Below are 57,671 nucleotides of genomic sequence, written 5' to 3' on the forward strand. Positions count from 1 at the left end.
GCGAGGGTAAGGGCTGTGGTCAATTGCAAAATAAAAGGCTCTAAGTATGGGGACTTAGAGCCTTTATAAGCCATCTGTTGGATCGTTCAACCGATCATTTATCTCTTAACTGATCGGCATTAGCCGATTGGCTCCTTTTTTGTTTTCTGCTGGTGGACAGACAGCTTATCGTTTCAGCTGTGACGGCAGCAACTCGCTGCGGTGCGTTTTCATCAGTACCGCCATCGGTACCAGATAAATCCAGCTCACTTTCACTGTGAGCATCACCAGTGACAAGGTTGTCAGTCTCACCAGAAATTTATTGATTGCGCGAAACACACCCAAGCCCTTTCCGGTTAATTATTGAACATTTTCGAGGTTGCACAGTTTACATTTTAACCAGTAATTCTCAAGGCGTTTGCCATAAAAAAACCGGAGAAGATGTCTCCGGTTTTAAAGATTTACAGCATACGCTTACTGGCGCAGTGCACGCTCACCACGGGCAATACCCACCACACCGCTGCGCGCCACTTCAATGATGTCAGTAACATCTTTCATCGCTGCGATAAAGGCATTGATCTTTTCGCTGGTGCCGGTCAGTTGAACGGTATAAAGCGAGTTAGTCACATCCACGATCTGGCCACGGAAAATGTCGGCGGTACGTTTCACTTCCGCACGGGCAAAACCACTCGCCTTCACTTTGATCATCGCCAGTTCACGTTCAATGTACTCAGATTCGGTAACATTGCTGACTTTCAGCACATCAATAAGCTTGTGAAGCTGCTTCTCGATTTGCTCGCGCTCTGAGTCTTTCACTACCGTCGTGGTGATGTTCAGACGGGACAGAGTATCGTCATCAGTCGGTGATACCGTCAGTGATTCAATGTTATAGCCGCGCTGTGAAAACAGGCCAACAACACGGGACAATGCGCCCGGTTCGTTTTCCATCAAAATCGAAACAATACTGCGCATTATGTTCTCTCCGTCTTGCTCAACCACATTTCATTCATCGCACCGCCGCGTACCTGCATTGGGTACACGTGCTCGGTTTCATCCACGCTGATATCGATAAAGACCAGCTTGTCTTTCATCGCCAGGCCACGTGCCAGCTCGCTTTCGAGCTTGGCCGGATCGCTGATGCGGATACCGACGTGACCGTATGCTTCAGCAATGGCGGCAAAATCAGGCACAGAGTCCATGTAAGAGTGGGAATGGCGGCCTTGATAAATCATGTCCTGCCACTGCTTCACCATACCGAGGAAGCGGTTATTGAGGTTGATAATTTTGACGGGAATGTCGTACTGCAGCGCTGTCGACAGCTCCTGAATATTCATCTGGATACTGCCGTCACCGGTAACACAAATCACTTCTGCGTCCGGTCTGGCGAATTTCACACCCATCGCCGCTGGCAGACCAAAGCCCATGGTGCCAAGACCACCGGAATTGATCCAGCGACGCGGCTTGTCAAACGGGTAGTAGAGCGCAGCAAACATCTGGTGTTGGCCTACGTCTGATGCCACATAGGCATCGCCATTGGTCAGCTTGTAGACCGCTTCAATCGCCTGTTGTGGCTTGATGCGCTCGTTGTTGGTTTCATAGCTCAGGCATTTGCGCTCACGCCAAACGTTGATGTTGTTCCACCACGCTTCCAGCGCTGCCTCATCATTCGACCCACCCTGCTCGACCAGCATTTTCAGCATGGTGTTCAGCACCACGTCTGCCGAACCTACAATAGGAATGTCCGCAGAGACAGTTTTTGAAATGCTCGATGGGTCGATGTCGATATGCATCACTTTGGCATTCGGGCAGTATTTCTCGAGGTTATTGGTTGTACGGTCATCAAAGCGCACACCAATACCAAATATCAGATCCGCATTGTGCATCGCCATATTGGCTTCGTACGTGCCGTGCATGCCCAGCATACCCAGCGACTTCTCACCAGTGCCCGGATAGGCGCCAAGTCCCATCAGGGTGCTGATCACAGGGATATTCAGGGTGTCGGCCAGTGTTTTGATTTGCTCGCCACACTCGGAAATGATTGCACCGCCACCGACATACAGTACCGGCTTTTTCGCTTCAAGCAGGGCTTTCAGACCGCGTTTGATTTGCCCTTTGTGCCCGCTGGTAGTCGGGTTATAGGAGCGCATGCTCATGCTTTCCGGATACTCATAAGGATATTTATTGGCCGGGTTGAGCATGTCTTTTGGCAGGTCAACGACCACTGGGCCTGGACGGCCGGTCGATGCCAGATAAAAGGCTTTTTTGATGACTTTAGGAATGTCTTCGGTGTTTTTTACCAGAAAGCTGTGTTTTACCACAGGGCGGGAGATACCCACCATGTCACACTCCTGGAAGGCATCATTACCAATCAGGTTACTCATAACCTGACCGGACAGCACCACCATAGGCACTGAATCGTAATAAGCGGTAGCGATACCTGTGATTGCGTTGGTTGCACCCGGTCCTGAAGTAACCAGAACCACACCTACCTCGCCGGTAGCACGGGCATAACCATCTGCCATATGAACGGCGGCTTGCTCGTGGCGCACGAGCACGTGCTCGATGTCGCTTTTTTCATGTAGTGCATCATAGATATCCAACACTGATCCGCCCGGATACCCAAATATATGTTTTACGCCCTGGTCGATCATAGAACGAACAACCATGTCGGCTCCTGACAACATTTCCACTTTATGCCTCCATGTATGCATAGATTAGGACTTATTTGTAGCCTAGTGATGGATGCCGACGTTACTGCCTGCGTGCCGCCATTCCATGCCAGCTATGCCTTTGATCCCGGTCGTAACAAGGACCAAAACAGCAATACCCAGAACGCTTCGGTCACCGGAACATTGTCCTGGCGCCGACTCGCTTTGAGTATCAACAACTTTAACGCTTTGTTAGCAAAACTGTCTATTGGGTAACCAGAATTCACGGTAAAACTCTGGTTGAATAAACATTCATCCGCAAACACTCTGCATGAGCAGCCCCAGTCAGCATTCAATGCTTAAAAGCATACCTTTTACCATATTTACTGTTCGGGAAAGCACACGGGTCGGGTATGGCTAAAGTATGTTTTTGGTAATTTGGGGAGAAAAGTCCGTGCTGCTGCACAGAAACTGCAGTTTTCCAGAAGCGTACCGGGGAAGGGAATGCGACATAGAAAAAGCCCGACACAATGGCCGGGCTTATCAAAATCATTAGTGGTGCTTTTTATACATGGCTTCGATTTGCTTTTTGTAGCGCTCGAGGATGACCTTGCGGCGCAGCTTCAACGTCGGGGTCAGCTCACCCTGCGCCATGGAAAACTCAGCTGGCAGCAGGGTGAACTTCTTCACTTGCTCAAACTTGGCCAGCTCTTTTTGCAGCTCTTCCACACGCTTTTCAAACATCTCAACCACTTCGCTGTGTTTAATCAGCTCCATACGGTCGTGGTATTTAATGTTCAGATCTTTGGCCCAGGTTTCCAGGGTTTCAAAGCAAGGCACGATCAGTGCAGAAACAAAGTGGCGCGCATCAGCAACTACCGCAATCTGCTCAATAAAGTGGTCTTTACCCAGCTTGCCCTCAATCACCTGAGGCGCGATGTATTTACCGCCAGAGGTTTTCATCAGCTCTTTGATACGGTCGGTGATAAACAGGTTGCCCTGCGCATCAATATGACCCGCATCACCGGTTTTCAGGAAGCCGTCCACGGTGAAGGTTTCTGCAGTTTCTTTTGGCTTGTTGTAGTAGCCACGCATCACCATTGGGCCACGTACCAGAATTTCGTTGTTGTCGCCGATTTTCACTTCCGCGTTTGGCATCTGCATGCCAATAGAATCCGGGTCAAACGTTCCGCTGTCCCAACAAGAAATGGTCGCTGTGGTTTCGGTCATGCCGTAACCCAACTTCACGTTGATACCAATGGCATGGAAGAAACGGCCAATCGCAGGCTCCAGTTTGGCACCGCCACACGGCATCATTTTGATGTTGCCGCCGAGCAGCTGACGCAGCTTGCTCAGCACCAGCTTGTCTGCCAGACGGTGGGCACTTTTCAGCCATGGTGCAGGCTTCTTGCCCTTGCGGGTGATTTCCGCCATCAGGTTACCGATAGAAACGGCGGCACGGAACATGCCTTTTTTCACTGGGCTGGAGGAAGCAACCTTCTCATGCACTGCGCTGTAAATTTTCTCGTAGAAACGCGGTACCGCACACATCACGGTAGGTTGAACCTGATGCAGCGCATCTCGGATTGCGTGGGTGTTAGCCAGGTAGCAGTTGGTCGCACCGTGGTGCAGCACAAAGAAGCTCCAGCAGCGCTCAAACACGTGTGACAGGGGCAGGAATGCCAGTGACACGTCTTTGTCAGTGATCGCCAGCACCTGATCATGGCTTTCGATTTGCGCGGCAATATTGCCGTAATCCAGCATTACCCCTTTCGGCTCACCGGTGGTGCCCGAGGTGTAAATCAGGGTCATCAGGTCATCCATCGCAGCATCTGCGATGCGGGCATGCAATTCAGCATCAACGTTTTCGTTTGCAGTTTCGCTAAACGTATTCCAGTGCATACCCAGGGCATTGCCTTTGAAATCTACGCTGTTGTCAAAACTGACAATCTTTTCCAGCGCCGGGCACTGGTCTGCAACAGATAACGCTGCATCAGCCTGAGACTGATCGCCAACAAACAGAATGCGGACGCTGGCATCTTTCAGGATATATGCCGCCTGATCCGGCGTATTGGTCGGATAAATCGGCACAGGTACACAACGCACCTGCAGCGATGCGATATCTGCAATCGTCCACTCTGCGCAGTTGTTAGAGAAGATACCTACCTTGTCCTGGACTGATAGCCCAGAAACCAGCAGCGCGCGGGAAATCGCATCGATGCGTTCGCCGAACTGTTGCCAGCTCATCTCGCCCCAGCCATTTCCTTCCTGGAAACGCAGAGCGATTTTGTTCCCCTGAGCCTTAACCTGCTCACGGATACGGTTAACGATGTGAAGTTCCAGCGCCATTTAATTCTCTCTCAGCACGCAGAAAACGCCCCGGAAAATGCGGTTGGGGCGAAAGATCAATTAGCTAACACTTGTAAGCTAAAACTGTGGGTGCAGTGTAATGACTCGCCAATCAATTACAAGAAAAAGCGCATGTGATTCGGTTAAAAAGGCAGCGCATTAAAATTTGAACACTGTTCATTTCAGGGTACACCTGTACTCTTAAAACTGAAAAAGATGTAACAAACTGTATCACTGGCTCAGTGGGGACAAAAAAACCGGCTTTCGCCGGTTTTTGGAAACAGATTTTTTGGCTTAAACCAGCGAATTCCCGCAGATAGAAAGCAGTTGATCGCGCATCCAAAGATGGCCTTTGTCTTTTTCTGCCGACGCATGCCAGCTCAGGTAGCCACTGATGCGGTTAGCTTCCAGCGGCAATGGCAACATCTTCAGGTTGTCGCGGTGCTGGCCGGATTCAATCATCCAGCGCGGGGCAACGGCGACCAGTTGGGACTGGCTCACCACATACAGAATATTGCTCAAGCTGACGCCCTGATACGCTTCGCGGTAGCGGCCGTCACGGTACAGCGCCTCGGCATAACCCTGCATTTCGCCGTTATGTTTTAACACGGCGTGTGCTTCGTTAAGCAGCTCTTTGGCGGTGATCTGGTCGGTCAGGCGCGGATGGCTCTTGCTTGCCACGACCACCAACTCGTCATTGAACATTTCAGTGCTGTAGAAACCCGCTTCACTGAAGTGCATGTAATCGATAACAAAGTCCACTTCCTGATAGCGCAGCTTATTGGCGATATCACGGTTGAATTCTGTTTCCACCTGCACTTTCACATTCGGCGCAATCTGGGAAATGGTGTTGAGGATTTGCGGTGCAAAACGCATGTCAGACGGGCTGCAAATCGCCAGTTTGAAGGTGCGGTTGCTGGTATCCGGCAAAAACACAGAAGTAGGCAACTCATTTTTGATCAGCTGGATTGCCTGACGGATAGGACCGAACAATTGGCGCGCACGTTGGGTAGGCTTGATGCCCCGGCCATTACGGACAAACAGCTCGTCGTTGAACATAATTTTTAATCGAGCAACGGCATTACTGACCGCCGGCTGGGACATGCCCAGGCTCTGCGCCGCGCGGGTAATGTTCTGTTCTTGCATTACCGCGTCAAACACGGTGATGAGGTTGAGATCAACACTTCTCAGTGTCAGATCCGTGCGGTTCTCATTGAAGTTTACCGACTCTTTCTGCGTCATACCTAAACCCTGGTGGATAGAGTAACAGTGTTAAGCGTCAGCATTTGCCGTTGCACGACGACCCCACAAAAATGCAGAGGTAAGGGAGGAAGATCGGCCACAACCCGGCAAATGTTAGTGCTTGCTCTCGTCCTGACAGGTTCTAGCATCATGCTGAACATTCACTGACCAGGACACCTTGTGTTTACCACGTCAGGTCAGCAAATCTTCAGTAAATTGTTATAAAAACTTGTGCCACCACAATGGGTGAAATCTAAAAAAAAGCGCCACAAACCAAATAAATTTCAAATGGTTAGTTCTAAATATTGGAACTGACAAATCCATCAACTAACCATTCACAGCATCAATGCGCCTTCAATTTTCTATTGCTGGATGTGGGTAAGCGCATACTCAGCATGGCCCTTTTCCGTCCTTTGGTGGGCAGGAAGTCCGTCAGTAAATCCGTCACATGCTCAGGATAAGAGACCGAAGCCCAGAGCGATTCACGCAGCGCCGGTAAACTTGTCATATCGCCTTCGGCTACCCAGCCCGCCAGAGCGCGGGCGACATCCGGATATTGCACCCGATAACTTTCTGCGTCATCCAGCCATTCACGGATCACACCGATATCCAGGCTTTCCATGCTGCTCGCCAGACCCAGGGTGTCCAGTGTGGCAACATTGCTGAGCTGTTCAAACTGACCGCTAAGGGGTTTAAGCAGCAGTTTTTTACCCAGTGACAAGGCTTCTGACGGCAGTTCAAAACCGCCATTGGCAATCACGCCATTGCAGCCATGCAAGGCCTCACTGAATCCCTGCTTGCTCAGTGGGCGGATTTCCATGTTTTCAACTACCCGCTGCGCGGTGCAAGCCGGATGGAAACAGACAAAGCGGGCATCAACATGGCGCAGCGTATCAATAACTCTGTCCAGTGCTTCAAACGGCAGGTAAACCACTATGGCACCGTTTCGCTCAACAGACTGCGGAGTGATATCAATGATGGGCGGCAAAATAGGTTCATTGAAATGGTACCAGTGCAGCCCGATTTTCATTTCTGTCGGCGCAAAGTGGCGCATGATAAGCGCATCCAGGAGGGTCTGCCCCTGCTTCGGCACATCGTAGGAGAATGCGGATTGATGGCTGATGGAAAGGGACATTTTTCCCTGCCGCCGCGCCGCATGGGCAGTGACAGGTTCAAAATCGGAAATCACCAGGTCAAAGCCGGAAACATCCAGCGCCCGTACTTCCTTTATTAGCTGGTAGGGGCTGTTTCTCAGCGCCGTTTTCCAGATATTGACTTGCCCAGCCTCACTGACAAATGTCAGGCCACGCCGGGTCCAGTAATCGCCAAACAGTGCCATGTCGAAATAGTCCTTTTCTGCACGGCCTGAAAACAAGAATTGAACGTCGAGCCCCGGAATTTCGGCAAACGCCTGCGCCATCGCACGGGCGCGGGAGATATGCCCGTTTCCCGTGCCCTGCACGCCATATAAAATTTTCATTTCGTTCCCTTCAACGGCCTAAGCCAAAAGCGCCAGTTCAGCACAAGCCAGCCCCAACAGTGCGCCGGCAAAAACATCGGTAATAAAGTGGACGCCCAACAAAACCCGTGAGGCACCGATGGCAATCGCCCATCCCCAGTAAACCTCGCTGAATTCGGGATAGAACTGACTCAGCAATGCTGCCATCACAAACGCCGCCGTGGTGTGCCCTGAAGGCATGCTATAAAGATCTGAAGGGGTTATAAAAGCGGGTAGATGTTGTGGACGGGCGCGACGAAACAATCGCTTCAGCAGCATAAAAAGAGGCACTTCAATGGCAAAAGCCAGCAGCCCGGTGATAAGAAACGACACTCCTTTCAGTCCATCGAGGGTCGCGAGTAAAACACCGACAGCCAGATACAAATGGCCATCGCCGCTTTTCGATACCCAGCGGAACACCCGCGCAATATCTGCGCTGAAACGGTGCTTGAGACAAAGGGTGGATACGGCCTGATCCACCCGTTGGATGGTAACAAGACTGCGCATTCATCAACTCCATTTTCTGATTGTACAAATCCAGAATAGAAGCCGGGAATGACAGTCCGGTTACGCTTTGTCGACGTCTTCGTGAATCCTAGTGCATACCCTCAGGGTGCAAAGGACGGTGCGCTTTCACCCGCCCGAAATCCGCCAATATGGCGTAGGCAGCCGGGATCATAAACAGCACCAGCAGTGTTGAAGTGAAGATGCCAAACACAATGGAAATCACCAGGGGTTTCACCACCTGCGCCTGCAAACTGGTTTCGAGCAGCAGTGGCAACAAACCGGCAGCGGTGGTCAATGAGGTCAGGAACACTGCCCGGAAACGCTCCTGACTCGCCCGCACAACAGCATCATAAATGTCTTCCCCTTCATCCAGATGGTGGCGGATATACTGCACCAGTAAGATAGAATCGTTCACCACCACACCGGCCAGGGACACAAACCCCATCAGGCTTGGCATGCTGAGTGGATGTCCCAGCAGCCAGTGTCCCCAAAGCACACCAATCAGGGCAAGTGGGATCGCAAGCAGCACCACAAAAGGCTCAAGGTAGCTGCGGAACTGGAAACTCAGGATGACAAAGATACCAAACAGCCCGAGCGCAAAGCCGATCCCCATTGAACGGCCGGTTTCGGCTGAATCCCGGCTTTGGCCCTCAAACAGCACTTTCAGACCGGGGAATTGCACTTCCAGCCTTGGCACGACGTCGGCTTTCAGTTGCGCCAGCACATCGCCAATACTCACCTGGCTTTGCACAACATCCCCGAACACACTCAGGGTTCGGATGCCATCAATGCGTTGAATGCGGACGAAATTGCGCTGGTAATTCAGCTCTGCCACCGTCGACAGCGGCACCTGACTGCCATCAGGCAAGACAATCGGGAAGTTGGCGAAGCCTTGCAAATCCCCTGCATCGTCCGCGTCCAGCCGCACATCAATCTCAATGCTTTCCGGCCCTACCTGCACTTCATCTGCCGTCTGGCCAAAGTAAGCGGCACGCAGCTGGCGGGCAATGAGCTGACCATTGACACCAAAGGCTTCAGCGCCCGGACGCAGGGTCAGTTTCACTTCTTCTTTGCCCGGGCGCATATCATCCAGCACACCCGATACGCCCTGGAACTGGCCGATAAATTGCTGGATGGCCACCGACGCCTGCTTGAGTTCATCCAAATCGTCATGTTGCAGGCGGATATCAAAGTCGCGCCCTCCCGGCCCCATTGCCGGTTGCTTGAATACCAGGGAAATCGGCTCTGTCAGCACCCCGGTTTCGCGCTCCCATTCCGTCAGAAACTCATCAATCAGGGTTATGCGGCTCTCCGCACCCAGCAAATCAAGCCGGACTGTCGCAATATGCTGACCACTTTCGTCTGCATCGGCGTTAAAGTTGAACTGCTCCGTGATGTGCTCCACCAAGGGCTGGCCACCTTCTTTTTCGGCGCTCCAGCGCTCACTGACACGGTTAGCTGATGCCACCAATGTTGCAACCACAGATTCTGTCTGTGCCAGTGACGAGCCCGGCGGCAAGATCACCCGCGCTTCGGCAATATCGCCATCCAACTCCGGAAAACCGACAAACCGTACGGCGCCGGACACCAGCAGAGCGATGGAAATCAGCAGCATGCCTATCACACCGCCGACAAAGGCATAGCGCCATGCCACTACCCGGGTGACCAGCACCGCCAGCGTGCCGGCACGGAAGGCTTCAAAGCGTTCAAGAAAGTAGCGTTTGAATGCCAGATCCGGTTTGGCCTTTCCGGCCTTGGCCAGCGAATGCTGCAAGTGGTGCGGCAAAATGAGGAAGGCTTCGACCAAACTCAGGGTCAGGACAAGAATAAGTACCATTGGCACCACGCGCAGTACCGCCCCCATTTCCCCTTGCAGGAAAATCAGGCTACCGAAGATACACACGGTGGTGAGGTACGAGGAAACGACGCCAGGCAGCACCTTTTTCACCCCGTTGAGAACGGCATCCTCAAGCTTTTGCCCGCGGTCAATATGGGAGGCGATGGACTCAGAGATAACAATGGCGTCATCCATCATGATACCGATCGCCATCAACAGGGCGACGAGCGACATGATGTTGATGGAAAGCCCAAGCTGAGCCATTAAAAAGAAGCTGCCCAGGAATGCGACGGGCAATCCTGCGGCAACCCAGAATGAGTAGCGCAGGGAAAAGAACAGCCACATAACACCAAATACCAGGATCACCCCCTGCCACGCGTTGCGGCTCATCATGGTCAGGCGATCCCACAGCAGGGAGGAGAAATCATTGGTGAGGTTGAGCGTTACCCCTTCCGGCGCCCTTGCCTGCTCTGCCTCCACAAATTGCACCACTTTATCTTTGATACGCAGCGCATCGTCAGCTTTGTTCTTACTGATCTTTAAAAGCGCAGAGGGTTTGCCGTCAAACCACACCTGCTGTTCATCCAGCTCAAAACGTTCAGTGATAGTGGCGATATCCTGCAGGCGGATCACCCCGCCATCACTGTCTGCCGCAACCACAACCTGCCCCAAGGTATCAGCGGCGATGCGTCTCTCATCAAAACGGATCAGCAGGCTTTTTGTCTCCAGCTCTACATTCCCGCTCGGCAGGTTAATGTTCTGGGCGCTGACCTGCGAGGCAATATCTGCAATGCTCAGCCCCAGTTGCCGCAGGGCATTCTCCCGCACTTCAATACGGATTTGTTTGTCGGAAAACCCCGCCACACTCACCAGTGGCACGTCAAAATCACGCTTTAATGTCTGTTTCAGCTCCTCGGCGTACGCTTTGAGCCCAACCCAGTCGGTATTGGCGGCAATGGCGACATCTACAACGGGTTCATTCCAGTCCAACTCGCGAACCATCGGTGGCTCGATATCGCTGGGAAAGTTGCTGATCGCGTTGATTTGGGTCTGGATATCCACCAGCATGCGGGAAATATCGGCTTGGTCATCGAGTTTGACCACCATGCCTGCTGAGCCTTCCACCGCCTCGCAGCGGGTCTCTTCTATGTTGGACAAGCCATCAATCGCGTCCTCCATCAGCAGACAGATATTTTGCTCCACCTGCTCAGGGCTGGCTCCGGGGTACACCACTGTCGCCAGAATGTATGGCGGCGCAAACTCGGGAAACGTCTCCCGTTTCAGCTTGGGTAAAGAGACCAACCCCAACAGGATCAGGGTCAGCATCAAAAGATTGGCCGCTGTCGGGTGGCGGGCAAAAAAGCGGATCATGATGCCTCCCCGCTCTCTGCCTCACTGCTTTTAACGGCGTGACCATTAAGGGTCACTGCCTCCAGCGCCATTCCGGGCACTGCCGGAAGTAGATCGTTCAACACCAACTTCTGCCCGGCTTCCAGATCGCCACGGATCGCCACGCGATCGCCATGACGGAACAGCACGGTGACAGGTAACACTTTCAACGCCCCGTCTTCCATCAGGTAGATCTTATCCCCTCGCAGGGCACGTTCTGGGATCACCCAGTGGGAAAGCGGCTTTCCATCAATCGTTGCGGTCACAAACATGCCGTTGACCAGAGTGGGCTTGGCGGCAGCGCCGGATTGCTGTTCGTCATCGAGAGCAATTTCCAGGATCACACCAACAGTGGCCTGGTTGAGGTTAACCGTATCGCTGAGGCGCGCCACGGTCGCAGGCCACTCCTCCTTGAAACTGCCGCTGGAGAGGTTTACCGCCGCGGTCAACTGGTGGAGTTTATCGCTGAAATCACTGCCAACCTCAGCATCCAGGGTATCAAACACGGTTTGCATATCATGGATAGAAAGCTGCGCTTCAACTTCAACCGCACCCAAACCGTGTGCGACTACCATGACCTGCTGCGGGGTCACGACCTGGTCGCGTTCGATATTGACCTCAGCGATACGGCCTTCGACTGGCAGGATGATTTTGGTTTTCTCCAGATTGCGCTCAGCCTGTGTCAGAGCCAGTCGGCTTGCTTCCAGCTCCGCTTCGGTGATGCGCTTTTCATCTGGCAGCACTTTTAACTGGGCCTGCAATTCCTGCACCCGGGTTTGCTGTGAAAGGTATGCCTGTTGCTCATTATCCAAGTCTGATTGAGAAGTCAGCCCTTTCTGGCGCAGGTTTTTCTTCCGCGCCAGTTCATCCTGACTCAATGCCAGCCTGCGCTGCTCAATCCCCAACGTGGTTGTTAGGTTTTTCTCATCGAGCGCCAACTTGGCGAGGCGGCCACGTTTAACGCTCACGTCCGCCTGCGCCTGTGCGACCGCCAGTTGGTAGTCGGTGGGATCAATGCGTAAAAGCTCGGTACCTGCCGCAAGTACCCGCCCTTTTTCCAGTGACGGATTTCGGTAGATAACCTTGCCGTTAACCTCCGCAATCCCCTGCCAGGTCAGTTTGGGCGTGACCCTGCCAAAGCCAGTGACGACAGGCGCAATATCCTGGGTTTCCAATGTCACCACATCCACCGCGCGGGCTTTTGACTGTGCCGGTTTTACCGGTACATCGGGGCGGGTTTTAATCGCGAGAAACAGAACCACAATCCCCACGGCCAGCGCAGGAAAGAAAAGCAGTTTTCGGCGCAATGTCATGAGGTCGTCTCTCCCTGATCGTTAAATATTCCGTGTTGAAGCAAAGCCGCATTGTGGCTGGCAAGTCGCTGCAAAAACTGGCTGTCTTTGGTAATGCCCTGCAGTGCAGCCATCCCGTCGGGGATAATGAAAGGAAACACCATCAGGCTGAAAAAACTGAGCCGCGCCAGTTCAGGGTCAACCCCGTCATTCAGTGCCCCTTTTTCCTGCAAACGCCGGAACAGCATTTGCTGCATCGGCACAATCACGTCATGAAAGAGCTTTTCGACGGCAACGCGCTGCTGGTCATCCTCATCCATCATCATGCTACGCATGATCAGCGCCGGGAGATTTGGCCCCGCAGACATAATGTGGTTGAAAGTGGCTACGGCATCGTTGAGGTTTTCAATTTTGCCGTCATCGATCGCCTGACGTATCCGGGTGATCATGGGGGCGGCACTCTCACGTACCATGGTTTCAAACAGTCCGGCTTTGCTACCGAAGTAGTAACGGATAAGTGCAACATCAACGCCAGCACTTTCGGCAATCTTGCGGGTAGATACCTGATGGTAAGGCGAGGCGTGGAAATGTGTTTTTGCTTCTTCTATCAGCGCCTCTCTGGCACGGGATCCACCACTGGGGCGGCCGGGTTTCTTCGCCATCTCATCGTCCATAATTCATCAATGTTGAATTAAATTTTACGCTTACTTTATCGATTTTTCGTTGCCTTTAATTCCTCAACCCCCGCAAATATGATGAATTTTCGCACACCGAAAAGACCCAGACGAATAAACCATTCAATAACAACAAAAGCAGTGTTTTTCACCACACTTAACATTATGACCGACGCATTCTTGTTATTTTCCAATTTGATATTGACGCTTTAGTGAGCGGTTTGGTATTCATTTGTGCAGACTTTTTAGAGAACTGTTACAAATGACAAAACGCATTTTCCTTCTAGACCTCCTTCTTCTCGTGAATTTTTCGCGCGGGTAGGTCATGGATTGAGAACAGTTTTCACCAGACACACGAAACCCGCGCCAAGGCGCGGGTTTTTTCGTATGACCTGCCAAAGGTGCGGAGTACAACCTAATACCAACCGGTAAAACGTTGGTATCACACGGCAAAAGAGGGAACGACCATGAAAGACCGAGTCATCATATTTGACACCACCTTGCGCGACGGCGAACAGGCGCTGTCCGCCAGTTTGACTGTAAAAGAGAAGTTGCAGATCGCACTGGCGCTGGAGCGTCTCGGTGTTGATGTGATTGAAGCAGGTTTTCCGGTATCGAGCCCAGGCGATTTTGAATCCGTGCAGACGATTGCAAAATCGGTCAAAAACAGCCGGATTTGCGCCTTGTCCCGCGCGGTCGATAAAGACATTGATGTCGCCGCTGAATCCCTCAAAGTTGCCGAAGCCTTCCGTATCCACACTTTCCTTTCCACTTCTACTATTCACGTTCAGGACAAGCTGCGCCGCAGTTATGATCAGGTGGTGGAAATGGGCGTCAACGCGGTAAAACGCGCCCGGCGCTATACCGATGATGTGGAATTTTCTTGTGAAGATGCCGGCCGTACACCGATTGATAACCTGTGCCGCATGGTAGAAGAAGCCATTAAAGCCGGGGCAACCACAGTTAACATCCCTGATACCGTCGGCTACACAGTTCCGGGCGAGTTCGGTGGCATCATCCAAACCCTGTTTAACCGCGTGCCAAATATCGACAAAGCGGTGATTTCGGTTCACTGCCACGACGACTTGGGCATGTCTGTTGCTAACTCTATTGCGGCGGTTCAGGCCGGTGCGCGCCAGATTGAAGGCACCATCAACGGTATCGGCGAGCGTGCCGGTAACTGTGCGCTGGAAGAGATTGCGATGATCATCAAAACCCGCGCCGATTTGCTGGGCGTGGAAACCGGTATCAATCACAAAGAAATCAGCCGCACCAGCAAGATGGTGAGCCAGCTGTGTAATATGCCTATTCAGTCCAACAAAGCGATTGTCGGCACTAACGCATTCAGCCACAGCTCCGGTATCCACCAGGACGGCATGCTGAAAAACAAGAACACTTACGAAATCATGACACCAGAGTCGATTGGTCTGGGTCAGAAAGCGCTGAACCTGACCAGCCGTTCAGGCCGCGCTGCGGTGAAGTCACACATGGACACCATGGGCTACAACGAGTCGGACTATAACCTGGACAACCTGTACGAATCTTTCCTGAAGCTGGCTGACCGCAAAGGCCAGGTATTCGATTACGATCTGGAAGCCCTGATGTTCTTCAACAACCTGCAGGAAGAAGACGACTTCTACAAGCTGAAGTACCTGAGTGTACAAAGCGGCAGTGTGATGGCGACCACCAGCGTCAAACTGCAATGTGGCGATGAAGAAATCAGCGACGCCGCAATTGGTAACGGCCCAGTTGATGCCTTGTATCAGGTGATTTACCGCATCACAGGCTATGAAATCGTGCTGGATAAGTTTGACCTGACGGCCAAGGGCGAAGGGGAAGACGGACTGGGTCAGGCGGACATTATTGCCAACTATAAAGGACGTAAGTACCACGGTACGGGCGTATCTACAGATATTATTGAAGCTTCCGGTCAGGCTCTGCTGCACGTGATTAACAGCATCTACCGCGCTGACCGCATTGCGCAAATCAAAGAACAAGCAACTTTAAAAACGGAGACAGTGTAACCATGGCAGGTACTTATAAGATTGCCGTTCTACCGGGTGACGGTATTGGCCCGGAAGTGATGCAACAAGCCCATAAAGTTCTTGATGCTGTAAGCGCTAAATTTGGCATCACCTTTGAGAAAGAAGAATACGACGTCGGTGGTATTGCCATCGACAACCACGGTACTCCGCTGCCGGAAGCCACCCTGAAAGGGTGTGAAGCAGCTGATGCGGTACTGTTCGGTTCAGTGGGCGGCCCTAAGTGGGAACACCTGCCACCGAACGAGCAACCTGAACGTGGTGCACTGCTGCCGCTGCGTAAACACTTCCAGCTGTTCTGTAACCTGCGTCCGGCGCAAATCCACGCGGGTCTGGAAGCCTTCTCGCCACTGCGTGCAGATATCTCTGCGCGTGGTTTTGACATCGTAGTGGTACGCGAGCTGACCGGTGGCATTTACTTTGGCCAGCCGAAAGGTCGTGAGGGTTCGGGCGCAGAAGAAAAAGCGTATGACACCGAAGTCTACTACCGCTATGAAATCGAGCGTATTGCACGCATCGCGTTTGAGTCAGCGCGTCTTCGCCGTAAGAAAGTGATGTCGGTAGATAAAGCCAACGTACTGCAAAGCTCTATCCTTTGGCGCGAAGTGGTGGAAGAAATCGCGAAAGATTATCCAGACGTTGAGCTGTCGCACATCTATATTGATAACGCGACCATGCAGCTGATCAAAGACCCTTCACAATTCGATGTCATGCTGTGCTCAAACATCTTCGGCGACATTATCTCTGACGAATGCGCGATGATCACTGGTTCCATGGGCATGTTGCCATCAGCGAGCCTGAACGACAGCAAGTTCGGCCTGTACGAGCCTGCGGGTGGTTCAGCGCCGGATATCGCGGGTAAAAACATCGCGAACCCTGTGGCACAAATCCTGTCTGCAGCCCTGATGCTGCGCTACAGCCTGGGCGAGGAAGACGCGGCACGCGCGATTGAAACCGCCGTGAGCAAAGCGCTGGAAGCTGGTGAACTGACGGCCGATCTGGCAGGCAGTGCGACGCCACTGACCACCTCAGAGATGGGTGACAAAATCGCTGCGTACGTCAGCGAAGCGTAATAACAAGGAAGCAACCGCAGCTTAGCGACAGCAGGCTGCGGCACCATAAAAAGGATTAATGAGCATGTCTGCCAAGACTTTGTACGAGAAAATCTACGACGCCCATATCGTCGTTGAAGTGTCGGGGGAAACCCCGCTGCTGTATATCGACCGTCACCTGGTTCACGAGGTGACCTCCCCTCAGGCGTTCGATGGCCTGCGTCAACACGGACGCAAAGTGCGCCAGTTGTCGAAAACCTTCGCCACCATGGATCACAACGTTTCCACTGAAACCAAAGACATCAATGCCTCTGGCGAGATGGCAAAAATTCAAATGGAAACCCTGGCCAAAAACTGCGAAGAGTTCGGTGTCACCCTGTATGACATCAATCACCCTTACCAGGGCATCGTTCATGTGATGGGTCCAGAGCTGGGTATCACGCTGCCGGGCACCACCATCGTGTGTGGCGACTCCCACACTGCGACCCACGGGGCATTCGGCGCACTGGCATTTGGTATCGGCACCTCGGAAGTGGAGCACGTGCTGGCGACCCAGACCCTGAAGCAAGGCCGCGCCAAGACCATGAAAATTGAGGTTAAAGGCAAGGTCGCGGAAGGCGTGACTGCGAAAGACATCGTGCTGGCGATCATCGGAAAAGTCGGCCACGCCGGCGGTACGGGTCATGTGGTGGAATTCTGCGGTCAAGCGATTGAAGACTTGACCATGGAAGGACGCATGACCGTCTGTAACATGGCAATTGAGCTTGGCGCGAAAGCGGGTCTGGTTGCACCGGATCAAACCACGTTTGATTACCTTGAAGGCCGTAAATTCTCGCCAACAGGCAGCGATTGGGATGCCGCGGTTGAATACTGGAACACACTGAAAACTGACGCTGATGCCAAGTTCGACACCGTCGTCACGCTGGAAGCAGCAGATATCTCCAACCAGGTCACTTGGGGCACCAACCCAGGACAGGTAGTTGGCATCAACGATGTCGTGCCTGCACCGGAAAGTTTTGCCGACCCTATCGAGCGCCACTCTGCGGAGCGCGCCCTGAAATACATGGGCATTGAAGCAGGCCAGAAGATCACTGACATCACCATCGATAAAGTCTTTATCGGCTCTTGCACCAACTCTCGCATCGAAGACATGCGTGCAGCCGCCGCTATCGCCAAAGGCCGCAAAGTGGCCGCGGGCGTGCAGGCGCTAGTGGTACCGGGCTCTGAGCAAGTCAAAGCACAGGCGGAAGCAGAAGGTCTGGACAAGATCTTTATTGAAGCCGGTTTTGAGTGGCGTCTGCCTGGCTGCTCTATGTGTCTGGCGATGAACAACGACCGCCTGGGGCCAAAAGAGCGCTGCGCATCCACCAGCAACCGTAACTTCGAAGGCCGTCAGGGTCGTGAAGGCCGCACCCATCTGGTGAGCCCAGCCATGGCTGCTGCCGCGGCGGTTGCCGGTCACTTCGTTGACGTAAATAGCTTATAAGGAGCCCACCATGTCAGGAATCAAACAACACACAGGCCTGGTGGCGCCGCTGGATGCTGCCAACGTCGATACCGATGCCATCATCCCGAAGCAGTTTTTGCAGAAAGTCACCCGCGTAGGTTTCGGCCAGCACCTGTTCCACGACTGGCGTTTCCTGGATGAAGCCGGTCAGCAGGACAACCCGGATTTTGTGCTGAACCAGCCTCGTTACAAAGGCGCAAGCGTGCTGCTGGCGCGTGAAAACTTCGGCTGTGGCTCGTCGCGCGAACATGCGCCATGGGCGCTGGCGGATTTCGGCTTTAAAGTGATGATCGCACCGAGCTTTGCCGACATTTTCTACGGCAACTCGATCAACAACCAGATGGTGCCGGTCAAGCTGACCGAAGCGGAAGTGGACGAACTGTTCAAGTTTGTGGAAGCCAATGAAGGCGCGGAGATCGCGCTGGATCTGGAAGTGCAAACTGTGACTGCCGGTGACAAATCTTATTCGTTTGAAATTGACGAATTCCGCCGCCACTGCCTGCTCAACGGCCTCGACAGCATCGGCTTGACGCTGCAACATGAAGACAAGATCGCCGAATACGAGAGTAAAATCCCGGCGTTTCTGGCCTAGTTTTTAACAAGCTAAGCTTTAGCAATTCCAATGAAACCGGCCTCGATGGCCGGTTTTTTTGCAGATAAACCAAGTAAAGCGATCCAACATTCTGGATCTCAGGGTATGTTGAGATTGGAAATTTGATCTTGATTGCAAAACCAAACCAGAATGACCAATTTTCACTGTTTTTGGCTAACTAACCAGAAAGCAATTCCTGTTGCATTAGGTCTGTAAATTTATCAATACCTCACCTGGGGAACCACGCATGCGCCACCCACGTTACTTGTTATTGCCGTTTATTTTGTTGCTGACGTTTATGACCCACCACGTCTATGCCGCTCCACAGAGCAAGCTCTGGCCGATGTGGAAGCAAAGCAATGAAGCCAACCCTGCCGTGATCGATCATCAAAGGTGGCAGCAGATACTGGATCGATACGTCATCACCGAGGATTACAACAATCTGTTCCGGTATGCCGAGGTAACAGCATCAGACAAAGCGATGCTGAATGCCTATATCACCAGCCTGACCAGCTTAGACCCCAGAAACTACAGCATGGACGAGCAGTTTGCTTACTTGGTTAACCTCTACAACGCCATCACCGTCAAATTGATACTGGACGAATACCCGGTGAAATCCATTACCAAGCTGGGCGGATTTATGAGTTTCGGCCCCTGGGATGATGACGTTGCGGTGATCGCCGGGGAAGACATCACTCTGAACGATATCGAGCATCGGATCCTGCGCCCGATCTGGAAGGACTACCGCATTCACTATGCCGTTAACTGTGCCAGCATGGGCTGCCCCAACCTTGCTGATGTCGCGTATACCGGGGAAAATTACGAAGAGCGCCTGAATATCGCCGCGCGCCAGTTTACCAGCAGCCCTAAATGCGCCCTTATTTCTGACAACACACTGGTGCTTTCGTCTATTTATGAGTGGTATGGCGAGGATTTCGGCAACAACGAACAGGAAATTCTCCGAGCAATCGACAGATACCGTGACGGTGCAAAACTGGAAGGCTGGAGCGGAAAGATCAAGTACGACTATGATTGGTCGCTCAATAAGCCATAAGAAGGTTTGGTGATCGTCAACACGGCGATTACAATGGCAAACATCTCGTGGGGTGCTGGCTGCAAGCTGGCTGAGAATGCGAAAGCTAAACCCAACATACCCAAACTACCGCAGGCAGCTGAATTTCAGCGAGAATTGATTGCCTTTCAATCAAGGCGCTAATTCGACGCTTTAGTGGGCTAAATCGAGAAAATAGCAACGCAGAGTGAAAGGCAAGCAAACTCGCCCTTTGGGAGCGAATCAGCAAATCCCTTTCTGCGTTAAATGCCCTTGAAATGAAACATCATTCCTTCAGGCATTTTCCTTGCTATGAATCTGCTGATTGCGCTCTGAAAGCAACTGACTGCGGTAATTTGGGTATTCACCTGATCCAGATAATGCTGGCGTAGGAATGAGATGTCCCTGGCTTACCCGCTTAATGACCCTCACACCTCGCCGCACATTGATGTGAGGCAACCATGAAATATTCTATTTCTACCCTGATGTTAGCGATGACCATGGCAGGTCCTGCGCTGGCTGATTCCAAAGATACCCTGACCGTTTATACCTATGATTCTTTCGCGGCAGACTGGGGCCCAGGCCCGGCAGTCAAAAAAGCGTTTGAAGCGGAGTGTGACTGCACCCTGAACCTGGTCGCGCTGGAAGATGGTGTCACCATTCTCAACCGCCTGCGCCTTGAAGGCAAAAACAGCAAAGCTGATGTCATCCTCGGTTTGGATACCAACCTGATGGCGGAAGCGGAAAAGACCGGCTTGCTGGCAAAACATAAAGTGGATGGCAAAGCGATTACCCTGCCAGACGGCTGGAACAACGACACGTTTGTGCCGTATGACTATGGCTACTTCGCCTTTGTTTACGACAAGACCAAACTGCAAAATCCGCCAAAGAGCCTGAAAGAGCTGGTTGAGCAGCGCGACGATATTTCAGTGATCTATCAGGATCCGCGCACCTCGACCCCAGGTCAGGGACTGATGCTTTGGATGAAATCCGTTTACGGCGATGATGTATCCGACGCCTGGCAGCAACTCGCCAAGAAAACCGTGACCGTGACCAAAGGCTGGTCTGAAGCCTACAGTATGTTCCTTAATGGCGAGTCCGACATGGTGCTCTCTTACACCACGTCACCGGCCTATCACCTGATTGCCGAAGAGAACCCGAACTTCAGCAGCGCCAACTTCGCAGAAGGCCACTACATGCAGGTGGAAGTCGCCGCCAAAGTGAAAAGCTCTGATAATCAGGCACTGGCTGATGAGTTTATGCAGTTCATCCTGAGCGACGGTTTCCAGAACGCGGTGCCGACAGGCCAATGGATGTACCCGGTCACCGCGATTGAGCTACCAAAAGGTTTCGATACCCTGTCAGTTCCTGGCAACAGCCTGCAATTCACCCCGGAAAAAGTGGCGGACAACCGCCGCACCTGGATCCGTGAATGGCAATCAGCGCTGGTGAAGTAATCCTGTGCTGAACCCTTCCCGTACCTGGCCGGGCGTTCTGTCGGCCTCGGTCATAGCGGTGCTGATTGGCGCCGCTTTGTTTTCCCTGCTTACACAAGCACCGACGCTTAATGTCAGCGCGCTTTGGCATGACGCCTATTTGCGCCACGTCACCCTGTTCAGCCTGAAACAGGCAGTGCTTTCAACGTTGCTGTCTGTTGGGCTTGCCATACCTGTCGCCCTGGCGCTGTCTCGCCGCCAGTTTGTTGGACGCAGCCTGCTACTCAAACTGTTTTCCATGACACTGGTGCTTCCTGTGCTGGTCGGGGTGTTCGGTATTCTGGCTGTGTTTGGCAAAAATGGCCTGCTGGCAGACGGACTGCCGTTGCTGGGTATGGCGTGGGATATCAGCATTTATGGTCTGACCGGCATTTTGCTGGCGCATGCTTTTTTCAACCTGCCCTATTCCGCGCAGCTTCTGGTACAGGCGCTGGAACAAATCCCCGGCGATCAAAAACGCCTTGCATTGCAACTGGGTATCGGCGGGTGGCACCGGTTCCGCCTGCTGGAATGGCCTTACCTGCGCCAACAATTGCCACACACCATCGGGCTGGTGTTTATGCTCTGCTTTACCAGTTTCGCCACTGTGATGGCACTGGGTGGTGGCCCCGGCGCAACCACCATTGAACTGGCTATCTATCAGGCTATCCGGTTTGATTTTGATTTGCAGACCGGCGCATTGCTCGCGCTGTGGCAACTTTTGCTTTGTGGCTTGCTTCATCTAACCCTGCAACGTCTGGCACGTCCTGTTGAACAACAGGGGCGTGACAGCCAACTCGCATTGCCTGCGCAGCTCGACAGCCGCACAGAAAAAATATGGGACACGATCTGGATTGCCCTCGCTGCGCTCTTTGTCCTACCACCGCTTGTTATGGTCGCCGTCAGCGGGCTGAACCCCAAAGCCCTGGAGCTTCTCTCCCAACGCGCGCTGCTCGAAGCCACCTTCAATTCCTTGACCCTGGCCAGTGGCGCCGCGGTTTGTGCATTTGTGCTCGGCAGTGCCATTGTGCTGACCAGCCGCTTCTGGCGGCTGCATGGTCTACATAAACGGGCAGACGGGATTGAAATGACCGCCTCGCTGATCCTTGTTGTGCCGAGCGTGGTTCTGGGTACCGGTCTGTTCCTGATGCTGCGTGACCATATCGATGTGTTCAGTTCACCATTCTGGCTGGTTCTTGCGGTCAACACACTTATGGCGCTGCCTTATGTGGTGAAAACCCTCAGCCAACCGGCCTTCCAGCTTTCACAGCAATACCAGAACCTGTGCAACAGCCTTGGCATCAAAGGGCTCAACCGCCTGCATCTGATTGACTGGCGCGCATTGCGCCGTCCAATTGCGAGGGCGGTGGCGGTCAGTTTTGTTTTATCCACCGGCGATCTGGGCGCAATTGCCCTGGTCGGCAGCCAGGATTTCCAGACCCTGCCACTGTATCTTTTCCACCTGATGGGCAGTTACCAGATGGACGCAGCCGCGGCTGCGGCATTGCTGCTCTTCGTCCTAAGCCTTGGCAGCTACGCCTTGATTGAAACTTTGATCGCAGGAAAAAACCATGCTGAACGTGCGTGACCTTACATACCACTATCAGGCGGAAACGCTCAGTTTTACATTTTCAGCTGAAGCCGGAAGTGTCACAGCCATTCTGGGGCCAAGTGGCGCAGGTAAAAGCACTCTGCTCTCTCTGCTTTGCGGCTTACTGCCACCCGCAGGCGGCGCGGTGAGTTTTAATGGCGACGACTTCACCCTTCGTCCAGCTCATGAACGTCCACTCTCCATTCTGTTTCAGGAGCACAACCTGTTCAGTCACCTCAGTGCGTTTGACAATATCGCCCTGGGAATTCGCCCAAACCTGTCACTGGATGCGGAAGATAAAAGCAGAGTAAAAGAGGCGGCAGAAAAGGTAGGGCTGGACACTTACCTTGAGCGTCTGCCAGGCCAACTGTCCGGCGGCCAGAAACAGCGGGTCGCACTGGCGCGTTGCCTTGTTCGCAACCGACCATTACTGCTGCTGGACGAACCCTTTTCTGCGCTCGACCCTTCGCTGCGACGGGAAATGCTTGCCCAGGTAAAACAGTTGGCGACCCAGTTTGGCACCACCATTTTGATGGTGACCCATCACCCGGAAGATGCCGTCGCGATTGCCGATCAGGTGCTGCTGATCGACGAAGGGAAAGTGAAATATCACCTTAATATTGACCAACTTAGCGCAAATAATGAATCGCTAAAGGACTATATTTCATAGGGTTAATAACCACCAACAGGTTAAATATTGCGCATCAAATAACCGCATCTATACTTATTTTTAAGACACTTGACACAAAAGAGAGATGCGATTGTGACTGTTACCAGTATCGATGTACTGGACTCAGTGGTAGATATTACAGCCCAAACAGAGTCCGATACCATTTCCGAAAGCCTTATTACAACCGTGCTTCAATTGACGCCGGCAAATCAAGTTTTGGTGTTGGACTACAACGCAGAGTCAAGCCCTGAGTTTATGGTGGTCGCTTGCTCTGACATTTTCCTCTACGAAGAAGAAAAAGATGCCATTGAGCGTGTACTGCGTACCTGCATCGTTACCGGTGAAAACGTGGTGGAATACAGTAAGGAGGATAACCAGTCCTTGCTTGCAGTACCTATCCGCTACGGCGAGAAAGATGAAATCCATGCGGTGGTTTTCTGTAAAGCCGACGAACTCAAGGGTGACGAGGTTCAGTTAATCGAAGGCTTGGCGAAAATTTACGAGAACTATCAGAAAATCATCTCGGCCAGTGAGCGCGACGGTTTGACTGGCCTTTACAACCGCAAAGTGCTCACCAGCAAAATCGACATGTTGCTCGACCGCTTCCTTATCCAGGGTGCCAGCATTACGGATGACCCGACCCATCACCATTGGGTCTGCATCTTCGACATCGACCATTTCAAGAAAATCAACGATGCGCTGGGGCATGTGTTCGGTGATGAAGTCATCCTGCTGGTGACAGCCATCATGAGGCAGACATTCAGCGACGAAGATATCCTGTTCCGTTACGGCGGCGATGAGTTTGTGGTCATCATGCATCCCCAATCCCGTGAGGACATGGAAGCGACTGTTAACACTTTCATTCAGCGGGTCAACGACCGTGACTACGGCCAGGCCAAAGATGTGACCATTTCAATGGGCGCGGCATCCATCAACGATCAGGAACTCAATGCTATCACCGTACTGGGTTTTGCCGATCAGGCTCTGTACAAAGCCAAAGAAAATGGTCGAAACCAGGTGGCGTTTTACGAAGACCTCATTGCCAGCGGTGAACTGGCCTCACTCGTTCCGGAAGACGACGTCGAGCTGTTCTGAGCGCGATACAGTAAAGAAAGCCGTCAACTTGGCGGCTTTTCTTTTTGCGATCTTCTTTCCACTTTCACCTAAATCAAAGCATTGACATAAAACTCAATTATTCATTCCCTCCGCGCAAAGGGTTGCGTATAATCCACGTCAGAAAATCTAGACAGGTTGTTTTGACAGAGTTTGACTATGCCCGGTATTCGCCAGCTCGCAGCTATCTCGCTGACGTCGCTGCTTTTTCTGTTTTCTCCCTTCTCTTTTGCTGAATCAAAAAAGCTCGTTATTACCGGTTCTTCCACCTGGAAACCCTTCTCATTTATCAACAGTCTCGGTCAACCCGACGGCATCATGGTGGATTTCTGGCAACTCTATGCGGAAAAAAACGACCTCGACGTCGAATTCCACCTCAAGCCCTGGAGCCAGTCGCTCAAATACGCACGCACTAACCCGGGAGTGATCCATGGTGGCCTTGGCTACACCGGCGAGCGCGCAAAATCGATGGCGTTTTCCCGTGAACTGCCGCTTCGGCGCTACGATGTATTCCTTTTTGTGCAAAAAGACCTGCCTTTCGGCGATATCTCTGCACTGAGTACCGCCACCGTGGGTTCGGTGAAAGAGAGCACCAAACACGCCTTTTTGCTGTCCCGTATTCCGGAAGAAAATATCCGCCTTTTCCCGACATTTGGCTCACTGAATGACGCAGCCTATGAAGGGGAAGTGGATGTCTTCATTGATGATTTGAGCACAGCGCTGTACGACATGCGTGTAACGGGCAACAACGGCCTGTTTACCCCAAGGCAAAAGCTGTATTCTTTCCCGCTGCATTTTTCCGTCAGTAAGTCTTCAATCAACGACATTGCGAAAATCGAGCAGGGACTGGATAACATCACACCTGCAGAGATCAACGCGATTTATAACAAGTGGTTGCCGCAAAACCGCCTGCACTCCTCCTTACCTTGGCTGGATAAAACCGCGCAGTACATTATCCTTGTTATCTCAATGCTGTTGCTGACCGGTGGGCTGTTTCTCTACCACCGCCTGCTCAAACACCGCACTGAGGAGCTGAAATCTGCGGTTCGTGCCCTGCGAGACTCAAACGAAAAACTGGAATGTGTCACACAGCTTGACCCGTTGACCGGTGCCAAAACCCGTCCCCAGTTTTTCGCCGCCCTGAGTGATCGCCGCTTCTCCCCTGCACCGTATGTGGTTGCAATGCTGGACATTGACCACCTCAAAGAGATCAACCACAACTTCGGTGAAGATGTCGGGGACATGGCACTCAAACACCTGGCAACGCAATTGAAACTCCAACTTTCAAGCCAGACGTTGTTTGCCCGGGTTGGCGGTGATGAGTTTGCCATTTTGTTTGAGCTGAGCGACAGCAGCCAGGCACAGCGTAAGTTGGGACAGCTGCAAAAAGCGCTGCAACTGAGCGCACTTTATATTGACCAGCGACTGGTACCGGTCACTTTTACCTCAGGCATTGCCAGCTACCCGTATGATGCTGAAAGCGGTGAGGAGTTGCTTCGCATTGCCAACGACCGCCTGCGCCAGCAAAGAACGACGCAGGGCAGTATCATGGATGACGACTATGCCCCAGACCCGCTGAAGTCGCGCCGCTGGGCGTAAGGTTTAACGGATAACGAACAAAACAAAGGCTGCCTTTCTGGCAGCCTTTTTTCTATTCGGGATAAGTAAAAGTCAGAGGTTTTCTTCAGCAAACTCTGCCAGGCGGCTGCGCACCACGCCATTGAGGTAGACGCACGCACTGCCTTCAAAGTTTTTGAAGCGTTCGACGATATAAGTCAGCCCTGATGTCACAGGGGTCAAATAAGGACTGTCAATCTGTGCCAGGTTACCGGAACAAACAATCTTGGTGCCTTCCCCGCAGCGGGTGATGATGGTTTTCAGCTGCGAAGCGGTGAGATTCTGGCACTCATCAAGAATGACAAACGCATCTTGTATGGAGCGTCCACGCATAAAGTTAATCGATTTAAATTGGATGTTGGCTTTATCCATGATGTAACGCATGGACCCGTCGGCACACTCGTCGTTCTTGTGTAACGCTTCCAGTGTGTCAGTGACCGCCCCCAGCCAGGGCAGCATTTTTTCTTCTTCCGAGCCGGGTAGGAATCCGATGGATTCGGCAATTTCCGGCGTATTCCGGGTCACGATGATTTTGTCATACATGCCCTTCTCCACCACCTGCTCAAGCGCAGCGGCCATCGCAAGAATGGTTTTACCACACCCCGCCGGGCCGGTCAGGATTACCAAGTCCACATTGGGGTCGAGCAGCGCATCAAGCGCCATGCCCTGATAGATGTTTTTGGGCCTGATACCCCACGCTTCACGGTGCATCAGACGTTCCCGGCTGATGTCCTTGATAGTGATAGTGCTTTCCGTCAGTCCCACCACTCGGCCGGCGAAATCCTCGCTGCCATCAAGCAGGTACTGGTTCATATACGTGTTATCCACCAGTTCACGGGGCAGGGTATGGCGCGTGGTACGGCCATTGTTTTCGGTTTCAACCTGTCTCACCTTGTCCCAGAAACTGTCGCCAAACACCTGAAAACCCTTGGTTAACAGGCTGACATCGTCTATCAACTGGTCAGTACGGTAGTCTTCAACGTAGCGAACCCCCGCCCCTTTGGCGCGCAGTCGCATGTTGATGTCTTTGGTGACCAGCACCACCTTACGGGGTGAGCGCTTGGCCTGAAGGTAAAGCACGGCGTTGAGAATCCGGTTATCGCCGGCTTTGTCGGAAAATGCCTGGACGGTCTCCTTGATTTCATAGTCAGCAAGGATAGAGACAGTGCCGGAACCACCTTCTTTACCCACCACGATGCCTTCTGCAATCTGATCAGGCGTAGCGTCTTTAAAGATATCCTCCAGCGCGCGGATCGCTACACGGGCATCGCGGGCAACATCGCGTTTACTGTCTTTGATTCGGTCGAGTTCTTCGAGGACGGTCATAGGGATGACGACGTCATGTTCTTGAAAGGAATAGATGGCGAAAGGTTCGTGAAGCAGGATGTTGGTATCCAGCACAAAGAATTTCCGATCGGCATCGCCCATAGGCACCTCCTTGGTTGCATAGGCTGGCGGGCAAACCCACATATCCCCTGATGACTGCCGCCGTGAACGCAATGGCACATTCATCGGGGTATATTCTTAATCGTAAGACAAAATTAATTCTTTACCCGTCGATAACGCCACATTTTCATTATTTTGTTACCTATTTGTTACCTGACCCAAATTTCCCACTTTGACCGTGACCCTTCTCACAACTTCAAGTAACATTGCCCCCCTTTTTATCCGTGCCCATCATGGCCTACACTGTAGGTCGCTAGTCGGCACGCGAAGCGCCACACGGCTTAATATTCCAATTTGTGTCAGCATTAATCAGAGGTTTTTCCCCTATGTCTTACGCCCTCGGACAACGTTGGATCAGCGATACTGAAAGTGATCTGGGTCTGGGCACGGTTGTCGCTCTGGACGCCCGCACCGTCACCCTGATGTTCCCTGCCAGCGAAGAAAACCGACTCTACGCCCGCAACGACGCACCCATCACCCGCGTAATGTTTAACCTTGGTGACAGCGTGGAAAGCCATGAAGGCTGGTCCCTGATCGTCGAAAACGTAGAAGAAGCACAGGGCGTGCTGACTTATGTAGGCACCCGCAGCGATACCGGTGAAGAAAACGTGCGCCTGCGCGAAGTGCTACTGAGCCACCAAATCCGCTTTAACCGTCCACAGGACAAACTGTTTGCCGGTCAAATCGACCGCATGGACCGTTTTGCCCTGCGTTACCGCGCGCTGAAAAACCAGTACGAACAACATAAAAGCCCGATGCGCGGCCTGTGTGGTATGCGTGCCGGTCTGATCCCGCACCAGCTGTTCATTGCCCATGAAGTAGGCCGCCGTCACGCACCGCGTGTACTGCTGGCTGACGAAGTAGGCCTGGGTAAAACCATCGAAGCGGGCATGATCATTCATCAGCAGGTGCTGTCTGGCCGCGCATCACGTGTGCTGGTTGTCGTGCCTGAAACCCTGCAGCACCAATGGCTGGTGGAAATGCTTCGTCGCTTCAATCTGCACTTCTCCATTTTCGACGAAGAGCGTTGCGTGGAAGCCTTTGCTGACGCGGACAACCCATTTGATACCGCTCAGCTGGTACTGTGTTCCCTGGATTTCCTACGTAAAAGCCGTAAGCGTGCCGAACAGGCCGCGGAAGGCGAATGGGATCTGCTGGTTGTCGACGAAGCGCACCATTTGGAGTGGAGTGAAGAGCGTGCCAGCCGCGAATACGAAGTGATTGAAGGCATTGCCGAAAACACCCCTGGCGTGCTGCTGCTGACCGCAACCCCTGAGCAACTTGGCCACGAAAGCCACTTCGCCCGTCTGCGTCTGCTCGACCCGGACCGCTTCTACGACTATCAGGCGTTTGTAGAAGAAGAGAAGCAATACGCACCGGTTGCCGATGCGGTAAGCCAACTGCTGTCAGAAGACAAGCTCAGCAATGAAGCGAAAAACAGCATCACTGAACTGCTTTCCGAGCAGGATGTAGAGCCACTGCTGCGTATTATCGAAGCCGGCGACGTGGACAGCGATCAACGCCGTGAAGCGCGTAATGAACTGATTGATAACCTGATGGACCGTCACGGTACTGGCCGTGTGCTGTTCCGTAACACCCGTGCAGCTATCCAAGGCTTCCCTGAGCGTCATCTGAACCTGTACCCATTGGCACTGCCAAGCCAGTACCAGACAGCGATGCGCGTTGCCAGCATCATGGGCGGCGGTAACCGCAGCCTGGAGCAAAAAGCGGTGCAGTGGCTGTACCCAGAAGATATCTACCAACAGTTTGAAGGCGAAAACGCCAGCTGGTGGGGCTTTGACCCACGTATCGACTGGCTGCTGGATTTGCTCAAATCCAACCGTCAGGAAAAAGTGCTGGTGATTTGTTCCCGTGCACAAACTGCACTTGCGTTGGAGCAGGCGCTGCGTGAGCGTGAAGGTATCCGCGGCACCGTATTCCATGAAGGCATGTCCATTCTGGAGCGCGATAAAGCAGCCGCTTACTTTGCCCAGGAAGAAGCGGGCGCACAGGTGCTGATCTGTTCTGAAATCGGCTCCGAAGGCCGCAACTTCCAGTTCGCCAACCAACTGGTGATGTTTGACCTGCCAATGAACCCGGATCTGCTGGAGCAGCGTATCGGCCGTCTGGACCGTATCGGCCAGAAACGCGATATCGAAATCCATGTTCCTTACATGGAAGGCACCTCTCAGGCGCTGCTGGCACGCTGGTACAACGAAGGCCTGAATGCGTTTGAAGAAACCTGCCCGACTGGCCGTGCGGTATTTGAGCACGTTCAGGAAGATCTTCTGCAACTGCTGGCGTCCGGTACCATCGATGCGTCGCTGGAAACCCTGATTGAAACCTCGGCTGAAATGCACCACCGCCTGAAAGCGGCACTGGAAAAAGGCCGTGACCGCCTGCTGGAAATGCATTCCAACGGCGGCGAAAAAGCCAAAGCCCTGGCAGAAACCATCAGCTCACTGGACGGTGACACCAACCTGGTAACGTTCGCACTGGGCCTGTTCGACACTGTGGGCCTGAACCAGGATGACCGTGGTGAGAATGCGATTGTGGTGACCCCGTCTGAGCACATGCTGGTCTCAAGCTACCCGGGTTTGCCAAGTGAAGGCTGCACCATCACCTTTGACCGTGATACCGCACTGTCGCGCGAAGACATGCGCTTTATCAGCTGGGAACACCCGATGATCCAAGGTGGTATCGATCTGCTGCTGTCAGAAGATGTGGGTACCACTGCAGTATCCTTGCTGAAAAACAAAGCGCTACCGGTCGGCACCCTGTTCCTTGAGTTGCTTTACGTTGCCGATGCTCAGGCACCGAAAAGCTCGGGTATTCACCAGTTCCTGCCAGCAACACCAATCCGCGTATTGCTGGATGCCAAAGGCAACGACCTGGCAGCTCAGGTAGAGTTCGAAGGCTTCCACCGTCAGCTCAGCCCGGTGAACCGTCACCTGGCGAGCAAGCTGGTATCGTCGGTACAAACCCAAATTCATGGCCTGATTGAAATGGGTGACCCACTGGCAGAGAAACAACTGGCCGTAGTCAGAGAAGCAGCCGAAGCAGAAATGAGCGCCAAACTGCGCTCAGAGCTCGATCGCCTTCAGGCATTGAAAGCGGTCAACCCGAACATCCGTGACGATGAACTGGAAGCCATGGAAACCCAGATGGGCGAGCTTCGTGGTTACATCAACCAAGCTCAGGTACGCCTGGATGCGCTGCGTGTGATTGTGGTCAGCCACCAGTAATTCTCTCTGAACCTTATCAAAGGCACTGCTTCGGCGGTGCCTTTTTGTTACCGGACTTCTATTTGGTATGTGTTCTGATACACTGCCGCCCGTCTAAACTTCGAGCAGTTCCTTTCGAGCAAAAGCCATGAGCGATTTTATCTATAACCCGCCAACGGAACCCTGGCTGGATGTTATCTATCAGGATGACGACATCATTGCCATCAACAAACCGAGTGGCCTGCTGACCAACCCGGGGCGTGACCCTGCGCATTACGACAGTGCCTGGTCCCGCATCAAGGCGGAATATCCTGACGCTGAGCTGGTGCACCGACTCGATATGTCGACATCCGGCCTGATTGTGTTTGCCAAACACAAAGAGGCAGAACGTCACCTCAAAGCCCAATTCCGTGAACGCGTCACTCACAAGCTGTATTACGCCCGCGTATGGGGCAGCGTGGAGCAGGATGAGGGGCGCATTGACCTGCCTTTGATTTGTGACTGGCCGAACCGTCCGAAACAGATGGTGTGCTTTGAAAACGGCAAGCCTTCCGTCACTGACTATGAAGTCATCAAACGCGAGAAAAAGACCACTCTGGTTCGCCTTTTACCAATCACAGGCCGCTCCCACCAGCTGCGCGTTCATATGCTGGCACTGGAGCACCCGATTGTCGGTGATGAGTTTTACGCCCATCCACAGGCGCTAAAATACTCGCCACGCCTACAGCTACATGCCGGTGAGTTATGCTTCCTGCACCCGGCAACCAACACACCTATGCACCTTGCTGCACCTTGCGACTTTTATTCCGGTGCGCCCGGCGATACGCTGGTACGACGAGGCATAAAAGCAGACCCGGCGCTGTTGAAATAAGCCTTTGTTCAGGTTTACAGTGGCGGAAAAAGGAAGTCCGCCATGGAAAAGATTGTATTTCTGGATAGCGCCACTATCCCTTCTCATATCCAAATCCCAGCGCCGTCTTTTCCACACAGCTGGGAAAGCTATCCAGAAACAGTGCCTGAAGCTGTGCTCGACAGACTGAAAGACGCCACCATTGTCATCTCCAACAAAGTAGCATTAAGCGGCGAACTTCTGGCCCAGTTGCCGAAGCTGAAACTGGTTGCGATAGCGGCAACAGGCTACAACAATGTCGATCTCAACTGGTGCCGCGAAAATCATCTCCCCGTATGTAACATCCGTGGCTATGCCACCCGCTCCGTGCCTGAACATGTGATGGCACTAGCTTTCGCCCTTCGTCGTAACCTGACCGCGTACCACCGCGACATTGAACTGGGGGTATGGGAAGAGAAAAATCAGTTTTGCTTCTTCACCCATCCGATTGGCGACATCGCCGGAGCTACGCTGGGGATTATTGGTTCAGGAAGTTTGGGAGAGTCGGTGGCGACACTGGCACAGGCTGTCGGCATGAACGTTATCCGCGCTGAACGCAAAGGGGCTGCAACCTTGCGTGAAGGTTATCTGCCGTTTGAGGAGGTACTGGCGCAGGCTGATATCCTGACACTTCATTGTCCGCTGAATGAAGACACACACCATCTGATTGGTAAAGAGGAACTGGCAGCGATGAAAGCCACTGCCATTCTGATCAATACCGGACGCGGCGGTCTGGTGGATGAACAGGCGCTGGTGGAAGCGCTACAACGGGGAGACATTGGCGGAGCGGGCGTGGATGTATTTACCCAAGAGCCCTCCACCGTCACCAATCCATTGCTGGCTCACGCAGGCATGCCGAACTTAATCCTGACCCCACACGTTGCCTGGGGCAGTGATTCCAGCCTGCAAACACTAGCCAATCAACTCACCGACAACCTCAACGCCTTTATTGCCGGTAACCCACAAAACCTCGTCTGAGACTTTTGGTTATGGGATGGAAAAGGGCTACTTGAAGCCCTTTTCTTTTTTGATCAAATCGTAGGCAGCCTGGATGTCCTGCGCTTTTTGCTTGGCGATTTCCATCATCTCCGGCGGCAAGCCTTTTGCGGCCAGTTTGTCCGGGTGGTGTTCATTCATCGCCTTACGATAAGCACGCTTCACCGTTTGGGCATTGGCATTCTCATCAACACCCAGAATTTCAAAAGCCCCTTTAAGCCTTGAGGCAGCAAATTCCGGCTGCCATTCCTGACCACCACTGTGCGCGCCGCCTTGCTGACGGTAGAAACGGAATGCCGCTTCCTGCATGGCCAGACGCTGCTCAAGTTGCTGATGGGAGAAACCTAAAATACCGGCAATGGTATGCAGAACCTGGCGCTCAGCTGGGTGCATTTCACCGTCAGCGTAAGCTGCCTGAATTTGCACTTCGAGGAAAAACTGCAGCAGGTCAAAGCGTCCGCCGCTGTTTTTACGCACCGACTGCAAGGTTTCTTCCAGAGGAAACGAGGCTTCTTTGCCTTCCCGGAACGCTTCCTGCGCTTGGCGTCTGGCTTCGCCCTGCAGCCCCATACGGTTCATCAGCTCCGTTGCCAGCCGGATTTCGTTCTGCGTGACCTGCCCTTTCGCTTTGGCAACGTGTCCCATCACTGCAAATGTGGCGTGAAAGTAAGCTTTTTGCCTTTCCTGCTGGTTCTGACCACGGAAACCGCCACCAAATGAAGCGTTTTGACGAGCTTTATCGAACTTATGGCCTAAATATAAACCTAATGCTAAACCGAACCATTTCCCGAGCAGGAAGCCGAAAAATGCCCCCAACACCTTTCCCCAAATCGACATGCGACATTCTCTATTTGACTAATTTATCCCGATTCCACCAGCAAGCAGGTGCTGAGAGGGATGATTTGCATTATCATAACCCCCATTTTTCAGCAAAAATTTGCCAGGACGCAGCGCAAGAGTATACCAGTGCTGTATGCCAACAACAGGATTGAGTTTTAATGTCACTGACTGCCCGTAGTTTTTTATCCACGATGATTTGGCTCGCGCTTTATGGTCAAGCCATGGCGGAAGAGAGCAAAGTCACTCAGGACAGCGCAGAGCCGTTGACCATTCCAACACAGACCTGTCTAGCACCGGAATACCGTTGCCTTCAGCGCAACAGTGGTGACAATGATCTGAATGCGCCGATCACGATCACGTCAGATCGTGCCGAGGCGATCGCCAACGAAAAGGCGATATATCAGGGTGATGTGGTTGTAAAACAAGGCAACCGTACCCTCAAAGCCAATACAGCAACCCTGCGCCAGCCGGAAAACATCGTCACTGCAAAAGGTGATGTTTATTACCACGATGGTGAAATTGCGGTCACAGGGAAAACGCTGGAAACAAATCTCGACAACGAAGACACCACGCTTCAGGATGCACACTACAAGATGATGTGTGTGCCGGGACGAGGTGAGGCTAAGCGCGTATTCAAAAACGGCACAACGTTTTATGAAATGGACGATGGCACCTATACCACCTGTCCAGATAATGATGATTCCTGGCGTTTCAGTGCCGGTAAAATAGAAAAGCAAGACGACGACATTTTCGCGGACTTGTATCACGCGCGCTTTGAAGTGTTGGACACCCCAATTCTTTATCTGCCCTACCTGCGTGTACCGGTCGAAGATGGCCGTTTGACCGGTTTTCTCTACCCGTCAATCACCTGGAATGACACCGATGGGGTGGAGCTGAAAACTCCTTTCTACTGGAATATCCACCCACAGGCCGACATGTTAATCACTCCGACGTACATGTCTAACCGCGGGTTGTTTATGTCGTTCGAACCGCGTTACCTGACCCAATTTGGTCGCGGTGGCATGGTTCTCGAATATATGGGCAATGACAGTCTTTACCCTGAATATGACAAAAGCTGGGGATTTAATTGGCGTCATACTGGGATCAAGGATCATTGGCTATATGACATAAACTACAGCAAAGTCAGCGACTACAGCTATTTCAACCGCTATACCGATTCGCGGGTGGGTAGTAGAGAAGAAAATACTCTGCTGCAGACCGGACAGGTTTCGTATCGTGATACCAATTGGGATTCCACGCTGACAGTTCGTAGCTTCCAACCATTGAGCCCAAACACCTCTGTGTATAAATTGCTACCTCAATTGGCAGCAACTTATTATCAGCCCAACATTGGTTATGGTTTTGATTTTCATATGCCTGCGCAGCTGAGTAAGTTTGATACTGACGACACAACCAAGCCTAATGCTGTGCGTTTCAATATCGAGCCAACGATTGTCCTGCCCTATAACCTGCCTTGGCTCAGTGCATCGGCGGAAGGTAAGGTATTTTATACCTATTATGACCAGTCCAACATTGAAGGCATAACCAATACCGACGGGAAGAAACTAGAAAAAACGGTATCACGCGCCGTACCTATGGCGCGACTGCATGCCATGGTGACCCTGGAGAGAAATAGCACTTTCTTCGAGACGCCTTACACCCAGACGCTGGAGCCCCAAGTTCAGTACCTTTACATCAAGGATGTCGACCAGTCAGGTATTTATAACCCTGTCGATTATGCCGGTGGTGGCTACGATACAGCTCGCCTACAAACGGATTACTATGGCCTTTTCCGAGCCAATCAGTTCAGCAGTGTCGATTACATCAACCCGGCCAACCAGTTTACGGTGGGCGCAGCAACGCGCTTTTTTGATGATGGCTATAAGGAACGCCTTAATCTGGCCTTTGGCCAGATTTACTATCTAAACCGTTTCGACAGAGAGCAGGACACTGCACTCAACTACTCTGCCTGGGCGATTGAAAGTGAGCTAAATGTAGGCGATAAAGTGTTTGTTCGGGGCTCACTGGAATACGATAGCAATTTAAGCAATCTGCAATTTGGCAATGCCACTGCAGAATATCGCGATGGAGGCTTTTTTGCCCAAACCAGTTACCGCTATGTCTCTAAAAATTATATATCCAGTGCTGTTGGGTTTAGCAACTTAGACCTTATCACAGAGGACGGCATATCCCAGCTCGGCTTTGTTACAGGCTTTCCCTTGACTGAGCGCATGAGTTTTAGTGGCCAGTATTTCCACGATCTGACCCAGGATCTGATGCTGGAAAACCAAGTGGGCATTACTTATCGCTCCGCCTGCTGGGTGATCGGTCTTAGTTACAACGAATACCTGCTGGCGCGCGGTAACATCAACGATGAAGCCAAGTATGACAACAATATCAGCCTCTCCTTCAGCTTACTCGGATTGGGTGCCAATGCAGGATTTGGCTACAGTACCGCGAGTGGCAATGCGCTGGGTTACCGCAACCCATTTGGTCTGAAGAACTAAATTTTTGAGATTTTGGAACAGCAAATGAAAAAATGGACGAAAGCTTTACTGGCCGCAGCAATCTCAGCCAGTTCGATCTCTGTATCAGCGGCACCAGCCGAACTGGATCGCGTCATCACAGTCGTCAATGAGGGTGTGATCCTTTCCAGCGATATCGACGCGTTGAAAAAGACCGTTGCGCTGAATGCCAGCAAAGAAAACCTGCCGCCGCAGGATGTGCTGGAAAAACAGATTCTTGACCAGCTCATTATGGAAGAATTGCAACTCCAGGAAGCACAACGCCTCGGTATTCGCATTGACGACACCCGACTTGAACAAGCGATTGCCGGCATTGCCAAAGAGAGAAACCTGACGGTGGATTCACTGCGCGAAGAACTTAAGCGCAACGGTATCTCATGGTCTGAATACCGTGATCAAATCCGCCGTGAGATGACCATCAGCGAAGCCCGTAATGCGCAGGTACGACGCCGTATCAGCATTCTTCCTCAGGAAGTGGAGTCTCTGGCAGAGCAACTCAATGCCAAAAACCTGGAAAACGTTGAATACCATATCAGTCATATCCAGCTTCGTCTGGATGAAGACGCGCAGAAAACAGAACGCGATGCTGTTGCCGCAAAAGCAAAAGAGTTAGTCACTGAACTGAACAGTGGCCGCGATTTTGCCGCATTGGCACTGGCAAACTCAAAAGGCCCGAAAGCCTTGAATGGTGGTGACTGGGGCTGGATGCGTCTGGAAGAGATGCCAACCATCTTTGCTGACCAAATCAAAAATAACGGTAAAGGCGCGATCATTGGCCCATTCCGTAGTGGCGTGGGTTATCACATCCTTAAAATTGATGATGTGAAAGGGCTGGAATCAGTCGCCGTCACTGAAGTTAAAGCGCGCCATATCCTGATCAAGCCTTCCATTGTACTGAGTGACGACGGCGCGAAACGCCAGCTCAACCGTATGCTGGAACAGATCCAAAACGGCGACAAGACTTTTGAAGAATTGGCAAAACAATACAGCGCCGATCCTGGTTCAGCGGTAAAAGGCGGAGACCTCGGCTGGCAAACAACTGAATTGTATGTTCCCGAGTTTAAAGACAAAGTCGACAACCTGCCTGAAGGTGAGATCAGCGAGCCGTTTAAAACCGTACATGGCTGGCACATTGTTGAAGTACTGGATCGTCGCCAGGCAGACCGTACTGATGCCGCGATGAAAAACCGCGCTTACCGTATGTTGTTGAACCGCAAATTCAACGAAGAAGCGCAAGCCTGGCTGCAGGAGCTCCGCGCGGGTGCCTATGTCGAGCAGGTGGGTAATCTAGATGAAAACAGCTAATCCAAAACGCATTGCCGTCACTCCCGGCGAGCCTGCCGGTGTAGGCCCAGATCTCGTGCTGGCAATGGCTCACGAACAATGGCCACACCAGCTGGTTATTTGTGGCAGTAAAACTCTGTTGGCCGAGCGTGCCAAACAACTCGGTATTGATGTCCGGTTTGAAGATTACAATCCGGATGAGGCACCGAAAGCCCATCAGCCAGGTGTTTTGATCGTTTGTGATGAGCCACTGGCCGCACCTGTGGTTGCAGGACAGCTTAATGAGGCCAACGGTCACTATGTGCTCAACACCCTGACCCGTGCCGCTGAAGGCAATATGCAGGGTGAGTTCGCTGCTGTGGTAACAGGCCCCGTCCACAAGGGTGTGATTAACCGTGCCGGCGTCTCTTTCAGCGGCCACACAGAGTTTTTCCAGCATCATGCCAATGTTCAGCAAGTTGTGATGATGCTGGCCACTGAAGGTCTACGCGTGGCATTAGTGACCACTCACATCCCTCTGGCGTATGTGGCAAAAGCCATTACCGAAGAGCGCCTGTTTCAGGTGATTGAAATTTTGCATGCCGACCTGAAATCAAAGTTCGGTATCGCCAATCCCACCATCTATGTATGTGGCCTCAATCCGCATGCCGGTGAAGATGGCTGCCTGGGACGCGAAGAAATCGACATCATTGAGCCTGCGCTGGACAAACTTCGCGAACAGGGTATGAATCTCGTTGGTCCATTGCCGGCAGATACGCTATTTCAAGACAAATACCTGAAAGATGCCGATGCTGTTTTGGCGATGTATCACGATCAGGGTTTGCCTGTGTTAAAATTCAAAGGATTTGGCAAGTCAGTCAACATTACGCTTGGCCTGCCTTTTATCCGAACTTCAGTAGATCATGGTACCGCATTGGATTTAGCAGGTACCGGAACGGCGGACACTGGAAGCCTGCGGACAGCGCTATCCCACGCCCTCGAATTAGTAGATAAGAAAGCATGAGCGACAAAGTCCATCTGGGTCACCGCGCCCGTAAGCGTTTTGGCCAGAACTTCCTGAACGACCCGTACATCATCGACGGCATTGTTTCCGCCATTAACCCACAGCCGGGTGAAAACCTGGTGGAAATCGGCCCAGGCCTTGGCGCACTGACAGAGCCTGTTGCCCGTGAAGTCGACAAAATGAGCGTGGTTGAACTTGACCGCGATCTGGCTGAGCGTCTGCGCCACCACCCGGAATTGGCCAGCAAACTGACCATTTATGAAGGTGATGCCATGAAGTTTGACTTCGCATCGCTGTCATCAGAAGAACATCCACTGCGTATTTTCGGCAACCTGCCGTACAACGTCTCTACGCCACTGATGTTCCACCTGTTCACGTTTGCAGGCAAAGTGAAAGACATGCACTTTATGCTGCAAAAAGAGGTGGTAAACCGACTGGCTGCGGGCCCTAACAGCAAAGCCTATGGCCGACTGACTGTCATGGCGCAATACTACTGCAAAGTGGTTCCTGTACTGGAAGTGCCACCAAGTGCATTCAAACCTGCACCGAAAGTGGACTCAGCAGTCGTACGCCTTATCCCACACAAAGAACTGCCGCACCCAACCACCAGCTTGAAGTGGCTGGAGCGTGTGTGTCGTGAAGGCTTCAACCAACGCCGTAAAACTGTGCGTAACTGCTACAAATCACTGGTTGATGCTGAGACTCTGGAATCGTTGGGCATCAACCCACAAGCACGTCCGGAAAGCCTGACGCTGGCACAATTCGTCGCGCTGGCAAACTGGATGGATGCCAACCAAAACGCATAATTGCAGGGAATCTATCAGGGATGATAAACAATAATTTTTCGGTTCGGGTTGTGACGCATTTTGTTGAAGAGCAATCCGAGCCGGATAACCAACGTTATGTGTTTTCCTACACCATCACGGTTGAAAATCTGGGTGAAGAACAAGCCCAGTTACTTCGCCGCAAATGGCTGGTTACCGATGCCAACGGCAAAAAGCTGGTCATTGAAGGCGAAGGCGTGGTGGGTGAACAGCCCGTGATTAAAGCTGGCGATGAATATACCTACACCAGTGGTACAGTTCTGGAAACGCCTGTCGGCGCGATGCAGGGCTTCTATACCATGGTGGACGCAAACGACAACGAGTTTGACATCGAAGTCTCACCGTTTCGCCTCGCTATTCCCAATATCCTCCACTAGGAACGTTTGTGGCTACTTACCTTGTCGGTGACATACAGGGGTGCTTTACCGATCTTATCGCCCTGTTAGAAGACGTTGATTTTGACCGCCAGCGCGATCACCTCTATATCGCCGGCGATCTTGTCGCCCGCGGCCCGGACTCACTCTCTGTCCTGCGCTTTGTTAAATTACTGGGTGCTCACGGGCATACCGTGCTGGGTAACCATGATCTACATCTTCTCGCTGTGTCTGAAGGGATCATGAAACCCAAAGCCAAGGACAAAACCCTGCCAATCCTTGAAGCGGAAGACAGGGAAGAGTTGCTCCACTGGCTACGCCAGCAGCCCCTTTTGCTGCATGTTGAAAAGTCCAATACCACCCATTCGGGTTTTGTCATGAGCCATGCGGGTATTTCACCAGATTGGGACTTGGCCACCGCAAAGTCCTGCGCCTCGGAAGTTGAGTCCGTATTACGCAGTGACAGATACCAATGGCTACTGGAAAAGATGTACGCCAATGAGCCTGCGATGTGGTCTGAGTCCTTATCGGGCATTGAGCGATACCGTTATACGATCAATGCGCTGACCCGCATGCGTTACTGCACGCCGGACGGCCGTTTGGATATGGCCTGTAAACTGCCACCCCATCAAATCAATGATGGCTCCCTTATCCCATGGTTTGAGATGCCAAACCGCCAACCCATCGCACCAATGCAAGTATTTGGGCATTGGGCAGCTCTGGGCGGTGTGATGAAAAACAATGTATTGGGACTCGACACTGGCTGTGTCTGGGGCGGAGCAATGACCATGATGCGGTGGGAAGACGGGCAAGTATTTTCACGTCCCTGCCCGGTACATGCTGGCTGATCAGTGACGCTCTAACACCACAAAATCCATGTCATAGCGGTTTTTCTCATCTGCCTGATAGTGTTCGCTATGCGTGATCAACCAGCCTTCGCCCCAATCAGGAAAACAGGTATCACCGTCAATCTCGGCATCAATGTGCGTGATATAAAGGCGGTTTGCGCGGGGCAGACAAGCAGCATAGATGGTACCGCCACCGATGATCACAGCTTCCTCAACACCTTCCACCAGTGCTAATGCTGCATCAATGCTGGTCACGCTTTCAACGCCCTCTGCGCACCAGTCAGCGTCACGGCTGACAACAATATTGCGGCGACCAGGCAGCGGGCGGCCGATAGATTCATAGGTTTTACGTCCCATGATCACCGGTTTGCCCAAAGTATTTTGCTTAAACCAAGCGAAATCAGCCGGCAAATGCCATGGCATAGCGTTGTCCTTGCCTATCACCCGTCCCTTTGCCATGGCGGCAATCATACTGATCTTCATCCGGTTACTCTTTATCTGTTAAACACATATCTTTGCAATGAAGCGCCATGCTACACCACAGGTTTTCGCCGGTAAAACAAAAGCCCCGGCATCGCAAGGCCAATCGCCAACGCAGCAATGACAAATAACGCCTTACTGCCATTGTTGATCAAAGTCGCCAACAATGCGTCACTGAACCCCAGGCTGTTCATTTCCACCAACGCGATCATGGCCTTGAAAGCGAATACGCCCGGCACCATGGGGATAATTGCAGCCACTGTGAACACCTTGGGGTGTGCCAGCAGACGCTGCGACCAATACACGCCAATCATGCCGACCAGCGTCGCCCCGAACAGACTTGCCCATTCAATCGATACACCATAGTGCATCAGCAAAAAGCGGCTACCGTGCCCAAGGGCGCCCAAAATGGCACAGTATTTGAGTGCTTTGACCGGCACATTGAACACCAGACCGAATCCGATCGCAGGGATCGCCGCAAAAAACATGTCATGCAATAGCGCAAACATAAGGCTCATAACCACCCCCAGATACCGGTCAGGTTCATTGCCGCGACAATACCAAGACAGGTTGCCAACGACAGCAAACTCGCCATGACCCAACGGGCGATGCCCATATTCACATACCCTTTCACCATGTCAGAAACGGCATTGATGAGCGGGAAACCCGGTACCAACATCAATACCGAGGATGCCATCGCCAGATAGGGCTGGTTACCGATTTCCTGCATTGCCCCAAAGCTGGAGATCAAGGTGGTGACAAACGCGGTAATACCAAAATTCACTAAGGGATTGAAATGGCGGTGAGCCACCTCCTGGCGTACCAGCATGCCGAAAAAGGAAGCGACAAAGGTGATAAAAAATACAGGAAAATCACCGCCAGCGAGGCGGCTGAAACTGGCACAGGAGAGGCCAACCATTACCGCCACCAGCCAGCGGTTATAGCGATCCGGTGAGAGTCGCGCCAAACGTTTTTTTACGCTGTGGCGATCCAGCAATGCCTTTTCTGTCATGATCAGAATGCGCTGGATCTCCGTGATCACCCGCATGTTGATCCCGCGATCCGGGCAACGCCTTGCGGTAGTAATACAGTGCTGATGGGTAATGGTGGTGATCACCATGGAACTGGCTGACAATGAGATCTCGACACTGTCCAGCCCAAGGGCAACCCCAAGGCGACAACAGATATCGCTGACAAGCTTACTTTCCGCGCCATGTTGCAGCAGCATTTGCCCAACCTGACTGACAATCCTGGATATATCGCGCTGAACCGGCTCACGCATAAATGGTATGTCTTGCAACCGTCTTTCCTCCCTGAAACACACCGCTTCCTGTTTTTACGCCACCTTGAGCCACTTTACTTTGATTTGGACGAAAAAAAACCGCCTTTGCGAGGCGGTTTTTTATTTGTCTGTCATTACGGACGGTAGATGATCTCGACGTCGTAGTCGTCTTCGTTCCAATCATCCCAGTCATCATCGTCGTCATCGAACTTGGACTGTTTCTTGATTTCCTGCTCGTGGTAATCGTCCCATTTGAACTCGACCTTGGCTTCTTCAGGTTCTTCTTGCTCAAGCTGTGCAGGCAGCGAGTCGATGAATTCCATCAGATCGTAAGTCAGTTGCTGGGTATTACCTTTGTTGATAGCAGAAATTGCGTAATACGGTTCATCCCATGCCAGCGCTTCCAGCACACGTTCGATCTGCGCTTCAGCGTCTTCTTCGCTCATCAGATCGAGCTTGTTGAAGACGATCCAGCGAGGTTTGTCAGCCAGTTTATCGCTGTAACGCTGAAGCTCTTCGATGATCGTGAAGGCATTGTCCACCGGATCAGAACCATCAACAGGCATCAGATCGATCATGTGGAGCAGCACGCGGCAACGCTCAAGGTGTTTCAGGAAGCGAATACCCAGACCCGCACCTTCGGCCGCACCTTCAATCAGGCCAGGAATGTCTGCGACAACGAAGCTCTTGTTGTCAGCAACACGCACCACGCCCAGGCTTGGCACCAACGTCGTAAACGGATAGTCCGCCACTTTCGGTTTTGCCGCAGACACTGCACGGATGAAGGTCGATTTACCTGCGTTAGGCAGACCCAGCATACCCACGTCAGCCAGCAGCAGAAGCTCCAGACGCAGATGACGCAACTCACCCTTAGTACCCATCGACTTCTGGCGAGGAGCACGGTTTACAGACGATTTGAAACGGGTATTACCCAGACCGTGCCAGCCACCTTTGGCAACCATCACTTTCATACCGTGGTGAGTCAGATCCGCGATGATCTCGCCGGTATCTTCATCCACTGCTCGGGTACCCACAGGCACGTTTAGCACCAGATCGTCACCACGCTTACCGGTACAGTTACCGCCACGACCGTTTTCGCCTCGGCCAGCTGCATGGAAGCGTTCAAAGCGATAATCAATCAGCGTATTAAGGTTTTCATCCGCCAGCAGGTAGACGTCACCACCATCGCCGCCGTCACCACCGTCCGGGCCACCTTTAGGTACGTATTTTTCGCGACGGAAGCTTACGGTACCGTTACCGCCGTCTCCCGCTTCAACGCGGATCACCGCTTCATCTACAAATTTCATTTTTCCTCTCCATCCCCTGCACCACCTGCAAGCAGCAAGGTATTACGTGTCTTTGGGTTAACAATGGCGATTTATGCAGTCACATGACACTGAACATCTTTAACGATCTTAGGATCAAAAACCGTCAAAGGTTCACAATCAACGCCCAGATTGGTATGACGAATCGCTTCGTGACACCTGTGGCGCATACGTGACGCTTTCTACCTTTAGGTGGAAAAGCGCACCTGCTTGTGGCTGCGTTACCATGCTCTCGGTTGTTGTATAACTAAATCACATCAATCGAAAAGTCATTTGGGTATACAACAAAAAGCCCCGCCGTAAGGCAGGGCTTCAGAATCAGTATCGAGTGCTATTATTCAGCTTCGATGCTAACGAACTTACGGTTTTTAGGACCTTTAACTTCGAATTTCACTTTGCCATCAGACAGAGCGAACAGAGTGTGGTCTTTACCGCAGCCTACGTTAGTGCCCGCGTGGAACTTAGTACCACGTTGACGAACGATGATGTTACCTGCCAGAACAGATTCACCACCGAAGCGCTTAACACCCAGACGTTTGCTTTCTGAATCACGGCCGTTACGAGTAGAACCGCCAGCTTTTTTGTGTGCCATTTATCTCTTCTCCTAAATTAAGCGCTGATGCCAGTGATTTTGACTTCAGTGAACCACTGACGGTGGCCCATTTGCTTACGAGAATGCTTACGACGACGGAACTTAACGATTTTAACTTTGTCGCCACGACCGTGAGTAACTACTTCAGCAGTTACTTTACCGCCTGCTACGAACGGTGCACCAACGGTGATTTCTTCGCCGTTAGCTACCAGCAGAACAGAATCAAACTCAACAGTTGAGCCAGTTTCAACGTCTAGCTTTTCCAAGCGAATAGTTTGGCCTTCGCTCACACGGTGTTGTTTACCACCACTTTGGAAAACTGCGTACATGGTTTTCTCCGCATTTCCGCACAGCCTACTGCGTATAAAAAGTGTGCAGTGAGGGGTGCGCATTTAATTCATCAATAGGGCGCGAATTCTACGGTAAGAATCGCTTTCTGGCAAGGGGGTAATGAAAGAAAATTGGTGAAAAGCTGTTCACCATCTTTAAGCCCTTTTTTTGCCAACAATGTTACTGTGTCGAGCTTTGAATTTTAGTGTACTATCAACGCAAAAACGAGAGCTGCGAACAGCAATCTTCCCTTGGACCGGACGCATCAATGGATTTTAACACCATCCAAGCACTGACTGCCGATGACATGGCAAAAGTGGATACCAAAATACTCGCGCAACTGAATTCTGACGTCGCCCTGATCAACCAGCTGGGCTTTTACATAGTCAGTGGTGGCGGCAAACGCTTGCGCCCTATTCTGGCGGTATTGTCAGCCAAAGCGCTGAACTATCAGGGCGAAGGTCATATCACGGCCGCTGCGTTTATCGAATTCATTCACACGGCAACACTGCTGCATGATGACGTCGTCGATGAATCTGACCTGCGTCGGGGCAAAGCCACTGCCAATGCCATGTTTGGAAATGCAGCAAGTGTCTTGGTCGGCGATTACATCTACACCCGCTCCTTCCAAATGATGACCGAGCTTCGATCGTTAAGGATCCTTGATCTGATGAGCGAAGCCACCAATGTGATCGCGGAAGGCGAAGTGCTGCAGCTGATGAACTGCAACGATCCCGACACCACCGAAGAAAGCTACATGCAGGTGATCTACTCTAAAACTGCACGTCTTTTTGAAGCGGCGACCCAGATCGGCGCGATCCTCGCGGATGCCAACGATGAAATTGAAACCGCGATGAAAGATTATGGCCGCTACCTCGGTACTGCCTTCCAGCTTATTGACGATGTGATGGATTACACCTCACAAGGTGATGAGATGGGCAAGAATACCGGCGATGATCTTGCCGAAGGCAAGCCTACCCTGCCACTGCTTCACGCGATGCAAAACGGGAATGACGCTCAGGCTGCCATGATCCGTGAAGCGATCGAACAGGGCAACGGCCTGGATAAGCTGGAGGCTATTTTGGCCTGTATGCAGGAAGTAGGATCATTGGAATACTCCCGCCTACGCGCAGAAGAAGAAGCGGACAAAGCCATTGCGGCGTTGGCACCGCTACCGGAATCTGACTACAAAGAAGCGCTCAAGGCGCTGGCACACATCGCTGTGCGCCGTAAGAAGTAGCAACGGGACAAGCAATACAGAAAAAGCGGCTGTTAAGCCGCTTTTTTGCTATCTGGCGAGGTGATTACTTCACAAATTCTTCGCCCAGTGCGATGTCTTTGCGCAGTGTGTCCAGCATGCTGTCCAGCGCATTTTGCTCGTACGCGCTCAGAGGGCCATGGTCGAGGATCTCTTCCACACCGTTTTTGCCCAAACGTACTGGCTGTGCGAAGAAACGCGCGTACTTGCCGTCGCCTTCCACATACGCACACTCAACCACATCTTGCTCACCTTGAGCAGCGCGTACCAGCGACAGACCAAAACGGCACGCCGCTTGACCCATAGACAGGGTTGCAGAACCGCCACCAGCTTTCGCTTCTACCACTTCCGTACCCGCATTTTGGATACGTGGTGTCAATGCAGCAACTTCTTCCTCAGTAAAGGTAACACCTTCAACCTGAGACAGCAGAGGCAGGATGGTCACGCCAGAGTGGCCACCGATCACAGGAACGCGCACTTGGCCTGGATCTTTGTCTTTCAGTTCCGCAACGAAGGTTTCAGAGCGGATGATATCCAGCGTAGTGACACCAAACAGACGGTTCTTATCGTAAACGCCTTTGGCTTTCAGCACTTCTGCCGCAATCGCAACCGTGGTGTTCACAGGGTTGGTGATAATACCGATCAGTGCTTTCGGGCACACATCTGCGATTTTTTCAGCCAGAGAACGAACGATCCCCGCGTTCACGTTGAACAGATCTGAACGATCCATGCCAGGCTTGCGTGCCACACCGGCAGAGATCAGAACCACGTCCGCACCTTCAAGTGCTGGTGTTGGATCCTCACCGCAGTAACCTTTAATTGATACCGGCGTTGGGATGTGGCTCAGATCAACAGCAACGCCCGGCGTAACCGGAGCGATGTCGTAAAGTGCCAGATCTGAACCCGCAGGCAGACGGTTTTTCAAAAGCAGGGCTAAAGCTTGACCAATGCCACCAGCGGCGCCAATCACAGCAACTTTCATTTCGTTCTCCTTATATACGATTATTGTTATTTCAGACCTTCTTTGATGCAGGACCTGTCAGCATTGAAGTGTTCTACATGACTGACACCCCAGCACGCATTACGATCCTGAATGCATGATACGTGCGTTCCGTCGGGTACGACAAGTTAATCAGCCTGAGGATAAGCCCCGCTTCTCATTTTTCCCGTCGAGGCATTCTGCCCCTGTTGAAAGGTGATAGGTGCGTCACTTTACCGCTGATTTTATTGCCCACGACTGAATCACTATGCAAGAATGCGCCATCCTGACACGGGGAAGAAATAAGAAATATGCGCAATTCAGATAAACAAGATCAGTTAGTGAAGGCATTTAAAGCCATCCTAAAAGAAGAGAAATTCAGCTCACAGGGTGAAATTGTAGATGCTCTGAAAGCGCAGGGCTTCGACAACATCAACCAGTCAAAAGTCTCCCGCATGCTGACCAAATTTGGCGCAGTGCGTACCCGCAATGCCAAAATGGAAATGGTCTACTGCCTGCCGGTTGAGCTTGGTGTCCCGACAACCAGCAGCCCGCTGAAAGAATTGGTGATGGACATCGATTACAACGATGCTCTGGTTGTGATCCACACAGGCCCAGGTGCTGCACAACTGATTGCCCGCCTGCTGGACTCACTGGGTAAGGCTGAAGGCATTTTGGGTGTTGTGGCCGGTGACGACACAATTTTCATCACCCCAACCCGCTCAACCACCACAGCACGCCTGTTTGACGCGGTGTGCGGACTGTTCGATTACAGCCGCTAAGCCCTTACCTTTCGTAATGCCACAACAGGCAGGCCGCTTTCCTAAGCAGCCTGCCTGTTTGTTTATCCAATTCCTGGAGCGTGGCACAAAATATCCTCTCATAATTAAGAGTTTCTGGTTTTTATCTTCTTATCGCCCACAAATCACAGCGAAAAACCATGACAAAAGGTTTCACCAGTTTTAAATTTTGGAAAATAATTTGTTATCATTCGCGATTGATACATCCAATTTTAACAAAATAAACCGAGTCTTAACGGACAACTATTCGCGACTTAGACCCTCAGAAGATGAAAATCAGGTGATACTTCGTACACCGCCCTACTTTATCCGCACAATGCGGATTGTTTACATCCGATGTCAGGTCTTTTTACACTTTTACTTGCCGATTAAAGGACAATGGCATGACGAAGACGACCGAGACACCGCAAGAAGCGCAGGACATTGTCGCTCAAGCGGACACCGGAGCCCGTGCTCCGTCTGGTATACCGGGTAAAATCCTTTGGTTTGTTCCACTATGCTGGTCTATTTTCCAGCTTTGGTATGCCTCTCCCTTTACCGTCGCGCTCAATGATACCGAAGCACGATCCATTCACTTGGCATTTGCCATCTTTCTGGCATTTACAGCCTACCCAGCCCTGAAAAGTTCACCGCGCGACCATATCCCCCTTCAGGATTGGTTGTTTGCTTTAGCCGGAAGCTTTGCCGCTGGCTACCTGTTCCTGTTTTATGCTGAATTGGCAGGACGCGCTGGTGCGCCAACTCAGATGGACATTATTGTCTCTGTTACGGGGATGATTTTGCTGCTTGAAGCCACACGGCGCGCGTTAGGTCCGCCGCTGATGGTGGTCGCACTGGTGTTTCTGGTGTACACCTTCGCCGGCCCCTACATGCCTGACGTGATTGCGCACAAAGGCGCCAGCTTGAACAAAACCATGTCCCACATGTGGCTGACAACGGAAGGTGTGTTCGGTGTTGCCCTGGGTGTATCTACCTCATTTGTTTTCCTGTTTGTGCTTTTTGGCGCTTTGCTGGATCGCGCAGGCGCAGGGGGCTACTTCATCAAAGTCGCTTTCTCATTGCTTGGTCATATGCGTGGTGGCCCTGCAAAGGCAGCGGTGGTAGCGTCAGGCCTTTCAGGATTGATTTCAGGCTCTTCCATTGCAAACGTGGTCACTACTGGGGTGTTCACCATTCCCCTGATGAAGCGAGTTGGTTTCCCCGGCACCAAAGCGGGCGCCGTTGAAGTAGCTGCGTCCACTAACGGTCAGTTGACCCCGCCTATTATGGGTGCAGCAGCTTTCCTGATGGTGGAATACGTGGGCATTCCTTATATCGAAGTGATTAAAGCAGCGATCCTGCCAGCGCTCATTTCCTATATCGCCCTCATCTATATTGTCCACCTGGAAGCGTGTAAGGCTGGGATGACTGGGCTTCCCCGTCGTCACACCTCGACTTTCCTGCAGTCTCTGATGAGCTTTGTAGTCATTGTGATTGGTATTTGTGTACTCAGCCTGGCTGTTTACTATGGTATTGGCTGGACCAAAGATGTGTTTGGCGCTGCAGCAAGCCCAATCATTGCAGTCGCCATCTTTATTGCCTATGTCGCATTGGTCCGTTATTCGGCGCAGTACAAAAAAGAAGCGGTAGAAGATCCCGCTGACACAGACCTTTCAGAGTTACCAGACCCAGGTCCAACCGCGCGCTCAGGTCTCTACTACCTACTGCCGATTGTGGTCTTGGTTTGGTGTCTGATGGTTGAGCGCTTCTCACCGGGGCTGTCCGCATTCTGGGCAACCTTGTTTATGATGTTCATTGTCATCACTCAGCGCCCGCTGTTTGCTTTCTTCCATGGTGAATCGAATTTCGGCGAAGAAATCAAAAATGGTTTCGTCGACTTGGCTGAAGGCTTCGTTGCTGGCGCGCGTAACATGATTGGTATCGGTGTGGCGACGGCTGCTGCAGGTATCGTGGTGGGTGTAGTTACCCTGACCGGTATCGGCTTGGTGATGACAGATTTCGTTGAGTTCATCTCCGGCGGTAACATCATGCTGATGTTGCTGTTCACTGCCATCATCAGTTTGATTCTGGGTATGGGGTTGCCAACCACCGCAAATTACATCGTGGTATCCACCCTGATGGCCCCGGTAATCGTGACACTGGGCGCGCAGGAAGGCCTGATCATCCCATTGATTGCTGTGCATCTTTTCGTGTTTTACTTCGGTATTCTGGCGGATGATACCCCGCCAGTCGGTCTGGCAGCGTTTGCCGCCGCCGCGATTGCCAAGTCCGATCCGATCAAAACTGGTATTCAGGGTTTTACCTACGATATCCGTACCGCCATCCTGCCGTTTATGTTTATCTTCAACACCCAGTTGCTGTTGATGGACATTGAAGGCCCTGTGCATCTTCTGCTGACGATAGGTTCAGCCGTGATCGCCATGCTGGTGTTCTCTTCGGCGACACAAGGATGGTGGTTTACCCGAAATACATGGTGGGAAACGCTGCTTATGCTGCTGATCACATTCTCACTGTTCCGTCCCGGTTACTGGTGGGATCAGGTGTATCCACCCACCAATGATTACCCAGGCTCGTCTATCATTGAAGTGGCAGAAAAACTGCCAAATGGTCAAACGCTTAACCTACAGGTTCGCGGTGAAACCATTGACGGCGACTTGGTGACCAAGCATGTTCACCTGCCTATTGACTACAAAGAGGCGGAAGGCTTGGCGCGTGTCCTTTCAACCGGCTTGGAACTTCGCGATGAAGATGGCGCTCAGGTGGTTGATATGGTGCAGTGGGGAAGCCCAGCATCGGACGCCGGTATCGACTTTGACTGGGAGGTTGTTCAGGTAAGTACGCCAGCCGAGCGCCCAGCGAAAGAGTGGGTATTTGTGCCAACCCTGCTGCTGTTGGCTGCCATGGCGTGGAACCAACGCCGCCGTGCTAACAGAGAGAAACAACAAACCGCGTAAACAGCCCGGGGCGCAAGCCCTGGTCACTACCACCAAAGAGAGTAGACGACATGTATAAACACATTCTGGTCCCTGTTGATTTGAATGATGAAAGTTTCGCTGACAAAGCGGTTGAGCACGCGGTTTGGCTGTCAGGGCAAACAGGTGCTACCTTGCACCTTCTGACTGCCCTACCGGGTATTCATAATTCCATGGTGCAATCTTACTTCCCGGAAGATGCTGCACGGAAAATGAAGCAGGATGTGAAAAACAACCTCAAGGCATTTGCTGAGCGAATGGTGCCACACGGCGTGGCGTATGACATTTCGGTAGCGGAAGGTAAGCCTTACAAAGCGATCGTGAAAACGGCAGAAGCGCTGGGCTGTGATTTGATTGTCATGCCAAGCCACAAGCGATCAAAAGCCAATAAGCTCATCATTGGCTCTGTGGCATCCAAAGTCCTGGAGCAATCAAAAGTGAGCGTCCTGATCATGAAGCCCCAGGGCTAACCTTTAGGTTTCAGTTAAAAAAATGGGCGGTGTCATCACCGCCCATTTTTTATTTTGTATCACGCTGATCATAACCCCAGCGAGGCACCAGCACCTGCTCGATCCCCAGGTGATCAAGAATTCGCGCCACCATAAAGTCGACCAGATCCTCGATGGATGTCGGCTGGTGATAAAAACCCGGCGCAGCGGGCATAATGGTCACGCCCATTTGCGACAACTTAAGCATGTTCTCAAGGTGCAGGGTCGAAAACGGCGTTTCACGCACCACCAGCACCAGCTGGCCGCGCTCTTTGAGTACCACATCTGCTGCACGCTCAGCGAGATTGTCCGACATACCATGAGCAATCGCTGCCAGCGAACCGGCCGAGCAAGGACACACCACCATTTTCTTCGGCGCTGCAGAGCCTGAAGCTACCGGAGAGAACCAGTCTTCCTTGCCGCACACCACCAGTTTATCCGTGGGTGCATTCAGGTGTTCAACCAACGCGGCTTTCGCTGCATCCGGCCCTGACGGAAGCTTAAGGCCGTGTTCAGTTGCCAGCACCACACGCGCCGCAGAGGAAACCAGCAGAAACACTTCGTAGTCCGCCGCCAGCAGGCATTCCAGCAAACGCAGTCCATAAGGCGCACCCGAAGCACCGCTCCAGGCCAGTGTGATACGTTTGTCGTTGTCGCGATGTGCCATGCTGTCCCTATTTACCTTGTTCCAGTGCCGCTTTCAGTTTGTCATGAATACCGCCGAAACCGCCGTTACTCATCACCAGTATAACGTCATCTTCACGCGCTTCACCGGCAATACCTGCCACCAGCGCATCAATCTCATCATAGGTCTGTGCCGGCGCTTTACATGCCTGCGCCACCTCTTTGACTGACCATTTGATGTTGTCCGGCTGGAACAGCATGACCACATCCGCTGTGTCCAGAGACGGTGCAATATCATCTTTGTGCACGCCCAGTTTCATGGTGTTGGAACGAGGCTCCAGCACCGCCAGAATGCGGCGTTCACCCACTTTGGCGCGCAGTCCTTCCAGCGTGGTTTTGATCGCCGTCGGATGATGGGCAAAATCGTCGTAAACCGTCACACCGTTGAAATCACCTTTGTGCTCAAGACGGCGCTTGGTGTTAATAAAGCGTCCCAGCGCTTCACAGGCCAAATCCGGCGTCACGCCGACATGGCGCGCAGCAGCAATGGTCATCAGGGCGTTGCTGACGTTGTGATCCCCCACCAGCTCCCAGTTTACAGTACCCACCTTTTCACCATTGAACGACACGGCAAACACACTGCCATCAGCGGTTTGTTTATCCGCTTTCCAGATACCGTCTTCACCGGCAAATTCCAGTTCACTCCAGCAGCCCATTTTCAGGGTATCCGCCAGGTTAGCATCGCCCGACGGCGCAATGATGCGACCAATGCCCGGCACTGTGCGCACTAAATGATGGAACTGGCGCTTGATAGCATCCAGATCATCAAAGATATCGGCATGATCGAATTCGAGGTTATTGAGGATCAGTGTGCGCGGGTGGTAGTGAACAAACTTCGAACGCTTATCGAAAAAAGCACTGTCATATTCGTCGGCTTCCACCACGAAAAACATGGTTTCGCCTAGTCTCGCCGACACGCCGAAATTCCCCGGTACACCGCCAATCAAAAAGCCAGGCTGGTAGCCGCAATCTTCCAGCACCCATGCCAGCATACTGGCTGTGGTGGTTTTGCCATGAGTCCCTGCTACCGCCAGCACCCAGCGATCTTTGAGCAGGAAGTCCAGCAGCCACTGCGGGCCAGAAGTGTAATTGAGGTTATTGTTCAGTACGTATTCCACGCAAGGGTTGCCTCGGCTCATCGCATTGCCGATCACTACCAGATCCGGTGCGGGATCAAGCTGGGATGGGTCATAACCCTGAATGATCTCAATGCCTTGAGATTCCAGCAGCGTGCTCATTGGCGGGTAAACGTTGGCGTCACAACCGGTCACCTTGTGGCCGAGCTGTCTTGCCAGAATGGCTGCACCACCCATAAAGGTGCCGCAAATCCCTAAAATGTGAATATGCATAAGGTTCCGTCAGCTGTGAAACGTGACTTTTGTCGGAAGAAGGTGTTTTGCTCACACTTCCCGACATGTCCAAATTACTTCGATACGAATAAAAAGTTATGCGCTATAAACTTTGTAACAGGTTGATTTCCAGCGCGCGTAAATAGCGGACTTTTGCCCGCCCTAGCGTTGCTTGTCACCGTGGAGACAAAGTTATTTTTCCGGCACCGCCTGCTTGAATAAATCACCGGCGCCGCACCGCTTGCGACTTTGTTTTCCAGCATCTTACCCAAGAATTGAACCATAGACATCAAAAGGATCTGAAATGTCAGATATGCGTACCCTCGGCGAATTCATTGTTGAAAAGCAACATGAGTACCCGCACGCCAGCGGCGAGTTAAGCTCGTTGCTGTCCTCTATCCGCTTGGCTGCCAAAATCGTTAACCGCGAGATCAACAAAGCCGGACTGGCGGATATCACCGGTGCCTTTGGCAGCGAAAACGTTCAGGGAGAAGAACAACAAAAACTCGACGTTTACGCCAACGAGAAATTCAAAGCAGCCATGGCCGCCCGCGATCAGGTATGTGGTGTGGCCAGTGAAGAAGAAGACGAGGCCGTGATCTTTGACACTGAACTTGGTCACAACGCCAAGTACGTGATCTTGATGGATCCCCTCGATGGTTCATCCAACATTGATGTGAATGTCTCTGTCGGCACCATTTTTTCTATCTACCGCCGCGTGTCACCGATAGGCCAGCCCGCCACGATTGAAGACTTCCTCCAGCCAGGAAACCAGCAGGTCGCCGCCGGCTACATTATCTACGGCTCCTCCACCATGTTGGTTTACACCACAGGTAACGGCGTGCACGGTTTTACCTACGACCCATCCATCGGTGCGTTTTGCCTGTCACACGAAAACATGCGCATCCCGGAAGATGGCACCATTTATTCCATCAACGAAGGCAACTATATCCGCTTCCCTCTGGGGGTGAAAAAGTACATCAAGTACTGCCAGGAGAATGTGCCGGAAGAAAATCGCCCTTACACCTCGCGCTACATCGGCTCACTGGTGTCAGATTTTCACCGCAATATGCTGAAAGGCGGCATGTACCTCTACCCGAGCACTGCAGCATACCCAAGCGGTAAACTCCGCCTGCTTTACGAGTGCAACCCGATGGCCTTTATCATCGAGCAGGCCGGTGGGAAGGCTTCTGACGGTGCGCGTCGTATTATGGATATCAAACCTGTCGAGCTGCACCAGCGCGTGCCTTTCTTTGTCGGCTCAACCAACATGGTGAACAAGGTGGAAGAGTTCCTCGAAAACTTCCCCGACGAAGAGTAAGCCCTGCAACCCTGAAAAAGGAAAGCCCGGCGAAGATCCCGGGCTATTTTGTTTAAAGCGGTTTACTTGATACTGAACTGGTACAGCAGATCGACCGCATTGTCCGCACCAGAAACCGCCTCCAGATAGAGGTTTTTCAGCAGGCGATAGCGGACAGTAAATTCTGGCAGGCTGGTAAAGATCCCCACACCGTATTTCACCTGCAGACCCGGCAAAATATAACCCGACACTTCCACTTTCTCGTCACCTCCGCTGCCGGAGGTGTCCAGCGACAAGTCCTGCACGCCGAACGCTTCGCCCAACTCGCCCACCAGCTTGCCGCTTTGTGCCAGCCCCAGGCCGATCAGCATCGAGGTCATGGCATTACCGTCAGATTCGCTGTCGAGGTTGCGCCCGCGCACCAGGTAGGACAGAGCGTTTGCCTGTGGCATCGCCGGGTCGGAAAACACACTCACTTCCGGTGCATCAGCAGGACCGGTTACCCGGATCCCCGCCTCCACACCATCTTCAATGGCGTTCGGATTGCGGATCGCCTCGACCTGCAGATACGGCTGCTCCGGTGGGCCATTGAACAAGATCTGGCCTTTCTTGATCACCAGATCCTGACCGAATGATCGATAGGTACCGTCTTGCAGATTGATATCACCGTTTACGCTCGGGCCCCGGCTGTTGCTGGCCACATCCAGTTTACCCACCAGCAGGGTTTTCAGGCCAAAAGCTTCTAGTCGCACATCATCCCCGATATTGACGGAAATATTGGCGTTGAGGTTAAGCGGTGTCGACGACGGCGGCGTGACCGGTTTCAATTCGTTGTTGAGGATAACGACATCGCTTGATACCTGAACCGCCGAATCCGGCAGCTTGTCCACCACGATACGTCCCCAAGGCACATCAACATTCCCTTGTACATTCACTCTGTCCGGCGATGCGTTCAGGGTCATATCCGGGCTGACCTCCAATGCCACCATCGGAGGTACCACTACCTTGAGGCGCTGTCCCTTCACATTCAGCGACGCCAGCCAGGCATCCAGTTTTTGCCAGTCAGCAGCGCCGGTCAGCATGAGGTCGCCATCCGGGGTTTTAATGTCACCGTCAATCTTGCCGTTGGTGCCATTGAAAGCCAGCGTTACCTGCCCCTCTCGCACTTCAATCGGCGCATCCAGGCTTTGCAGGCTGAGACCGGACAGCACAATCTTGCCGTTGGCGGTTGGCGCGCTTACGTCGCCATTGAGCGAGACATTCCCGTCCAGCACACCGGTTAGCTTGCTGTCCTCTCCCAACGCGGAAGCCAGCATATCCAGATTGATCTTGTTGATACCGAAGGTGCTCTGCAGGGGACGGTTTTTGCCTGACAGGTTGCTCATCACCGCATCCAGTGTCACGTTGCCATTGTCAGTCAGATCCAGCAGCAGCTTGGCTGTCAGCTTGTCATCCGCCAGTACCGTGTTCAGATAGACATTGTTCCAGCCAATCACCAGCGGCGCATCCAGTTGCTCGGTAACCTGCCCTTTTGGCAAGGTAACGGTAGCATTAACTGTCGGCAGCGCATTGGGTTTCCATCCAATGCTGGCATTGGCATTCAGGCTGCCGGATATCGTGGTCGTGATAGGCAGGAATGACTGCAGGATATCAAGGTTGAATTTATCAATTGAGACCTGCGCCTGGCCTTTGTCCGTCACCTTGACCGGTTTGTCCAGACAGGCACGGCTCTGGTTCTGTGCCCAGCAAAATGCGCCGACATCCACTTCACTGGTTTTGATATCGACATTGATAGGCACATCATCGACCAGCTTCCATGGGCCAACCGGCGTGGTGAGAGACGATGCATACAGCGCTCCTTTCCAGCCTTGTTCACGGTCAAATCGGCCGCGTACAGAAAGGTCTGCCCCCACAGGTTTACCTTTGACCTGAAGTGATACCGTCTGGTCGCCTTCATCCCCCGAGGCCCGCAATGCCAACGAGGAGATATCAACGCCTTCGGCACTGATATCATTCACATCCACGATAAGACCACCACCGACCAGAGGGAACGGGGTCACGGAGCCGCGGATATTAACGCTGCCAACAGATACCAGCTCTTCCCAACGCAGGGATTTGGCTGCCAGAGTCAGTGCTGCTGTCGGTTTTTCTACCGTACCGGTCAGTGCGACGTTGCCTTTGATTGACCCTTTCGCGCCGGGCAAGGAAGCAGACATCTTGGGCAGATTCAACGCCACATCGAGCTTGAGCGCTTTATCGACCTGGCCTTTGACCGTCACCTGATTCGGACCATGGCTGAGCAATAAGCCGTTGGTCTCCAGCAACAAATCCCCTTTGCCCTCTCGGTCAGACGCATCCACCTGCCCGCGAAGCTCAAGGGCCTGATTGCGGATGTTGCCGTTAACGTCCAGCGCAGGCACTGCCACATACCAGCCGCCTCTATCCGTCAGGCCACCGCTGTTCTCCACCTTGCCTGACAGACTGCCTTCGGCTTCCGGCCACTGCAGACCAGGCTGGATATCCGTGAAATTAAGATTGGTGCGCCAGGTCAGCGCCTTAGACCAGTCCACATTGGCATCACCTTCAATCCGTCCGCCTAGGGTATCCAGCACCAGGTTGTTTAAGCCGATGTAGGACAGATCACCTTCCAGACCGGTATCAAGGCTCATCGCCGGGATATCTTTGCCCGACGCCTGGGTTTTCAGCGTCGCCGTGTAGGCTTTGAGGCTCCCCTTCGCGGCCAGTTCAGAGGAAGAGAGGGTGTAATCAGCCTCGGTATCGACCGGCCATTGCAGGTGTTTGGCAGTTAAGGTCGCGTCAAAAGGAAGGTTAGGATCCAGCACGTCCAGCTTGCCGCTCAGCACGGCCTGCAATACGCCTTGTAAATCTGCATCCAATGACAAATCGCGAAGGTCGCCACGGGTATCCAGCGTCAGCTTTTGGCCATTCAGCGGTGCCATACGGATATCCGCCACGGCTTTGGCTTTGAGCGGATAATTCCCATCCAGCTCTATCTCGCCATTGAGGGCGACTTTGCCTTGCTCAGCGTCCAGTAAAACCTGCTGCAGTGCGACCTGACTGCCACCGGCTTTGCCTTTAAGGACGAATTCATGGATCACCTGACGCTCAGGCAAAAGCAGCTCTGCGTCTTTGAGGGTGAATCCTTCAATCACCACATTGAGCGGGATGTTTACCGTCGGCAGGGCGATCGGTTCATCACTTTTCGGCTCAGGAGCGGGCTCTGCCGGTGCATCTTTGCTTGGCGGCAGTTCCAGCTTAATCCCCTGCCACACCGTCGGTTTCAGCGTCAGCGTATTGCTGCGCATTTGCGCGGCTGTGGTAAGGCTGTCCCAGTGTACTTTAGTGCCCATAATATCGAGGGAAATATCATGCAGCGCCACGCCGTTGAGAAAGACTGGAATAGGGGTTTTGATTTCAGTCACAGGTTCAGATG

46 protein-coding genes (1 of these 46 running past the window's edge) are annotated in these 57,671 nt (G+C 52.5%); 24 read left to right on the top strand and 22 right to left on the bottom strand.

Annotated elements, in window-relative coordinates; genetic code table 11:
* Window positions 1-165 precede the first annotated feature (165 nt).
* The 10 genes from KU854_RS13155 to KU854_RS13200 all read right to left on the bottom strand — a co-directional run bounded on the left by KU854_RS13155 (window position 166) and on the right by KU854_RS13200 (window position 13,403).
* Window positions 166-318 carry a hypothetical protein gene (locus KU854_RS13155; RefSeq protein WP_218358968.1) on the bottom strand — a complete coding sequence of 51 codons (153 nt, stop codon included), beginning with the start codon at window positions 316-318 and terminating at the stop codon, window positions 166-168.
* A 135-nt stretch (window positions 319-453) separates the two neighbouring features.
* Window positions 454-951 carry an acetolactate synthase small subunit gene (ilvN, locus tag KU854_RS13160; RefSeq protein WP_218358969.1) on the bottom strand — a complete coding sequence of 166 codons (498 nt, stop codon included), beginning with the start codon at window positions 949-951 and terminating at the stop codon, window positions 454-456.
* Window positions 951-2,669 (bottom strand): acetolactate synthase 3 large subunit, encoded by a 1,719-nt coding sequence (locus KU854_RS13165; protein WP_218358970.1) that lies wholly within the window; start codon window positions 2,667-2,669, stop codon window positions 951-953. The genes ilvN and KU854_RS13165 overlap by 1 nt, the downstream gene beginning before the upstream one ends.
* 510 nt (window positions 2,670-3,179) lie before the next feature.
* A complete protein-coding gene (locus KU854_RS13170; RefSeq protein ID WP_218358971.1) occupies window positions 3,180-4,976 on the bottom strand; it encodes an AMP-dependent synthetase/ligase in 1,797 nt (598 codons plus the stop codon).
* Window positions 4,977-5,270: 294 nt separating this feature from the next.
* On the bottom strand, window positions 5,271-6,218 hold the full coding sequence (gene leuO / locus KU854_RS13175) for a transcriptional regulator LeuO (protein WP_218358972.1): 948 nt from the start codon (window positions 6,216-6,218) through the stop codon (window positions 5,271-5,273).
* A 343-nt stretch (window positions 6,219-6,561) separates the two neighbouring features.
* A complete protein-coding gene (locus tag KU854_RS13180) occupies window positions 6,562-7,698 on the bottom strand; it encodes an MJ1255/VC2487 family glycosyltransferase (RefSeq protein ID WP_218358973.1) in 1,137 nt (378 codons plus the stop codon).
* Between the two features lie 18 nt (window positions 7,699-7,716).
* The gene (locus tag KU854_RS13185) at window positions 7,717-8,223 is read right to left on the bottom strand and encodes a phosphatase PAP2 family protein (protein ID WP_218358974.1); all 507 of its coding nucleotides are present in this window, start codon (window positions 8,221-8,223) and stop codon (window positions 7,717-7,719) included.
* An 88-nt stretch (window positions 8,224-8,311) separates the two neighbouring features.
* Window positions 8,312-11,431: an efflux RND transporter permease subunit gene (locus tag KU854_RS13190; protein ID WP_218358975.1), complete on the bottom strand. Its 3,120-nt coding sequence runs from the start codon at window positions 11,429-11,431 to the stop codon at window positions 8,312-8,314.
* Complete coding sequence (locus KU854_RS13195; RefSeq protein WP_218358976.1) at window positions 11,428-12,762, bottom strand: efflux RND transporter periplasmic adaptor subunit; 1,335 nt, start codon at window positions 12,760-12,762, stop codon at window positions 11,428-11,430. The genes KU854_RS13190 and KU854_RS13195 overlap by 4 nt, the downstream gene beginning before the upstream one ends.
* Complete coding sequence (locus KU854_RS13200; RefSeq protein WP_218358977.1) at window positions 12,759-13,403, bottom strand: TetR/AcrR family transcriptional regulator; 645 nt, start codon at window positions 13,401-13,403, stop codon at window positions 12,759-12,761. Before KU854_RS13200 ends, KU854_RS13195 begins: the two co-directional genes overlap by 4 nt.
* A 479-nt stretch (window positions 13,404-13,882) precedes the next feature.
* On the opposite strand from KU854_RS13200, the gene leuA reads away from it, so the two are divergent.
* The 10 genes from leuA to KU854_RS13250 all read left to right on the top strand — a co-directional run bounded on the left by leuA (window position 13,883) and on the right by KU854_RS13250 (window position 26,107).
* Window positions 13,883-15,439, top strand: a complete 1,557-nt coding sequence (gene leuA / locus KU854_RS13205; RefSeq protein WP_218358978.1) for a 2-isopropylmalate synthase — start codon at window positions 13,883-13,885, stop codon at window positions 15,437-15,439.
* Window positions 15,440-15,441: 2 nt separating this feature from the next.
* Window positions 15,442-16,530 carry a 3-isopropylmalate dehydrogenase gene (gene leuB, locus KU854_RS13210; protein ID WP_218358979.1) on the top strand — a complete coding sequence of 363 codons (1,089 nt, stop codon included), beginning with the start codon at window positions 15,442-15,444 and terminating at the stop codon, window positions 16,528-16,530.
* 58 nt (window positions 16,531-16,588) lie between these two features.
* Complete coding sequence (gene leuC, locus KU854_RS13215; RefSeq protein WP_418885857.1) at window positions 16,589-17,995, top strand: 3-isopropylmalate dehydratase large subunit; 1,407 nt, start codon at window positions 16,589-16,591, stop codon at window positions 17,993-17,995.
* A gap of 10 nt (window positions 17,996-18,005) precedes the next feature.
* On the top strand, window positions 18,006-18,608 hold the full coding sequence (leuD, locus tag KU854_RS13220) for a 3-isopropylmalate dehydratase small subunit (RefSeq protein ID WP_218358981.1): 603 nt from the start codon (window positions 18,006-18,008) through the stop codon (window positions 18,606-18,608).
* 247 nt (window positions 18,609-18,855) lie between these two features.
* Window positions 18,856-19,662, top strand: coding sequence for a DUF547 domain-containing protein (locus tag KU854_RS13225; protein WP_418885858.1), 807 nt, complete (start codon window positions 18,856-18,858; stop codon window positions 19,660-19,662).
* A gap of 482 nt (window positions 19,663-20,144) precedes the next feature.
* Window positions 20,145-21,116: a thiamine ABC transporter substrate binding subunit gene (gene thiB, locus KU854_RS13230; RefSeq protein WP_418885860.1), complete on the top strand. Its 972-nt coding sequence runs from the start codon at window positions 20,145-20,147 to the stop codon at window positions 21,114-21,116.
* Between the two features lie 4 nt (window positions 21,117-21,120).
* Window positions 21,121-22,722, top strand: coding sequence for a thiamine/thiamine pyrophosphate ABC transporter permease (thiP, locus tag KU854_RS13235; RefSeq protein ID WP_218358983.1), 1,602 nt, complete (start codon window positions 21,121-21,123; stop codon window positions 22,720-22,722).
* Window positions 22,706-23,395, top strand: coding sequence for a thiamine ABC transporter ATP-binding protein (gene thiQ / locus KU854_RS13240; RefSeq protein WP_218358984.1), 690 nt, complete (start codon window positions 22,706-22,708; stop codon window positions 23,393-23,395). Before thiP ends, thiQ begins: the two co-directional genes overlap by 17 nt.
* A gap of 93 nt (window positions 23,396-23,488) precedes the next feature.
* Window positions 23,489-24,490, top strand: a complete 1,002-nt coding sequence (locus KU854_RS13245) for a GGDEF domain-containing protein (RefSeq protein WP_218358985.1) — start codon at window positions 23,489-23,491, stop codon at window positions 24,488-24,490.
* Between the two features lie 177 nt (window positions 24,491-24,667).
* Window positions 24,668-26,107 carry a GGDEF domain-containing protein gene (locus KU854_RS13250; protein WP_218358986.1) on the top strand — a complete coding sequence of 480 codons (1,440 nt, stop codon included), beginning with the start codon at window positions 24,668-24,670 and terminating at the stop codon, window positions 26,105-26,107.
* Between the two features lie 72 nt (window positions 26,108-26,179).
* On the opposite strand, the gene KU854_RS13255 is transcribed toward KU854_RS13250, so the two are convergent.
* Entirely contained in the window at window positions 26,180-27,553 is a 1,374-nt protein-coding gene (locus KU854_RS13255) for a PhoH family protein (RefSeq protein ID WP_218358987.1), read from the bottom strand.
* A gap of 344 nt (window positions 27,554-27,897) precedes the next feature.
* Here KU854_RS13255 and rapA point away from each other — a divergent pair, with 344 nt between their 5' ends.
* From rapA to KU854_RS13270, 3 genes are all read left to right on the top strand, one after another.
* On the top strand, window positions 27,898-30,816 hold the full coding sequence (gene rapA, locus KU854_RS13260) for an RNA polymerase-associated protein RapA (protein WP_218358988.1): 2,919 nt from the start codon (window positions 27,898-27,900) through the stop codon (window positions 30,814-30,816).
* Between the two features lie 127 nt (window positions 30,817-30,943).
* A complete protein-coding gene (gene rluA / locus KU854_RS13265; protein WP_218358989.1) occupies window positions 30,944-31,666 on the top strand; it encodes a bifunctional tRNA pseudouridine(32) synthase/23S rRNA pseudouridine(746) synthase RluA in 723 nt (240 codons plus the stop codon).
* A gap of 42 nt (window positions 31,667-31,708) precedes the next feature.
* On the top strand, window positions 31,709-32,662 hold the full coding sequence (locus KU854_RS13270; RefSeq protein ID WP_218358990.1) for a D-2-hydroxyacid dehydrogenase: 954 nt from the start codon (window positions 31,709-31,711) through the stop codon (window positions 32,660-32,662).
* A 27-nt stretch (window positions 32,663-32,689) separates the two neighbouring features.
* Here KU854_RS13270 and djlA read toward each other — a convergent pair whose 3' ends face one another.
* Window positions 32,690-33,517, bottom strand: a complete 828-nt coding sequence (gene djlA, locus KU854_RS13275; protein WP_218358991.1) for a co-chaperone DjlA — start codon at window positions 33,515-33,517, stop codon at window positions 32,690-32,692.
* Window positions 33,518-33,678: 161 nt separating this feature from the next.
* Here djlA and lptD point away from each other — a divergent pair, with 161 nt between their 5' ends.
* From lptD to KU854_RS13305, 6 genes are read left to right on the top strand one after another with little or no spacing between them, the layout of a single operon-like run.
* A complete protein-coding gene (gene lptD / locus KU854_RS13280) occupies window positions 33,679-36,027 on the top strand; it encodes an LPS assembly protein LptD (RefSeq protein ID WP_218358992.1) in 2,349 nt (782 codons plus the stop codon).
* Between the two features lie 24 nt (window positions 36,028-36,051).
* Window positions 36,052-37,350 (top strand): peptidylprolyl isomerase SurA, encoded by a 1,299-nt coding sequence (surA, locus tag KU854_RS13285; protein ID WP_218358993.1) that lies wholly within the window; start codon window positions 36,052-36,054, stop codon window positions 37,348-37,350.
* Complete coding sequence (gene pdxA, locus KU854_RS13290; RefSeq protein ID WP_218358994.1) at window positions 37,337-38,332, top strand: 4-hydroxythreonine-4-phosphate dehydrogenase PdxA; 996 nt, start codon at window positions 37,337-37,339, stop codon at window positions 38,330-38,332. The genes surA and pdxA overlap by 14 nt, the downstream gene beginning before the upstream one ends.
* A complete protein-coding gene (rsmA, locus tag KU854_RS13295) occupies window positions 38,329-39,138 on the top strand; it encodes a 16S rRNA (adenine(1518)-N(6)/adenine(1519)-N(6))-dimethyltransferase RsmA (protein ID WP_218358995.1) in 810 nt (269 codons plus the stop codon). The genes pdxA and rsmA overlap by 4 nt, the downstream gene beginning before the upstream one ends.
* A gap of 20 nt (window positions 39,139-39,158) precedes the next feature.
* Window positions 39,159-39,533, top strand: a complete 375-nt coding sequence (gene apaG / locus KU854_RS13300; RefSeq protein WP_218358996.1) for a Co2+/Mg2+ efflux protein ApaG — start codon at window positions 39,159-39,161, stop codon at window positions 39,531-39,533.
* 8 nt (window positions 39,534-39,541) lie between these two features.
* Entirely contained in the window at window positions 39,542-40,378 is an 837-nt protein-coding gene (locus tag KU854_RS13305; protein ID WP_218358997.1) for a symmetrical bis(5'-nucleosyl)-tetraphosphatase, read from the top strand.
* Here the strand turns inward: KU854_RS13305 and folA are convergent, their stop codons facing one another.
* The 6 genes from folA to rplU all read right to left on the bottom strand — a co-directional run bounded on the left by folA (window position 40,379) and on the right by rplU (window position 44,386).
* On the bottom strand, window positions 40,379-40,861 hold the full coding sequence (gene folA / locus KU854_RS13310) for a type 3 dihydrofolate reductase (protein ID WP_218358998.1): 483 nt from the start codon (window positions 40,859-40,861) through the stop codon (window positions 40,379-40,381).
* A gap of 50 nt (window positions 40,862-40,911) precedes the next feature.
* Window positions 40,912-41,376: a threonine/serine exporter family protein gene (locus KU854_RS13315; RefSeq protein ID WP_218358999.1), complete on the bottom strand. Its 465-nt coding sequence runs from the start codon at window positions 41,374-41,376 to the stop codon at window positions 40,912-40,914.
* Complete coding sequence (locus KU854_RS13320; protein ID WP_218359093.1) at window positions 41,373-42,140, bottom strand: threonine/serine exporter family protein; 768 nt, start codon at window positions 42,138-42,140, stop codon at window positions 41,373-41,375. Before KU854_RS13320 ends, KU854_RS13315 begins: the two co-directional genes overlap by 4 nt.
* Window positions 42,141-42,274: 134 nt before the next feature.
* Window positions 42,275-43,447, bottom strand: coding sequence for an Obg family GTPase CgtA (gene cgtA, locus KU854_RS13325; protein ID WP_054779550.1), 1,173 nt, complete (start codon window positions 43,445-43,447; stop codon window positions 42,275-42,277).
* A gap of 352 nt (window positions 43,448-43,799) precedes the next feature.
* Window positions 43,800-44,057 carry a 50S ribosomal protein L27 gene (gene rpmA / locus KU854_RS13330; RefSeq protein WP_002536479.1) on the bottom strand — a complete coding sequence of 86 codons (258 nt, stop codon included), beginning with the start codon at window positions 44,055-44,057 and terminating at the stop codon, window positions 43,800-43,802.
* Window positions 44,058-44,074: 17 nt separating this feature from the next.
* On the bottom strand, window positions 44,075-44,386 hold the full coding sequence (rplU, locus tag KU854_RS13335; protein WP_005504089.1) for a 50S ribosomal protein L21: 312 nt from the start codon (window positions 44,384-44,386) through the stop codon (window positions 44,075-44,077).
* 269 nt (window positions 44,387-44,655) lie between these two features.
* Between rplU and ispB the strand changes: the two genes are divergently transcribed.
* Entirely contained in the window at window positions 44,656-45,627 is a 972-nt protein-coding gene (gene ispB, locus KU854_RS13340) for an octaprenyl diphosphate synthase (protein WP_218359000.1), read from the top strand.
* 64 nt (window positions 45,628-45,691) lie between these two features.
* Here ispB and mdh read toward each other — a convergent pair whose 3' ends face one another.
* A complete protein-coding gene (mdh, locus tag KU854_RS13345) occupies window positions 45,692-46,627 on the bottom strand; it encodes a malate dehydrogenase (RefSeq protein ID WP_218359001.1) in 936 nt (311 codons plus the stop codon).
* Between the two features lie 308 nt (window positions 46,628-46,935).
* Between mdh and argR the strand changes: the two genes are divergently transcribed.
* From argR to KU854_RS13360, 3 genes are all read left to right on the top strand, one after another.
* Window positions 46,936-47,406, top strand: a complete 471-nt coding sequence (gene argR, locus KU854_RS13350; RefSeq protein ID WP_218359002.1) for a transcriptional regulator ArgR — start codon at window positions 46,936-46,938, stop codon at window positions 47,404-47,406.
* A gap of 401 nt (window positions 47,407-47,807) precedes the next feature.
* Window positions 47,808-50,378 (top strand): TRAP transporter permease, encoded by a 2,571-nt coding sequence (locus tag KU854_RS13355; protein WP_218359003.1) that lies wholly within the window; start codon window positions 47,808-47,810, stop codon window positions 50,376-50,378.
* Window positions 50,379-50,428: 50 nt separating this feature from the next.
* Complete coding sequence (locus tag KU854_RS13360; RefSeq protein ID WP_218359004.1) at window positions 50,429-50,866, top strand: universal stress protein; 438 nt, start codon at window positions 50,429-50,431, stop codon at window positions 50,864-50,866.
* A 49-nt stretch (window positions 50,867-50,915) separates the two neighbouring features.
* Here the strand turns inward: KU854_RS13360 and KU854_RS13365 are convergent, their stop codons facing one another.
* A complete protein-coding gene (locus KU854_RS13365) occupies window positions 50,916-51,551 on the bottom strand; it encodes a flavin prenyltransferase UbiX (RefSeq protein WP_218359005.1) in 636 nt (211 codons plus the stop codon).
* Between the two features lie 7 nt (window positions 51,552-51,558).
* The gene (mpl, locus tag KU854_RS13370) at window positions 51,559-52,917 is read right to left on the bottom strand and encodes a UDP-N-acetylmuramate:L-alanyl-gamma-D-glutamyl-meso-diaminopimelate ligase (RefSeq protein ID WP_218359006.1); all 1,359 of its coding nucleotides are present in this window, start codon (window positions 52,915-52,917) and stop codon (window positions 51,559-51,561) included.
* Between the two features lie 313 nt (window positions 52,918-53,230).
* Here mpl and fbp point away from each other — a divergent pair, with 313 nt between their 5' ends.
* Window positions 53,231-54,238 carry a class 1 fructose-bisphosphatase gene (fbp, locus tag KU854_RS13375; protein ID WP_218359094.1) on the top strand — a complete coding sequence of 336 codons (1,008 nt, stop codon included), beginning with the start codon at window positions 53,231-53,233 and terminating at the stop codon, window positions 54,236-54,238.
* A gap of 62 nt (window positions 54,239-54,300) precedes the next feature.
* Here the strand turns inward: fbp and tamB are convergent, their stop codons facing one another.
* Window positions 54,301-57,671 carry the 3' portion of an autotransporter assembly complex protein TamB gene (gene tamB / locus KU854_RS13380; RefSeq protein ID WP_218359007.1) on the bottom strand. 349 nt of this gene lie beyond the right edge of the window, so the window shows 3,371 of its 3,720 coding nt (coding positions 350-3,720); its start codon lies off the right edge, out of view — the gene reads right to left on this strand; the stop codon is at window positions 54,301-54,303.

It is taken from the genome of Enterovibrio paralichthyis, from assembly GCF_019209835.1.
Lineage (GTDB): Bacteria > Pseudomonadota > Gammaproteobacteria > Enterobacterales > Vibrionaceae > Enterovibrio > Enterovibrio paralichthyis.

Bases quoted from the DNA above. Each gene is read 5' to 3' on its own strand.
- djlA (WP_218358991.1), bottom strand. From the start codon at position 33,517: ATGTCGATTTGGGGAAAGGTGTTGGGGGCATTTTTCGGCTTCCTGCTC.
- argR (WP_218359002.1), top strand. From the start codon at position 46,936: ATGCGCAATTCAGATAAACAAGATCAGTTAGTGAAGGCATTTAAAGCC.
- rplU (WP_005504089.1), bottom strand. From the start codon at position 44,386: ATGTACGCAGTTTTCCAAAGTGGTGGTAAACAACACCGTGTGAGCGAA.
- leuA (WP_218358978.1), top strand. From the start codon at position 13,883: ATGAAAGACCGAGTCATCATATTTGACACCACCTTGCGCGACGGCGAA.
- rsmA (WP_218358995.1), top strand. From the start codon at position 38,329: ATGAGCGACAAAGTCCATCTGGGTCACCGCGCCCGTAAGCGTTTTGGC.
- folA (WP_218358998.1), bottom strand. From the start codon at position 40,861: ATGAAGATCAGTATGATTGCCGCCATGGCAAAGGGACGGGTGATAGGC.
- rpmA (WP_002536479.1), bottom strand. From the start codon at position 44,057: ATGGCACACAAAAAAGCTGGCGGTTCTACTCGTAACGGCCGTGATTCA.
- rapA (WP_218358988.1), top strand. From the start codon at position 27,898: ATGTCTTACGCCCTCGGACAACGTTGGATCAGCGATACTGAAAGTGAT.
- KU854_RS13315 (WP_218358999.1), bottom strand. From the start codon at position 41,376: ATGAGCCTTATGTTTGCGCTATTGCATGACATGTTTTTTGCGGCGATC.
- thiB (WP_418885860.1), top strand. From the start codon at position 20,145: ATGTTAGCGATGACCATGGCAGGTCCTGCGCTGGCTGATTCCAAAGAT.
- pdxA (WP_218358994.1), top strand. From the start codon at position 37,337: ATGAAAACAGCTAATCCAAAACGCATTGCCGTCACTCCCGGCGAGCCT.
- mdh (WP_218359001.1), bottom strand. From the start codon at position 46,627: ATGAAAGTTGCTGTGATTGGCGCCGCTGGTGGCATTGGTCAAGCTTTA.
- KU854_RS13250 (WP_218358986.1), top strand. From the start codon at position 24,668: ATGCCCGGTATTCGCCAGCTCGCAGCTATCTCGCTGACGTCGCTGCTT.
- leuC (WP_418885857.1), top strand. From the start codon at position 16,589: ATGAGCATGTCTGCCAAGACTTTGTACGAGAAAATCTACGACGCCCAT.
- leuB (WP_218358979.1), top strand. From the start codon at position 15,442: ATGGCAGGTACTTATAAGATTGCCGTTCTACCGGGTGACGGTATTGGC.
- KU854_RS13365 (WP_218359005.1), bottom strand. From the start codon at position 51,551: ATGGCACATCGCGACAACGACAAACGTATCACACTGGCCTGGAGCGGT.
- lptD (WP_218358992.1), top strand. From the start codon at position 33,679: ATGTCACTGACTGCCCGTAGTTTTTTATCCACGATGATTTGGCTCGCG.
- KU854_RS13200 (WP_218358977.1), bottom strand. From the start codon at position 13,403: ATGGCGAAGAAACCCGGCCGCCCCAGTGGTGGATCCCGTGCCAGAGAG.
- cgtA (WP_054779550.1), bottom strand. From the start codon at position 43,447: ATGAAATTTGTAGATGAAGCGGTGATCCGCGTTGAAGCGGGAGACGGC.
- KU854_RS13225 (WP_418885858.1), top strand. From the start codon at position 18,856: ATGCGCCACCCACGTTACTTGTTATTGCCGTTTATTTTGTTGCTGACG.
- surA (WP_218358993.1), top strand. From the start codon at position 36,052: ATGAAAAAATGGACGAAAGCTTTACTGGCCGCAGCAATCTCAGCCAGT.
- KU854_RS13320 (WP_218359093.1), bottom strand. From the start codon at position 42,140: ATGCGTGAGCCGGTTCAGCGCGATATATCCAGGATTGTCAGTCAGGTT.
- KU854_RS13270 (WP_218358990.1), top strand. From the start codon at position 31,709: ATGGAAAAGATTGTATTTCTGGATAGCGCCACTATCCCTTCTCATATC.
- leuO (WP_218358972.1), bottom strand. From the start codon at position 6,218: ATGACGCAGAAAGAGTCGGTAAACTTCAATGAGAACCGCACGGATCTG.
- ispB (WP_218359000.1), top strand. From the start codon at position 44,656: ATGGATTTTAACACCATCCAAGCACTGACTGCCGATGACATGGCAAAA.
- KU854_RS13255 (WP_218358987.1), bottom strand. From the start codon at position 27,553: ATGGGCGATGCCGATCGGAAATTCTTTGTGCTGGATACCAACATCCTG.
- apaG (WP_218358996.1), top strand. From the start codon at position 39,159: ATGATAAACAATAATTTTTCGGTTCGGGTTGTGACGCATTTTGTTGAA.
- KU854_RS13360 (WP_218359004.1), top strand. From the start codon at position 50,429: ATGTATAAACACATTCTGGTCCCTGTTGATTTGAATGATGAAAGTTTC.
- leuD (WP_218358981.1), top strand. From the start codon at position 18,006: ATGTCAGGAATCAAACAACACACAGGCCTGGTGGCGCCGCTGGATGCT.
- mpl (WP_218359006.1), bottom strand. From the start codon at position 52,917: ATGCATATTCACATTTTAGGGATTTGCGGCACCTTTATGGGTGGTGCA.
- fbp (WP_218359094.1), top strand. From the start codon at position 53,231: ATGCGTACCCTCGGCGAATTCATTGTTGAAAAGCAACATGAGTACCCG.
- ilvN (WP_218358969.1), bottom strand. From the start codon at position 951: ATGCGCAGTATTGTTTCGATTTTGATGGAAAACGAACCGGGCGCATTG.
- KU854_RS13185 (WP_218358974.1), bottom strand. From the start codon at position 8,223: ATGCGCAGTCTTGTTACCATCCAACGGGTGGATCAGGCCGTATCCACC.
- KU854_RS13190 (WP_218358975.1), bottom strand. From the start codon at position 11,431: ATGATCCGCTTTTTTGCCCGCCACCCGACAGCGGCCAATCTTTTGATG.
- KU854_RS13195 (WP_218358976.1), bottom strand. From the start codon at position 12,762: ATGACATTGCGCCGAAAACTGCTTTTCTTTCCTGCGCTGGCCGTGGGG.
- KU854_RS13355 (WP_218359003.1), top strand. From the start codon at position 47,808: ATGACGAAGACGACCGAGACACCGCAAGAAGCGCAGGACATTGTCGCT.
- KU854_RS13180 (WP_218358973.1), bottom strand. From the start codon at position 7,698: ATGAAAATTTTATATGGCGTGCAGGGCACGGGAAACGGGCATATCTCC.
- KU854_RS13170 (WP_218358971.1), bottom strand. From the start codon at position 4,976: ATGGCGCTGGAACTTCACATCGTTAACCGTATCCGTGAGCAGGTTAAG.
- rluA (WP_218358989.1), top strand. From the start codon at position 30,944: ATGAGCGATTTTATCTATAACCCGCCAACGGAACCCTGGCTGGATGTT.
- thiQ (WP_218358984.1), top strand. From the start codon at position 22,706: ATGCTGAACGTGCGTGACCTTACATACCACTATCAGGCGGAAACGCTC.